45 protein-coding genes and 1 tRNA gene are annotated in these 50,826 nt (G+C 64.6%); 24 read left to right on the top strand and 22 right to left on the bottom strand.

The genetic code is table 11. The annotated features are described in order from the left end of the window. The first annotated feature begins 89 nt into the window (after nt 1–89). Entirely contained in the window at nt 90–2,564 is a 2,475-nt protein-coding gene (locus GKC28_RS13135) for an FAD-dependent oxidoreductase (protein ID WP_217434074.1), read from the top strand. A gap of 22 nt (nt 2,565–2,586) precedes the next feature. Continuing rightward, on the top strand, nt 2,587–3,570 hold the full coding sequence (locus tag GKC28_RS13130) for a GlxA family transcriptional regulator (protein WP_174147351.1): 984 nt from the start codon (nt 2,587–2,589) through the stop codon (nt 3,568–3,570). Between the two features lie 125 nt (nt 3,571–3,695). Here GKC28_RS13130 and GKC28_RS13125 read toward each other — a convergent pair. The 3 genes from GKC28_RS13125 to paaZ all read right to left on the bottom strand — a co-directional run bounded on the left by GKC28_RS13125 (nt 3,696) and on the right by paaZ (nt 6,881). Continuing rightward, a tRNA-Met gene (locus GKC28_RS13125) sits at nt 3,696–3,772 on the bottom strand. Between the two features lie 193 nt (nt 3,773–3,965). Further along, complete coding sequence (locus GKC28_RS13120) at nt 3,966–4,766, bottom strand: PaaX family transcriptional regulator C-terminal domain-containing protein (protein WP_174147350.1); 801 nt, start codon at nt 4,764–4,766, stop codon at nt 3,966–3,968. 84 nt (nt 4,767–4,850) lie between these two features. Then, complete coding sequence (paaZ, locus tag GKC28_RS13115; RefSeq protein ID WP_174147359.1) at nt 4,851–6,881, bottom strand: phenylacetic acid degradation bifunctional protein PaaZ; 2,031 nt, start codon at nt 6,879–6,881, stop codon at nt 4,851–4,853. A gap of 127 nt (nt 6,882–7,008) precedes the next feature. Between paaZ and paaG the strand changes: the two genes are divergently transcribed. The 5 genes from paaG to GKC28_RS13090 all read left to right on the top strand — a co-directional run bounded on the left by paaG (nt 7,009) and on the right by GKC28_RS13090 (nt 10,433). Next, nucleotides 7,009–7,794, top strand: a complete 786-nt coding sequence (paaG, locus tag GKC28_RS13110) for a 2-(1,2-epoxy-1,2-dihydrophenyl)acetyl-CoA isomerase PaaG (RefSeq protein WP_174147349.1) — start codon at nt 7,009–7,011, stop codon at nt 7,792–7,794. Between the two features lie 2 nt (nt 7,795–7,796). Further along, the gene (gene paaI / locus GKC28_RS13105) at nt 7,797–8,222 is read left to right on the top strand and encodes a hydroxyphenylacetyl-CoA thioesterase PaaI (RefSeq protein ID WP_174147348.1); all 426 of its coding nucleotides are present in this window, start codon (nt 7,797–7,799) and stop codon (nt 8,220–8,222) included. Between the two features lie 15 nt (nt 8,223–8,237). Further along, nucleotides 8,238–9,548, top strand: a complete 1,311-nt coding sequence (gene paaK / locus GKC28_RS13100; RefSeq protein ID WP_174147347.1) for a phenylacetate--CoA ligase PaaK — start codon at nt 8,238–8,240, stop codon at nt 9,546–9,548. Between the two features lie 16 nt (nt 9,549–9,564). Further along, nucleotides 9,565–10,161, top strand: coding sequence for a TetR/AcrR family transcriptional regulator (locus GKC28_RS13095; RefSeq protein WP_174147346.1), 597 nt, complete (start codon nt 9,565–9,567; stop codon nt 10,159–10,161). A 62-nt stretch (nt 10,162–10,223) separates the two neighbouring features. Next, nucleotides 10,224–10,433, top strand: a complete 210-nt coding sequence (locus tag GKC28_RS13090) for a hypothetical protein (RefSeq protein ID WP_174147345.1) — start codon at nt 10,224–10,226, stop codon at nt 10,431–10,433. Nucleotides 10,434–10,486: 53 nt separating this feature from the next. Here GKC28_RS13090 and GKC28_RS13085 read toward each other — a convergent pair whose 3' ends face one another. Next, nucleotides 10,487–12,388 (bottom strand): OmpA family protein, encoded by a 1,902-nt coding sequence (locus GKC28_RS13085; protein WP_174147344.1) that lies wholly within the window; start codon nt 12,386–12,388, stop codon nt 10,487–10,489. Nucleotides 12,389–12,541: 153 nt separating this feature from the next. Then, entirely contained in the window at nt 12,542–13,570 is a 1,029-nt protein-coding gene (trpS, locus tag GKC28_RS13080; protein ID WP_174147343.1) for a tryptophan--tRNA ligase, read from the bottom strand. A 99-nt stretch (nt 13,571–13,669) separates the two neighbouring features. On the opposite strand from trpS, the gene GKC28_RS13075 reads away from it, so the two are divergent. Then, on the top strand, nt 13,670–14,356 hold the full coding sequence (locus tag GKC28_RS13075) for a rhomboid family intramembrane serine protease (RefSeq protein WP_174147342.1): 687 nt from the start codon (nt 13,670–13,672) through the stop codon (nt 14,354–14,356). Nucleotides 14,357–14,470: 114 nt separating this feature from the next. Here GKC28_RS13075 and murJ read toward each other — a convergent pair whose 3' ends face one another. Genes murJ through GKC28_RS13060 form a run of 3 tightly spaced genes read right to left on the bottom strand, consistent with a single transcriptional unit; the run spans nt 14,471 to nt 19,981 of the window. After that, the gene (gene murJ, locus GKC28_RS13070) at nt 14,471–16,021 is read right to left on the bottom strand and encodes a murein biosynthesis integral membrane protein MurJ (RefSeq protein WP_174147341.1); all 1,551 of its coding nucleotides are present in this window, start codon (nt 16,019–16,021) and stop codon (nt 14,471–14,473) included. Further along, nucleotides 16,018–18,855 carry a [protein-PII] uridylyltransferase gene (locus GKC28_RS13065; protein WP_174147340.1) on the bottom strand — a complete coding sequence of 946 codons (2,838 nt, stop codon included), beginning with the start codon at nt 18,853–18,855 and terminating at the stop codon, nt 16,018–16,020. The genes murJ and GKC28_RS13065 overlap by 4 nt, the downstream gene beginning before the upstream one ends. Further along, the gene (locus GKC28_RS13060) at nt 18,815–19,981 is read right to left on the bottom strand and encodes a penicillin-binding protein activator (RefSeq protein ID WP_174147339.1); all 1,167 of its coding nucleotides are present in this window, start codon (nt 19,979–19,981) and stop codon (nt 18,815–18,817) included. The genes GKC28_RS13065 and GKC28_RS13060 overlap by 41 nt, the downstream gene beginning before the upstream one ends. 87 nt (nt 19,982–20,068) lie before the next feature. Here GKC28_RS13060 and rsmI point away from each other — a divergent pair, with 87 nt between their 5' ends. From rsmI to gshB, 3 genes are all read left to right on the top strand, one after another. After that, nucleotides 20,069–20,926, top strand: a complete 858-nt coding sequence (gene rsmI / locus GKC28_RS13055; protein ID WP_174147338.1) for a 16S rRNA (cytidine(1402)-2'-O)-methyltransferase — start codon at nt 20,069–20,071, stop codon at nt 20,924–20,926. Nucleotides 20,927–20,929: 3 nt separating this feature from the next. After that, complete coding sequence (locus GKC28_RS13050; RefSeq protein WP_174147337.1) at nt 20,930–21,304, top strand: YraN family protein; 375 nt, start codon at nt 20,930–20,932, stop codon at nt 21,302–21,304. A gap of 71 nt (nt 21,305–21,375) precedes the next feature. After that, nucleotides 21,376–22,308 (top strand): glutathione synthase, encoded by a 933-nt coding sequence (gshB, locus tag GKC28_RS13045; protein ID WP_174147336.1) that lies wholly within the window; start codon nt 21,376–21,378, stop codon nt 22,306–22,308. 19 nt (nt 22,309–22,327) lie between these two features. On the opposite strand, the gene GKC28_RS13040 is transcribed toward gshB, so the two are convergent. The 4 genes from GKC28_RS13040 to cobU all read right to left on the bottom strand — a co-directional run bounded on the left by GKC28_RS13040 (nt 22,328) and on the right by cobU (nt 25,783). Next, complete coding sequence (locus tag GKC28_RS13040) at nt 22,328–23,830, bottom strand: YifB family Mg chelatase-like AAA ATPase (protein WP_174147335.1); 1,503 nt, start codon at nt 23,828–23,830, stop codon at nt 22,328–22,330. A gap of 114 nt (nt 23,831–23,944) precedes the next feature. After that, nucleotides 23,945–24,628 carry a glutathione S-transferase gene (locus GKC28_RS13035; protein WP_174147334.1) on the bottom strand — a complete coding sequence of 228 codons (684 nt, stop codon included), beginning with the start codon at nt 24,626–24,628 and terminating at the stop codon, nt 23,945–23,947. A gap of 58 nt (nt 24,629–24,686) precedes the next feature. Further along, nucleotides 24,687–25,268 (bottom strand): histidine phosphatase family protein, encoded by a 582-nt coding sequence (locus GKC28_RS13030; RefSeq protein WP_174147333.1) that lies wholly within the window; start codon nt 25,266–25,268, stop codon nt 24,687–24,689. After that, nucleotides 25,265–25,783, bottom strand: a complete 519-nt coding sequence (gene cobU / locus GKC28_RS13025; RefSeq protein ID WP_174147332.1) for a bifunctional adenosylcobinamide kinase/adenosylcobinamide-phosphate guanylyltransferase — start codon at nt 25,781–25,783, stop codon at nt 25,265–25,267. Before cobU ends, GKC28_RS13030 begins: the two co-directional genes overlap by 4 nt. A 276-nt stretch (nt 25,784–26,059) precedes the next feature. Here cobU and GKC28_RS13020 point away from each other — a divergent pair, with 276 nt between their 5' ends. The 7 genes from GKC28_RS13020 to GKC28_RS12990 all read left to right on the top strand — a co-directional run bounded on the left by GKC28_RS13020 (nt 26,060) and on the right by GKC28_RS12990 (nt 33,028). Further along, entirely contained in the window at nt 26,060–26,938 is an 879-nt protein-coding gene (locus GKC28_RS13020) for an RNA polymerase factor sigma-32 (protein ID WP_174147331.1), read from the top strand. Continuing rightward, nucleotides 26,935–27,771 (top strand): ChaN family lipoprotein, encoded by an 837-nt coding sequence (locus tag GKC28_RS13015; RefSeq protein WP_174147330.1) that lies wholly within the window; start codon nt 26,935–26,937, stop codon nt 27,769–27,771. The genes GKC28_RS13020 and GKC28_RS13015 overlap by 4 nt, the downstream gene beginning before the upstream one ends. A 60-nt stretch (nt 27,772–27,831) precedes the next feature. Next, complete coding sequence (coaBC, locus tag GKC28_RS13010) at nt 27,832–29,028, top strand: bifunctional phosphopantothenoylcysteine decarboxylase/phosphopantothenate--cysteine ligase CoaBC (protein ID WP_174147329.1); 1,197 nt, start codon at nt 27,832–27,834, stop codon at nt 29,026–29,028. Between the two features lie 39 nt (nt 29,029–29,067). After that, nucleotides 29,068–29,523 (top strand): dUTP diphosphatase, encoded by a 456-nt coding sequence (gene dut, locus GKC28_RS13005; RefSeq protein ID WP_174147328.1) that lies wholly within the window; start codon nt 29,068–29,070, stop codon nt 29,521–29,523. Beyond that, on the top strand, nt 29,523–30,572 hold the full coding sequence (locus GKC28_RS13000) for a HesA/MoeB/ThiF family protein (protein WP_174147327.1): 1,050 nt from the start codon (nt 29,523–29,525) through the stop codon (nt 30,570–30,572). The genes dut and GKC28_RS13000 overlap by 1 nt, the downstream gene beginning before the upstream one ends. Nucleotides 30,573–30,581: 9 nt before the next feature. Continuing rightward, nucleotides 30,582–30,932, top strand: a complete 351-nt coding sequence (locus GKC28_RS12995) for a hypothetical protein (protein ID WP_174147326.1) — start codon at nt 30,582–30,584, stop codon at nt 30,930–30,932. A gap of 80 nt (nt 30,933–31,012) precedes the next feature. Beyond that, nucleotides 31,013–33,028, top strand: coding sequence for a M3 family metallopeptidase (locus GKC28_RS12990; protein ID WP_174147325.1), 2,016 nt, complete (start codon nt 31,013–31,015; stop codon nt 33,026–33,028). Nucleotides 33,029–33,111: 83 nt separating this feature from the next. Here the strand turns inward: GKC28_RS12990 and GKC28_RS12985 are convergent, their stop codons facing one another. From GKC28_RS12985 to GKC28_RS12955, 7 genes are all read right to left on the bottom strand, one after another. Then, entirely contained in the window at nt 33,112–34,044 is a 933-nt protein-coding gene (locus GKC28_RS12985; protein WP_174147324.1) for a glyoxylate/hydroxypyruvate reductase A, read from the bottom strand. 16 nt (nt 34,045–34,060) lie between these two features. After that, nucleotides 34,061–35,212, bottom strand: coding sequence for a rod shape-determining protein RodA (gene rodA, locus GKC28_RS12980; protein WP_174147323.1), 1,152 nt, complete (start codon nt 35,210–35,212; stop codon nt 34,061–34,063). After that, complete coding sequence (gene mrdA / locus GKC28_RS12975; RefSeq protein WP_174147322.1) at nt 35,209–37,155, bottom strand: penicillin-binding protein 2; 1,947 nt, start codon at nt 37,153–37,155, stop codon at nt 35,209–35,211. Before mrdA ends, rodA begins: the two co-directional genes overlap by 4 nt. Beyond that, complete coding sequence (locus tag GKC28_RS12970; RefSeq protein ID WP_174147321.1) at nt 37,155–37,691, bottom strand: rod shape-determining protein MreD; 537 nt, start codon at nt 37,689–37,691, stop codon at nt 37,155–37,157. The genes mrdA and GKC28_RS12970 overlap by 1 nt, the downstream gene beginning before the upstream one ends. Next, entirely contained in the window at nt 37,684–38,625 is a 942-nt protein-coding gene (gene mreC / locus GKC28_RS12965; protein ID WP_174147320.1) for a rod shape-determining protein MreC, read from the bottom strand. Before mreC ends, GKC28_RS12970 begins: the two co-directional genes overlap by 8 nt. 52 nt (nt 38,626–38,677) lie before the next feature. Beyond that, nucleotides 38,678–39,724 carry a rod shape-determining protein gene (locus GKC28_RS12960; protein ID WP_019297721.1) on the bottom strand — a complete coding sequence of 349 codons (1,047 nt, stop codon included), beginning with the start codon at nt 39,722–39,724 and terminating at the stop codon, nt 38,678–38,680. 231 nt (nt 39,725–39,955) lie between these two features. After that, nucleotides 39,956–40,753, bottom strand: coding sequence for a hypothetical protein (locus GKC28_RS12955; RefSeq protein WP_254604226.1), 798 nt, complete (start codon nt 40,751–40,753; stop codon nt 39,956–39,958). A gap of 120 nt (nt 40,754–40,873) precedes the next feature. On the opposite strand from GKC28_RS12955, the gene GKC28_RS12950 reads away from it, so the two are divergent. After that, nucleotides 40,874–41,668: a 23S rRNA (adenine(2030)-N(6))-methyltransferase RlmJ gene (locus GKC28_RS12950; RefSeq protein ID WP_174147319.1), complete on the top strand. Its 795-nt coding sequence runs from the start codon at nt 40,874–40,876 to the stop codon at nt 41,666–41,668. Here the strand turns inward: GKC28_RS12950 and GKC28_RS12945 are convergent. Further along, nucleotides 41,605–42,237: a TetR/AcrR family transcriptional regulator gene (locus tag GKC28_RS12945; RefSeq protein WP_174147318.1), complete on the bottom strand. Its 633-nt coding sequence runs from the start codon at nt 42,235–42,237 to the stop codon at nt 41,605–41,607. The genes GKC28_RS12950 and GKC28_RS12945 overlap by 64 nt on opposite strands. Before the next feature lie 91 nt (nt 42,238–42,328). Between GKC28_RS12945 and GKC28_RS12940 the strand changes: the two genes are divergently transcribed. The 3 genes from GKC28_RS12940 to GKC28_RS12930 all read left to right on the top strand — a co-directional run bounded on the left by GKC28_RS12940 (nt 42,329) and on the right by GKC28_RS12930 (nt 45,174). Continuing rightward, nucleotides 42,329–42,652 (top strand): darcynin family protein, encoded by a 324-nt coding sequence (locus GKC28_RS12940; protein WP_174147317.1) that lies wholly within the window; start codon nt 42,329–42,331, stop codon nt 42,650–42,652. Beyond that, a complete protein-coding gene (locus GKC28_RS12935) occupies nt 42,642–43,364 on the top strand; it encodes an SDR family NAD(P)-dependent oxidoreductase (RefSeq protein ID WP_174147316.1) in 723 nt (240 codons plus the stop codon). Before GKC28_RS12940 ends, GKC28_RS12935 begins: the two co-directional genes overlap by 11 nt. A gap of 64 nt (nt 43,365–43,428) precedes the next feature. After that, nucleotides 43,429–45,174: an adenylate/guanylate cyclase domain-containing protein gene (locus GKC28_RS12930; RefSeq protein WP_174147315.1), complete on the top strand. Its 1,746-nt coding sequence runs from the start codon at nt 43,429–43,431 to the stop codon at nt 45,172–45,174. A 57-nt stretch (nt 45,175–45,231) separates the two neighbouring features. Here the strand turns inward: GKC28_RS12930 and GKC28_RS12925 are convergent, their stop codons facing one another. Then, nucleotides 45,232–46,818 (bottom strand): 2-isopropylmalate synthase, encoded by a 1,587-nt coding sequence (locus tag GKC28_RS12925; protein ID WP_174147314.1) that lies wholly within the window; start codon nt 46,816–46,818, stop codon nt 45,232–45,234. A gap of 501 nt (nt 46,819–47,319) precedes the next feature. On the opposite strand from GKC28_RS12925, the gene GKC28_RS12920 reads away from it, so the two are divergent. Both GKC28_RS12920 and GKC28_RS12915 read left to right on the top strand, forming a co-directional pair. Beyond that, on the top strand, nt 47,320–47,754 hold the full coding sequence (locus tag GKC28_RS12920) for a universal stress protein (RefSeq protein ID WP_174147313.1): 435 nt from the start codon (nt 47,320–47,322) through the stop codon (nt 47,752–47,754). 21 nt (nt 47,755–47,775) lie between these two features. Then, nucleotides 47,776–49,320 carry a sodium:alanine symporter family protein gene (locus GKC28_RS12915; protein ID WP_174147312.1) on the top strand — a complete coding sequence of 515 codons (1,545 nt, stop codon included), beginning with the start codon at nt 47,776–47,778 and terminating at the stop codon, nt 49,318–49,320. Between the two features lie 75 nt (nt 49,321–49,395). Here GKC28_RS12915 and GKC28_RS12910 read toward each other — a convergent pair whose 3' ends face one another. Further along, nucleotides 49,396–50,772 carry a PLP-dependent aminotransferase family protein gene (locus GKC28_RS12910; protein WP_174147311.1) on the bottom strand — a complete coding sequence of 459 codons (1,377 nt, stop codon included), beginning with the start codon at nt 50,770–50,772 and terminating at the stop codon, nt 49,396–49,398. Nucleotides 50,773–50,826: the final 54 nt, after the last annotated feature.

Genomic DNA, 50,826 nt, shown 5'->3' with positions numbered 1-50,826 from the left:
CCTGTGCACCCCCCGTACACCCCCTGTGCACCCCTTTGGTGCCATTTACCGCAATTCCTGCGCTTTGCCCCGGACCTGAGGACAAACCCATGTCAGACAATTTTGCCCAATCGACGCTCAACATCCACAAGGAGGAGAGCGCCAGCGACAAGAAGCTGCCGAGCCACGCCAAGGCGGTGATCATCGGCGGCGGTGTGGTTGGCTGCTCGATCCTGTTCCACCTGGCCAAGTTCGGCTGGAAGGACGTGGTGCTGCTGGAACGGGACGAGCTGACCTCCGGCTCCTCCTGGCACGCGGCGGGGCAGATCCACACGATTTCGTCGGACCCGAACATCTCGCGCCTGCAGTCCTACACCATCGATCTGTATAAGGAGATCGAGGAGACCTCTGGCCACTCTGTCGGACTGCACATCACCGGCGGGTTTTATCTGGCGTCGAACAAGACCTGGTACGACTACCTGAAGCGGGAACGCTCCAAGGCGCGTTATATGGGGCTGAACCAGGAATTCATCAGTCCCAAGGAAGTGGCTGAGCGCCATCCGCTGATCGACCCGAAGCATTACCACGCCGCACTGTGGGACGACCAAGACGGCGATCTGGACCCGTCGGGTGCGACCTATGCCTTTGCCAAATCCGCCCGCGTGCATGGCGCGCAGTATTTCACCCATACGCCGGTGACCGCGACCACCCAGCGCCCGGACGGCAGCTGGGACGTGACCACCCCGCGCGGCGTAATCAACGCGGAGCATATCGTGAACTGCGGCGGCCTGTGGGCGCGGGAAGTCGGCCATATGCAGGGCATCAACCTGCCGGTGCAGCCGATGGAGCACCATTACCTGATCACCGACAAGATCGACGCGGTGGCCAACCACCCGACCCGCCTGCCGGCCGGGATCGACTATGAGGCCAACATCTATTTCCGGCAGGAGCGCCAGGGGATGCTGCTGGGCACCTATGAGCCGAAGGGGACGCCCTGGAAGGTGGGCGGCACCCCGTGGGACTTCGGCCACGAGCTGCTGCAACCCGATCTGGACCGGATCGCCGACCGTCTGGAGATGTCGTTTGAGCGGATTCCGGCGATTGGCGAGGCGGGCATCAAGGACATGATCAACGGGCCGTTCACATTCGGCCCCGACGGCAACCCGATGATCGGTCCGGTGCCGGGCATGAAGAATTACTGGTGTGCCGTGGGCGTGATGGCGGGCTTCTGCCAGGGCGGCGGCGTGGGCCTGACCATGGCCGAGTGGATGATCGACGGCGAGCCCTCGATCGACGTCTGGGCGATGGATGTGGCGCGGTTCGGCGAGTTCGCGACCCCCGACTGGGGCACCGTGAAATCGACCGAGAACTACGAGCGCCGCTTTGTGATGACCTTCCCGAATGAGACGCTGCCGAAGGGGCGGATGCAGAAGACCACCGCGCTCTATGACCGTTTGGTCGCCAAGGGCGCGCGGATGGGGCAGGGCTTTGGCCTGGAGAACGCGCTGTGGTTTGCCGATGGGCCGGAGGATGCACATGAGGAACCGACGTTTGAGCGCAACCGTTCGCACGACTACGTCGCGCGCGAGGTCAAGGCCGTGCGCGAGGCGGTGGGCGGTATCGAGGTTGCCAACTTTGCCAAGCATGAGTTCAAGGGCGCGGGCGCGCGGGCCTATCTGGACCGGGTGCTGGCGGGCTATGTGCCGAAGCCGGGGCGCCTGACGCTGACGCCGATGCTGACACCCAAGGGCAAGCTTTATGGCGATCTGACAGTGGCTTGCCTGGGTGAGGATCACTTCATGCTGTTCGGCTCCGGCGCGATGCAGGAGGCGCACCGCCGCTGGTTCGAGAAGGATCTGCCCGCGGATGTGTCGTACCAGAACGTCTCGGACGACTGGCACGGCATTGCGCTGTCGGGTCCGAAATCGCGCGAGCTGCTGCAGCGGATCACCCGCGAGGATGTATCGGGCGAGGCGTTCAAGTTCCGCGACCTGCGCCAAACATTCGTGGGCGGCGTGCCGGTGATCCTGAACCGGATCAGCTTCTCCGGCGAGCTGGGCTATGAGATCTACTGCAAGCCGCAGTACCTGCTGCGCCTGGCGGAAGCGATCGAAGAGGCGGGCGCCGATCTGGGCTACCGCTGGTACGGCGCGCGGGCGCTGATGTCGATGCGGCTGGAAAAGGGCTGGGGTGTGTGGACGCTGGACTTCCGCCCGGATTTCGACGCGGCAGAAAGCGGCATGGATGTGTTCATCAACTGGAAGAAGGACTTTGTCGGCAAGGAGGCTGCCCTGGCTGCCCGCGAGGCGGGTGCAAGCCGCAAGCTGGTCACCATGACCATCGACGTGGACGGCATTGATGTGTCGAACGACGAGGCGATCCTGAAGGACGGCGAAGCGGTCGGCTACATCTCCTCCGGCGGCTATGCGCATCACGCGCAGAAATCCATGGCGATGGGCTATGTCACGGCAGAGCACGCCGCGGCCGGAACCAGGCTGCAGGTCGAGATCCTGGGCGAGATGTATGACGCCGAAGTGCTGGGCGCGCCGGTCTACGACGCCAACGGCGCCAACATGCGCGCCTGATCAAAGCCGGGGAGCGGACACCATGACCCAACCCATGCGGACGCTCCCCGGCGCGGTGCGGGCCGTGCCGGCCTGCCGCTGCATCTTCCTGCTGCTGCCCACCTTCTCGCCGCTGGACCTGTCCAGTGCGGTGGCGGCGCTGGAGGCGGCGAACACGCACGACGGGACCGCGCGCTATGACTGGCGCGTGGTTAGCGAAGACGGGCTGCCGGCGACGGCTCCCAACGGTTTGAGGGTCGCGGTTGACGGCGGCCTGCCTGAGCTGGCACGCGGCAGCATGATCTTTGTCTGCGGTGGCCAGGGGGTGGAGCCGGGGATTTCGCTGAAGGTGCTGGGCTGGCTCAGGAAGGCGCAGCGGATGGGATTGCCGATGGCGGCGCTGGGCGGCGGCATCATGGCGCTGGCGCGGGCGGGGCTGTTGTCCGGGCGCCAGGCCTCGGCGCATTGGGCGCAGCGCGCCACGCTGGCCGAGATGCATCCGGATGTGGAGGTGAAAAGCTCGCTTTTCACCATCGACGGCAAGCTGATCACCTGCGCCGGCGGCACTGCAACCGTCGACATGATGCTGAACCTGATTTCGGATCATCACGGCTCGGACGTGGCAACCGCGGCGGCGGACCTGATGGTGTGTTCTTCGGCCCGTAAGGGCAGCCAGGACCAGACGGTTTCCGAGTTCGGGCGCGCGGGCGTGCGGCACGAGAAGCTGGCCGCGGCGCTGGGGCTGATGCGCAGCAACCTGGAGGAGCCGCTGACCCCAGGCGGCATCGCCGATCTGGTCGGCCTGTCGGTGCGCCAGCTGGAGCGGCTGTTTTCCAAGTACCTGCAGACCACGCCCAAGGTCTATTACACCCGGCTGCGGCTGGATTATGCCCGCAGCCTGCTCTTGCAGACCAACATGCGGATCATCGACGTGGCGCTGGCCTCGGGCTTTAACAGCCAGACCCATTTCGCCAAGGTCTACCGCCGCTATTTCGGCAAGTCCCCGCATCAGGAGCGGCCGTTCTGAGGGCGGTTCGCTTGCGCGGCGGGCGCGCCCATTGAAGCATCTGGAAAAACCGCGGAGCGGCAGGTGAAACGCGTCCGCATCAGCACAAAACTGTGCTGCTGTGCATTCTGTCATTTCGGGAAGGGTGGTAGCGGAGGAGGGACTTGAACCCCCGACACGCGGATTATGATTCCGCTGCTCTAACCAACTGAGCTACTCCGCCGCTCTGTGTGGAGGCGATTTACGGAATGCCGCCAGCCGGGTCAAGCAGAAAAGCGGAAGAATCCCGGATTCTTCCAAGATTTTTCGCCATGCTTGGATTGTTTTTTAAATTTCAGAGGCTTGCGAGCTTATGGGGTCCGGCGCGCCCCATCAGGGCTGCTGTTGCAGCGCGGGCGGATTGGCGGCGGCGGGGCTTATTCGGACAGGCTGTCGAGGGCCGCCAGATCCGGGCGCGGCAGCTTGTCCAGCAGGGCGAATACCAGGGCGCGGCAGGACTCGCCGGTCCAGTCCGCCGGGTGGAAACCGGACGGCAGATCCGGGTGGCGCAGGACCACGCGGCGCCAGCGGTGCACCAGCAGGGTCCGCAGGGTGCCGGTCTGCGCAGGCGTCAGGGTCGCAGGCGGTGCAGAGATTTGCTGCAAGTCCCGCTGCAGGGCAGCGCAGGCGTCGCACAGGTGGTCAGGGAACAAGCGCGCCTTGAGCCATTCCGGCACCGCGATGGAGCTGACGCCGGCTGCCAGCAGGTCATCCAGGCTTTGCGGCATCGGGCCGCGGCCAAGAGCGGTGGTGCGGTTCACCGCCACATAGCTGGGCAGCAGCAGCACCTCGTCCAGAGTGGTCTGGCCGGCGCCGTCCTCGGCTATCAGAAGGTGCCACTCACCCGGCGCCGCGGCGTTGCGTTCATAGATCCGCGGGGTCACAGCGGCGGATTGATTGCGGCCGTATTCTGTCAGGTAATGCACCGAGGCGCGGCCCGCGCGCTCGCTTTCGATCCAGCCGTCCTTGCGCAACCGGTGAAGGGCGACCCGGATCGCCTCGGGCTTGATCCCCATCGGGGTGATGATGCGGGTGAGCGCACCGCCGCTGATCTGGGCGCCCTTCTGCTGCGCCAGATCGCCGAACAGCGAAACGATCACCGACCAGACCCGCTGGTTCTGCGGATCGTTGAGTTGCTGGACGGTGGTGTCAAACCAGGGGTTTTGCTGTTCGTTCATGAGGGTAAACATAGTTCGCCCGGGCCGGTTAGACCAGTCCGGGCGCAGTGCAGCATTGCCGCCGCTTACCACTTTTGCACAGGGTCAAAAAGCATTCATGGTCAGCAGTTCATACTCTGCCGCGATCTCGCCGTCCTGGTTGGTCAGGGTGACGTGCCAGCGCACCTCGCCGTATTCCTCGTTGCGGGGGGTCTTCTTCTTGACCGTGAGGCGCACCTTGATGCTTTCGCCAGCGGAGATCGGCTTCATAAAGCGCAGATTGTCGAGGCCGGTGTTGGCCAGAACCGGGCCCTCGTCCGGCTGCACGAACATGCCCGCGGCGAAGGACAACAGCAGGTAGCCATGCGCCACGCGGCCCGGGAAGAACGGGTTTCGTTTGGCGGCTTCGTCGTCCATGTGGGCATAGAAGGTGTCGCCGGTGAAATGGGCGAAGGTCTCGATATCCTCCAGCGTGACGGTGCGCGGGGCGGTGTGCAGGGTTTCGCCGATGGACAGCTCGCCGAACTTGCGGGTGAAGGGGTGCGCTGGGCCTTTGATCTCAGAGCCGCCGGGGACCCATTTCTCGCCGATTGCCGACAGGATGTCGGGCGAGCCCTGGATGGCGGTGCGCTGCATGTAGTGCTTCACGCCGCGCACGCCGCCCATTTCCTCGCCGCCGCCTGCACGGCCTGGACCGCCATGCACCATGTGGGGCAGGGGGGAACCGTGGCCGGTCGATTCCTTCATCGAGTCGCGGTTGTTGAAATAGAGGCGGCCGTGGTAGGCGCCGGCGCCGATGGCGACCTCGCGGGCGGTGGCGGGGTCATGGGTGATGACCGAGGCCACCAGCGAGCCCTGGCCGCGGTTGGCCAGATCAATGGCGTGGTCCAGATCACGGTAGCCCATGATGGTGGAGACGGGGCCGAAGGCCTCGGTGTCGTGCACGCGGATGGCGTTGTCCGGGTCGGCGCAGTGGAACAGCATTGGCGGCACAAAGGCGCCTTTGTCGGCGTCGGCGCCATCGACCGTGAAGCTGTCCGGATCGCCAAAGACGCGTTCTGCTTCCTGGCCGATGATTTCAGCCTTTTCCAGCACGTCGCGTTTCTGGCTGCCCGAGACCAGCGCGCCCATGCGGGTGGTTTCCAGGCGCGGGTCGCCGATCTGGGTTTTCGCCAGGCGGCCTGACAGCGCTTCGATCACGGCGTCCACCTGCGATTGCGGTGCGATGATGCGGCGGATGGCGGTGCATTTCTGGCCCGCTTTGGTGGTCATCTCACGGCTGACTTCCTTGACGAACAGGTCGAACTCCGGCGTGCCCGTAGTGGCGTCGGGGCCGAGGATGGAGGCGTTGAGGCTGTCCTGTTCGGCGACGAAACGGACCGAGTTTTCCAGGATCACCGGGTTCGCGCGCAGCTTGAGCGCGGTGCTGGCGGAGCCGGTGAAGCTGACCACGTCCTGCATGGTCAGATGGTCCAGCATGTCGCCGAGGCCGCCGGAGACCAGCTGCAGCGCGCCCTCGGGCAGGATGCCTGACTCCAGCATCAGTTTCACCGCCAGCTCCGTCACATAGCAGCTGTTGGTGGCCGGTTTCACGATGGCCGGGACGCCGGCCAGCAGAGTGGGGGCGAGTTTTTCCAGCATGCCCCAGACCGGGAAGTTGAAGGCGTTGATATGCACCGCGACGCCGCGCAGCGGGGTGCAGATGTGCTGGCCCAGGAAGGTGCCGTTGCGGGAGAGCTGCTCGACATCGCCGTCGAGGTAGACATGGGCGTCCGGCATTTCGCGGCGGCCTTTGGAGGCGAAGACAAACATGGTGCCGATGCCGCCGTCGATGTCGATCATGTGATCGGACTGGGTGGCACCGGTGTTGAATGACAGATCATAAAGCGCCTGCTTGTTCTGGTTCAGGTGGCCCGCCAGCGCCTTCAGCATCCGGGCGCGGTCATGGAAGGTCAGCTTGCGCAGGTTGGCGCCGCCAACGGTGCGGGCGTAGTCGAGCATTCCTTGCACGTCGAGCGCGTCATTGCCGGCGCTGGCGATCACCTCGCCGGTGATGGCGCTGGCGATGTTGCGGGCACCTGCGCCCGGTGCGACCCATTGACCCGCTGCAAAGCTGGAAATCTCTAGAAGGCTCATCATGTCGTCCTTTTCATCAGGCCGGCGCGGGGCCGGCTGGCTGGAATCCGATGCTGAGATATATTGACCGTCCGGTCGGTTTATGCAAGAAGTTTGTCAAATGCGCCGCTGACAGGGTGAGGGAGCGATGAGCGATACGATTCTGGTTGAGGACCACGGGAGCTGGGTGGAGATCACCCTGAACCGCCCGGACCGGCTGAACAGTTTCAACGAGGACATGCACAATGCCTTGCGCGGCGCGCTGGAGGCCGCGCGCGACAGCGGCGCCCGCGCGGTGCTGCTGACCGGCGCCGGGCGCGGCTTCTGCGCCGGCCAGGATCTGGGCGACCGCGACCCGCGCAAGATGGACGGGCCGCCGGACCTGAGCCAGACCGTGCGCAAATTCTATGCGCCGCTGGTGCGGCTGATCCGTGAATTGAACTTCCCAGTGATCTGCGCAGTCAATGGCGTGGCCGCCGGGGCGGGCGCCAATCTGGCGCTGGCCTGCGACATGGTTCTGGCAGCGGAAAGCGCCAAATTCATCCAGTCGTTCTCCAAGGTGGGCCTGATCCCGGACACCGGCGGCAGCTGGCATCTGCCGCGGCTGCTGGGCGAGGCCCGCGCCAAGGGGCTGGCGCTGACCGCAGAGCCGCTGCCCGCGAAGAAGGCCGAGGATTGGGGCCTGATCTGGAAGGCGCTGCCGGATGACGAACTGATGGCAGAGGCCCGCGCCATGGCAGAGAAGTTCGCAAACGGGCCGACACTGGGGCTGGGTCTGACCAAGCAGTGCATCCAGGCCGCGGCGGTCAACACGCTGTCCGACCAGCTGGAGATTGAGGCGGACGCGATGAAGACCTGCGGCGAAAGCGCGGATTACGCGGAGGGCGTGGCCAGCTTCCTGGAAAAGCGCGCGCCTGCGTTCAAGGGCAAGTGACCATGACCCCGAAAGAACGCGCCGAGAAATCCGCCGCCGCGATGTGGGCCGAGGACCACGCGTCCAAGTGGGCGGGGATGGAGATCACCCATGTGGATGAGGGCGAGGCCACGCTGGAGCTGACCATCGCGCAGCACCACTGCAACGGCCACGGCATCTGCCACGGCGGTGTGACCTTCATGCTGGCCGACAGCGCCTTTGCCTTTGCCTGCAACAGCCGCAACCAGTCGACCGTGGCGCAGCACAACGTGATCAGCTTCACCGCGCCGGGACGGCTGGGCGACAAGCTGATCGCCAAGGCCCGCGAGATTTCCCTGACCGGGCGCAGCGGCATTTACGATGTGACAGTGACCAACCAGGACGGCCAGCAGATTGCCGAGTTCCGGGGTTTCTCCCGGGCGGTCAAAGGCCAGTTGTTTGACGAATAAGGTGTGGAGGACGCCATGGAAGACCTGAGCCCCAAGAAGGGTGAACTGGAGCCGATCGAGATCGCCTCGATCGACGAAATCCGCGCGCTGCAGCTGGAGCGGCTGAAGTGGTCGGTGCGCCATGCCTATGACAACGTGGCAATGTACAAGCAGCGGTTTGACGAGGCAGGCGTGCATCCGGACGACCTGCAGGAACTGAAGGACCTGGCCAAGTTCCCCTTCACCTACAAGAACGACCTGCGGGACAATTACCCGTTTGGCCTGTTTGCAGTGCCGCGCAGTGAAATCATCCGCCTGCACGCGTCCTCCGGCACCACCGGCAAGCCAACGGTTGTGGGCTATACCGCCAATGACATTTCGAACTGGGCGGATCTGGTGGCGCGCAGCTTGCGTGCCTCGGGCCTGCGCAAGGGCGATATGGTGCATAACGCCTACGGATACGGCCTGTTCACCGGCGGCCTGGGTGCGCATTACGGGATCGAGCGCCTGGGCGCCACCGTCGTGCCGATGTCGGGCGGCCAGACCGAAAAGCAGGTCGGGCTGATCACCGACTTCAAACCCGACGGCATCATGGTGACGCCGTCCTACATGCTCAACATCCTGGAGCAGTACCACAAGGTCGGAATGGACCCGCGTGAGTGTTCGCTGAAGGTTGGCGTGTTCGGTGCCGAACCCTGGACCGATGCGATGCGCAAGGAAGTTGAAGACGCCTTTGATATGCATGCGGTCGATATTTATGGCCTCTCCGAGATCATGGGGCCGGGCGTCGCCAACGAATGCGTCGAGACCAAGGATGGCCCGGTGATCTGGGAGGACCACTTCCTGCCGGAGATCATCGACCCGCAGACCGGCGAGGTGCTGCCGGACGGGGAGCTGGGGGAGCTGGTGTTCACCACGCTGACCAAGGAAGGCCTGCCGATGGTGCGCTACCGCACCCGCGATCTGACCCGGCTGCTGCCGGGCACCGCGCGGTCGATGCGGCGGATGGAGAAGATCACCGGCCGCAGCGACGACATGATCATCCTGCGCGGCGTCAACGTCTTCCCCAGCCAGGTGGAGGAGCAGCTGCTGGCCACCGGCGGCCTGGCGCCCTACTACCAGATCGAGCTGTATAAATCCGGCCGCATGGACGCGATGCGGGTGTTTGTGGAGGCCAATCCGGATGCCACCGATGAGCTGAGCAAGACCGCCGCGGCGCGGATGCTGACCAAGCGGATCAAGGATATGGTTGGCGTTTCCACTGAGATCATTGTAGGCGACCCGGGGTCCGTCGAGCGCAGCCAGGGCAAGGCCAAGCGCGTCGTCGACAACCGCAGCAAGTCCTGATCCGGGGGAGTGAGCCTTGGCCCGCACGATCGCAAAAGACCACGATGAGAAACGCGCGCAGATCCTGAAGTCGGCGGCCAAAGTGTTTGCCGAGTCCGGTTACGACCGGGCGTCGATGACCCAGCTGGCGCGCGAGTGCGGGATCTCCAAGGCAAACATCTACCACTATTACGACAGCAAGGATGCCGTGCTCTACGGCCTCCTTGATACCTACCTTTGCGAGCTGCGCGACCGGGTCTGCCGAGTGGATCTGGAGGGTCTTGGCGCCGAGGACCGGCTGCGCCGCATCGTGTCGGAGATCATGCTGGCCTATCAGGGCGCCGACCATGAGCATCAGGTGCAGCTGGGCGCGATGGGGGCGCTGCCGGAGGAGCAGCAGAAGCATCTGCGCGGCTACCAGCGCGAGATGGTCCAGTTCATGAGCGATGCGCTGAAGGACGTGGCGCCGGAGATTTTCAACGGTGACGCGGCCAAGCTGCGCGGCGCCACCATGTCCGTCTTCGGCATGCTGAACTGGTACTACATGTGGAATTCCGGTGCCGGGTCAAAGGCGCGCGAGGATTACGCCGGGCTGGTGGCGGACCTGACCCTGAGCGGGGTCAAGGGGCTCTGACAGCGGCGCGGTTTTGCGTATCCGCCTTTCCGGGCTACCCTGTTCCGGGATCGGAGGGTGCCATGCAGAAACCTGAGAACTTCGAAAACTTCTATTACAGGAAGGTTGGCTTGGGCGAGGCCTGCGGCTGCGCTGAACGGGCCATCGACATGTATGAGTTCGACCGCACAGCGGGGAAACCGAAGGCGGCACCCGGCAGGCGCAGGTTCAGCTGGAAAGGGCTTGCGCTGAAATACGGGCTGCTGTCGCGCAAGAAGACGCCAGCAGAGTAACAGTGAAACACCCGGCGGATGTGGCCCGCCGGGTGCTGTTTTCTTGAGCCCTGTCAGCCCGGATTGCCCAGCAGCTGGGTGATGCGGCGCACCGCGACGCGGCGGTTGGCGCGTTCGGCTGCCAGGGTGCTGATTGCCAGATCGCTTTCGCCGTAGCCCTGCACCACCATGTTTTCCGGTGCCACGCCGAAATACTCCGTCAGCGCCAGCGCCACGGTTTCGGCGCGCCGGTCCGACAGGGCCAGATTGTAGGTCGCGGCACCCACGGCGTCGGTGTGGCCTTCGATCAGGAACACCTCGCCCGGGTTGCGGTCAATCAGCTCGCGCAGCGCGTTGCCCAGGGTTGCCAGTTCTTCTGCCTCCTGCGGGCGGATCACTGCGGAGCCGGTGTCGAAATTCACCGTGTCCACATTGATTACCGGCGTCAGGCGGCGCACCGCGTCGATGTTGCGGATCTGCGCCAGCGAGAAGCGGCGGTCCACGGTCTTTGCTTCCTGGGCGGCCAGTGCTGCGGCCTGGTCCTCAGCCGAGACCGCATCGGCGCTGGAGAAGGCGCGGCGGTTGTCCTGCACCTGCGGCAGCTCATTGACCACCACGCGCTCGGCCTTCTGGGTGTCGTCGAACAGCACCACGCTGCGCCCGTCCGGCAGCAGTTTGGTGCGGCGCAGCACGCGGCCCTCGGCGGAGCGGATGGTTTCCACCTCAACACCGTTCTCGCGCACCACCACGGTGCGGGTGGAGCCGTCCTGGAACCGGTAGGTGGTCACGTTGGAGCCCGGCTGGCGCAGCAGCGCATCGTCGTCCTTGAGGACGCGGTACTGGCCGTCCTGCTCGACGATGGCGCGGTCGCCGGAGTTGGAGACCACCTTGCCGCCGTTGTTGAGCAGCGTGCCGATTGCCAGGGCGCCAAGGCCAAGCAGGGCGTTGCGCTCGCGGATCGACAGGCCGCTGTCATCCTCATTGGCGGCATTGGCCTGCGGGGCGGGCGCCTGGGCCTCTGCCTGGGCGTTTTCATTGACCCCGGTTTCGAATTCCTCGTCAGAGCTGCGCGCGGTGTCCTCGGTGACCATTTCTTCGGTCACTTCGGCCTCGCCTTCGGAAACCGCGCCGTCCGCGGCTGCCGCGGCGGCGGCAGCAGGCTCGCTGGTTTCCTCGGCGAGGGCATCAGCCTGGGCCTGGCTGTCCTGTTCAACCAGTTCGGGATTGTCGGTTTCTCTGCCGGTCCCGCCTTGTGACTGGGCAAGGTCCGCTGCGATTTCCTCGGCGCTTGTGCCGACGGATGCTGCGGTGCCGTTTTCAGCTTGCTGTTCGGTTTGCACCTCAGTCTCTGCTTGGGCTGCCGTTCCCGCTTGAGCCTGTTCTGCTGCGGCTTGTTCTTCGGCCGCAGCCTGTGCTTCCGCTTCTTCTTTTGCCAACGCCTCTGCCAGTGCCTGCGCATCGGCTTCCGCCTGAGCGTCGGTTTCTACTGGCGCTTCAGCCGCTGCAGGCTGTTCCTGTGCGTCCTGCTGCCCGGCGGCTTCCACAGTGACCTCAGCTTCGCGCTGCTCTTCGCTGCCGGTATCGGGCTGGGCCTCCGCTACAGTTTCAGCCTGCTCCCCGGCTGCCTGTTCAGCGGCCGCTGTCTCTTCTGCTTCTGCAACTCCAATGCCTGCCAGCACATTGGCCGATTGCAGGTCCGCGGGCAGGGCGGCATCAAATGCGCCTTCGCCATATGCCTGGCAGAATTGGGCTACCTTGCCGTTCTTTTGTTCGATCTCTTCACCGGCTTCTAGCTTCTTCTGCCGCCGTTCGGCCCGCTTGCGGCAGCGGTCCACCAGATCGCCGATTTCAGCCGCGGACATCTGCGCGAGGTCAATCCGCTTGTTGCCCTTGTCCTGGGACAGGGCGGGCAGCGGAGCCGCCAGCGAGATCATCACTGCCAGCGCCGTGGATGATTTGAAAATTCCCGGTTTCATTTCGGTTCCTTTCTTGTTCCGGCACGTGGCCGCACAAGGATAACGGATAAACACCGGGTTAGTTGCGCATCGCGCGGCAAAAAGAAAAGCCGCCCCGGGCGGGGGCGGCTTGGGTCAGGCTGATATCCGCTGGCCGGGCCAGGGCGCTAGGCGTTAGAGCGCCGGCGGCGGCACCATGCCGATGATGTCGTAGGTCTGGCGCAGGATCGGCGCGGTGATCGCGCGGGCGCGCTCGGCGCCGCGGGCCAGGATCTTGTCAATCTCGTCCTGCTGCTGCATCAGCCGCGCCATCTCGGTGGAGATCGGCGCCAGCTTGGAGACCGCCAGATCCGCCAGCATCGGCTTGAACTCCGAGAACTGGCGGCCGCCGACGTCGGCCAGCACCTGCTCCACTGTCTGCTCGTTCAGGGCCGCGTAGATATTGATCAGGTTGCGCGCCTCGGGGCGGTCCTCCAGGCCGTCCGCCTCGGAGGGCAGCGCCTCGGGGTCGGTCTTGGCCTTGCGGATTTTCTTGGCGATGGCGTCGGCGTCATCGGTCAGGTTGATGCGGCTGGCATCCGAGGGGTCGGATTTCGACATCTTCTTGGAGCCATCGCGCAGGGACATCACCCGGGTCGCGGCGCCTTCGATCACCGGCTCGGTCTCCGGGAAGAAGTTGACGCCGTAGTCGTGGTTGAACTTGATCGCGATGTCGCGGGTCAGCTCCAGGTGCTGTTTCTGATCCTCGCCCACCGGCACATGGGTGGCGTGGTAGATCAGAATATCCGCCGCCATCAGCGCCGGGTAGGCCAGCAATCCCAAGGAGGCGTTCTGCTGGTTTTTGCCCGCCTTGTCTTTCCACTGGGTCATCCGCTGCATCCAACCCATGCGGGCGACGCAGTTGAACACCCAGGCCAGCTGCGCGTGCTCGGGCACCTGGGACTGGTTGATCAGGATTGACTCCTCCGGGTTAATACCTGAGGCGATGAAACCGGCGCAGAGCTCGCGGGTGGATTTCTTCAGGTCCGCGGGGTCCTGCCAGACGGTGATCGCATGCAGGTCGACCATGCAGAAGATGGTCTCGATATCTTTGGCCTGCCAGTCGACGAAGCGCTTCAATGCACCGAGGTAATTCCCCAAGTGCAGGTTGCCCGAAGGCTGGATCCCCGAAAACACGCGCGGGGTGAAGCTGGTTTCGCTCATCGCGGAAACTCCCGTCTGGAATTATGCACCATCGTCGCTTACCCATGGGGCCAGGATAGGTCAACAGGCGCGGGGGATTCCGTGCCGCAAGGAGCCAGGATGAGCAGCCAGTCCCACAACGCCCCCGTCAACCCGCTGCCCGCCGCCGTGGTGGCGCTGGTGCTGATCATCATGGGCATCGAGGCGGTGTTTTCGCTGGGTGCCCGCGGCATCATCGGCGGGCCGGAGGCGGTCGGCTGGAGGCTGGAGGCGGTGCAGTCCTATGCGTTTTCCAGCGATATTTTCTGGTGGATGCAGGAAAGCGGCCGCTGGGGGCCGGAGCATCTGAAGCGGTTTCTTTCCTATATCTTCGTGCATGGCGCCTTTACCCACGCGCTGTTTGTCTGCGTCTTTGTGCTGGCGATGGGCAAGATGGTGGGCGAGGTGATGGGCGATCTGGCGATGGTCATCATCTTCCTGCTGTCCGGCGCGGGCGGGGCGCTGGGCTATGCGCTGCTGGTCAACTCGCCGGTGCCGCTGGTGGGCGGTTTCCCAGCGGTTTACGGGCTGATCGGCGCATTCACCTTCCTGTTGTGGCGCTCGCTGGCCTCTGTCGGGGCGCAGCAGAGCCGGGCGTTCACGCTGATCGCCTTTCTGATGGGGGCGCAGCTGCTGTTCGGGCTGCTGTTTGGCGGTCAGAAAGACTGGGTGGCGGACCTGGCCGGTTTTGCCACCGGCTTTGGCCTGTCGTTCTTCCTGGCGCCGGGCGGCTGGGCACGGATCCGCAACCGCATCCGCCACGATTGATTCCGCAAGCGCTCCCGCCCGCTGGCGAAGCCCCCTGCGGGGCATCGCCAGCCGTTGGGCCGGGCCCGCGCATGCGCGCGGCTTTCGGCGCGGGACTGGCCCGGAGGGGCGGCGTCAGGCCTGTTTGCGGCGGCTGAGGGCGCTGCGGAACTCCGACAGGCGGAAGGCGCCGAGCGCTTGGCCCGCGGTGAAGTAGACTGCGCCAGCCAGCACCACCAGCCCCAGCAGGGACAAATAGCGCCAGTAGGCCAGCGTGAACAGCCAGCCTGCGGAGGCGGCCACGGCATAGAGAACCGCGCCCATCACAGCCGCGGCCGCGAGGATGCGCCAGGCGCGGCGGCGGAAGCGGGCGTCGAACCGGGCTTCCTCGCCCATGCGGCGGGCACCGAGCGCCAGCAGCGCCACCATCGCCCAGCCAGCGGCAGAGGCGGCAATGGCAGGGGCAATCCAGCCCAGAACGGGTTTCAGCCCGAAGGCCAGCGCCGCGTTCACCACCATGGCCGCCAGCGCATAGCGGAACGGGGTCCTTGTGTCTTCGCGCGCGAAGTAGAGCGGCTGCAGCACCTTTTGCAGCATGAAGGCCGGCAGGCCCGCGCCATAGATGGCGACGGCAAAAGCAATCGCGGCGACGTCTTCGGGGCCAGTGGCTCCGCGTTCATACAGAACCGAAACCAGCGGCACCGGAACGGTGATAAACGCGACGGCGGAGGGCACCGCCAGCAGCAGCGAAAATTCACCTGCACGGGACAGGGCGTCCCGGGACCCGGCGGCGTCGCCGGCACGCAGGCGGCGCGACAGGGCGGGCAGCAGAACGATGCCGACGGCGATTCCCACGACCCCCAAGGGCAGCTGGTACAGGCGGTCGGCGATGAACAGCCAGCTGGCGGCCTTTTCGATGTCCGAGGCCACATACTGGCCGACCACCAGGTTGATCTGTGTGACCCCCATGGCAAGTGCCGCAGGCAGGGCGACCCGCATCAGGTCGCGAACCTCGGTATTCCAGCGCGGCAAACCGGGGCGCAGGGAGATGCCCGCCCTTTCAGCCGCTGCCCAGACCAGCGCCAGCTGCGCCACACCTGCAACCGGGATGGTCCAGACCAGCCAGACGACAACGTCACCGCCCAAAACAGCCCCGGCTGTCATTGCGGTGCAGGCAAAGATGTTGAGCAGAACCGGCGCGGCAGCGGCGGCTGCAAAGCGCCCGGTGGCGTTCAGCACGCCGGAAAACAGCGCCGCCAGCGACATGAACAGGATGTAGGGGAAGACGATGTAGCCGTATCCCACGGCCATATCGAAACGTGCGTCGCCAACAAAGCCGCCTGCCGTCAGCCAGACCAGCCCTGGCATGAAGACCATGGCCAGGCCAACCAGCGCCAGCACTGCTGTGGCCAGCAGGTTAAAGGCCTGCTGGGCAAAGCCTGCGGGGTCTTCTCCTGCCTCGTAGCGTTTGGAAAACGCCGGAACAAAGGCCGCGTTGAAAGCGCCCTCGGCAAAGAAGCGGCGGAACATGTTGGGCAGGCGGAAAGCGACGATGAAAGCGTCCAGCACCGGTCCCGGGCCGATGAAGGCGGCAATCAGGATCTCGCGGGCGAACCCCAGCAGACGGCTGGCCAGCGTCCAGAACCCGACGGTCAGGAACCCTGACAGCAATTTGATCGGTTTCATATATCCGCCCGTTTTGCGCCCTCGGCGATGGCCTCGCGCAGTTTCTTCTCCAGCGTCCGCTGCTTGGTTTCAGAGTAATACTTCAAGCCGAACATGTCCTTGACATAGAAGGCATCCACCACCTGCTCGCCATAGGTCGCAATCACCGCATTGGCAATATAGACGTTGGCGGAGGCCAAGGTCCGGGCCAGATCGTAAAGCAGGCCGGGCCGGTCGCGGGTGTCGACCTCGATGATGGTGTAGATTTCCGACCCCTCGTTGTCGAAGGTGATATGGGTCGGCACCTTGAAGGCTTTCTCGCGTTTCTTGATTTTGTCGCGGGATTTCAGTGCGTCGCGGGTGATGACCTCGCCCTTCAGCGTCTTTTCGATCATCTGTTTCAGCCGGTGCAGCCGGATCGGGTCGAAGGGGTGGCCTTCGCTGTCCTGGATCCAGAAGGCATCGGTCACATAGCCGTCCTTGGTGGTGTAGGAGCGCGCATCGACCACATTGGCCCCGACCAGCGCCAGGGCGCCGACGATGCGGGCAAAGATGCCCGGGTGGTCCTCCATCACGAAACAGGCGCGGGTGGCGTCGCGGTCCTCATCCGGGTAAAGCCGGATCATCACCTCGCCCGGATCTCCCTTGGCGGTGTATTCCCGCAGCATCTCGGCAAAATCCACGTGCGCCGTCACATGCAGCCCGTGCCAGTAGGGAGGGTAGTGGCGGGCGGTCTCGGTCTTAAGGTCGGCCTTGGACCAGTCCGGCAGCGCCTCGCGCAGGGCCTTTTTGGCAGAGACGCCGCGGTGCTCGCGGTTCAGGGCCTCCATGCCGCCCTCAAGCGCCGCGCGGGTCTGGCCGTACAGCGCGCGCAGCAGTGCCGCTTTCCAGTTGTTCCAGGTGTCCGGGCCGACGCCGCGGATATCGCAGACCGTCAGCAGGAGCAGCAGGTCGAGCCGTTTCACCGTCTGCACCGCCTTGGCGAAATCGCGCACCGTGCGCGGGTCGGCGATGTCGCGTTTCTGCGCCATGTCCGACATCAAGAGGTGGTAGCGCACCAGCCATTCCACGGTTTCGCATTCGGAGGGCTTCAGCCCCAGCCGCGGCGCCACTTTGCGGGCGATCTGCGCGCCCAGGATCGAGTGGTCCTGCTCGCGCCCCTTGCCGATGTCATGCAGCAGCATCGCCACCATCAGCACCTTGCGGTTCAGGCCCTTGCGCAGGATTTCAGAGGACAGCGGCAGCTCATCCTCCAGCTCGCTGCGCTCGATCGCGGCGAAATTGGAGATCACCTGAATGGTGTGCTCGTCCACCGTATAGGAGTGATACATGTTGAACTGCATCATCGCTACGATCGGCTCGAACTCCGGCAGGAAGGCCGACAGCACGCCGAGTTCGTTCATTCGCCGCAGCGCGCGTTCTGAGTTGCCGTGTTTCAGCAGCAGGTCCAGAAAGAGCTTCTGCGCCTCCTTGTCGTTGCGCATGTCGTCGTCGATCAGGTGCAGGTTGGCTGTCACCAGCCGCATTGCATCCGGGTGGATCAGCATACCGGTGCGCAACGCTTCCTCGAACAGCCGCAACAGGTTCAGCCTGTCTTCGAGGAATGCCTTGGGGTCGATCACATCCAGCCGGTTGTGCACCACCTTGTAGCCCGGCTTGATCCGGGGGCGGCGGCGGAAGATCCGCTCCAGCAGCGGCGCGTTCTTCTGCTGGCTTGCCTCCAGTTTGGTCAGGAAGATGCGGGTCAGGTCGCCGACGCGTGTGGCGTGGCGGAAATACTCCTGCATGAAGACTTCCACGCCGCGGCGGCCCGCCTTGTCCTCGTATCCCATACGGCTGGCGACTTCGACCTGCAGGTCAAAGGTCAGCTGTTCGGTGGCGCGACCGGTCGCCAGGTGCAGATGCGCCCGCACCGCCCACAGGAAATTGGCAGCCTTGGCAAACAGCTCCATCTCCTCGGCGCGGAACAGCCCCAGCGGCACCAGGTCTTCGGCATCCTGCACCTGGTAGAGGTACTTGGCGATCCAGAACAGCGACTGCAGGTCGCGCAGGCCGCCCTTGCCCTCCTTCACGTTGGGCTCAACCATATAGCGCTGGCCCTGTTTCAGGTGGCGGGCATCGCGCTCGGCCAGCTTGGCCTCGACAAACTCCTGCGCGTCCTGGGAAAACAGTTCCTTCTTCAGGCGTTTGTCCAGTTCATTGGCCAGCGGCGCATGGCCGGCCAGAAACCGATGCTCCAGCATTGCGGTGCGGATGGTGTAATCCTCGCCGCCCAGCCGGATGCAGTCCTTGATGGTGCGGCTGGCGTGGCCGACTTTCAGCCGCAGGTCCCACAGGATGTAGAGCATGGATTCGATCACGCTCTCGGCCCAGGCGGTGATCTTGTAAGGGGTCAGAAACAGCAGGTCGACGTCGGAGGCCGGCGCCATTTCCCCCCGACCGTAGCCGCCGACCGCGATGACCGCGATCCGCTCGCCGCGGGTCGGGGTTGCCAGCGGATGCAGCAGTTCGCTGGCAACAAAGAGCGCCGTGGTCGCCAGCCCGTCGGTGAGGAACGTGTAGGAGCGTGTCAGCTCCCGCGCAGCAAAGGGTTTTTCTGCAAAAGCCCTGGCAATGGCCGCACGCCCGGCCTTGTTGGCCGCCTTGAGGATTTTCACGGTTTCTGCGCGCAGGGCCGCAGGGGCGGTGTCCTCTGCCAGCGCTTTGATCTGCGAGCGGATGGCGGCCGCGTCAAAAATGTCCGCCGGGCCGCAGATCAGCGGGCCCAGCGGTGCAGGATGGCTGGTGGCAGAGGCTTGCGCCGGGGCGGCGGCTTCAGAAGCCTGCGCCGGCGAAGCTGCTTGGGGCTGGGTCAATGATCACGACCTTCTGTTCCTGGATGGTGGCAACTGCCAGCCCGCGCTCATTGGTGCCGTCGGGCCGCAGACGGAAAATGCCGCCCGCGCCCTGGAAGCCTGCGCCCTGGGTCAGGGCACCTGCTGTCAGCGCGTCGGACTTGCCCGCCGCAACCAGGGCGCCGATGGCGGCAATGCCGTCATAAGCCAGGCTGCCGATGGAATGCGGCGCGGCGCCATAGCTGGCCTGGTAGCGGGCGCTGAACTGCTGCACCTTGCTTTGGTCGGGCAGCGCAAACCAGCCGCCCTGAACGCCGGGCAGCGCAAGAGTCTGGGGCGGGATGTCCCAGCGGGTCAGGCCGATATACTGTTTTTCTGCCGGGTCAACGCCGGCCTCGGGCAGAAGCTGCGCCAGAAGCGGCAGCGCACCGGCAGTCGTAGAGGTCAGGAAGACCGCATCCGCACCTGCGGCCTGGGAGCGGATGCTGGGAATGGCGTTGATCACCCCCTGCTGCGACAGCTCATAGCCGACGCTGCCGGCGATGTTCACGCCGCTTTGGCCGGCGGCGCGCTGGATTGCGCTGCGCCCGGCGCTGCCTGCGGCATCATTGCCGCCGACAACCAGGATATTCCGCTTGCCGTTGCGGGCCGCAAAGCTGGTCAGCCGCCGCGCGGTGTTGTCAAAGGTCGGCCCCAGGATAAAGACGTTGCCGCCGGCAATAGCCGGGTTGTTCGAAAACGCGAGCACGTTCACGCCGCGCTGGCGCGCTGCGATCCCTGCGGCATTTGCGGCTTCGGCATAAACCGGGCCGAGGATCACGCGGGCCCCGTCCTTCAGCGCCTGCTGTGCCGCGCCGGAGGCCACTTCGGGGCTGCCCGCGGTATCATAGACCCGCAGGTCGATCTGCACCCCGTCCAGGTCGGCGATGGCCATGCGGGCTGCGTTTTCCAGGCTTTTAGCCAGCACGGCGTCACCCTGCTGGGCAGAGCCGCGCGGCACCAGCAGCGCCACTGGAACCGGCTTGGAGGTGTTGATGGTCGGGCCGGTGCCAACGGCAATCGGGTCACAGGCGGCAAGGGCAATGGCGGAAACGGCTGCAGCGGCAGTCAGTGCCGCCTTGCGGGCGCGTTTGAAAACAGCAAACATAATGGCTTGAAACTCCGTTCTCCCGGCGCTGCGGCGCCGTGTGGGTTTAAGGGCGGATCATAAACGACCAAAAAGGCGGGTCCAGCGTTGAATCACCAGAATGTCATATTGTCCCCCGGGCTTTACTTTGTTGCCACGCCGATCGGCACCGCCCGCGACATTACCCTGCGGGCGCTGGATGTGCTGGCCTCGGCCGATGTGCTTGCGGCTGAGGATACACGCTCGCTGCGCAAGCTGATGGAGATTCACGGGGTGCCGCTGGGCGGGCGGCGGATCATCGCCTACCACGACCACAGCGGCACCGGCGCGCGGGCCAAACTGCTGGAGGCGATAGGCGAGGGGAAGTCGGTTGCCTATGCTTCAGAGGCCGGGATGCCGCTGATTGCCGACCCCGGTTTCGACCTCAGCCGTGCGGCGGCGGAGGCGGGCCATACGGTCACCTGCGCCCCCGGGGCCTCTGCCGCTGCCACGGCGCTGACGCTGGCCGGGCTGCCGACGGATGCGTTCTTCTTTGCAGGCTTCCTTCCCAATGCCTCCGGCGCTCGGCGCAAGCGGCTGGAGGAGCTGCGGGAAATCCCCGGCACGCTGATTTTCTATGAATCGCCCAAGCGGGTTGCCGCCTCGGTTGCCGATATGGCGGCGGTGCTGGGCGACCGCCCTGCCGCGCTGTGCCGCGAGCTGACCAAGAAATTCGAGGAGGTGCGCCGGGCTTCGCTGACGGAACTGGCTGCCGGGCTGGAGGAGATCCCGGTCAAGGGCGAGATCGTTCTGCTGGTCGACCGCGCGCAGGAGGCGGAGGTCAGCGAGGGCGATCTGGAAAGCGACCTGCAGGCCGCCTTGCAGGGCAATTCGGTCAAAGACGCCGCCGGGATCGTCGCGGAGATGCACGGGCTGCCCCGGCGCAAAGTCTACCAGCTGGCCTTGCAGCTGGCGAAGGGCAGCTGAACCGTGACCCGCGCCCGCCAGCACCGCGGCACCCGCGCCCATCTGGCCGGCGAGGCGGCGGAGGAAATCGTGGCGCGGCACTATGAAAACCGCGGTTACACCGTGGCCGAGCGCCGCTGGCGCGGGGCGGGCGGCGAGATCGACCTGATCCTGCGCAGCCCGGACGGGCTGGTGTTTGTGGAGGTGAAGCACAGCACCACAAGCGCCGCTGCGGCCCTGCGCATCACACCGCGGCAGGCGGAACGGATCTATGCAAGTGCCGGGCAGTATCTGGAGAGCGAACCGGAGGGCCAGCTGACGCCGGTCAGGTTTGACGCGGCGCTGGTCGACGGAACCGGCGCGGTGGAAATCATCGAAAACGCTTTCGGGATGGACTGAACCGCGCCTGACCCATTGAACCCCGGCGCGCGGTGGGCCATGTATTCGGGCAGCTTACGAGGGATACTGCCATGAAAATCGCCTTCCAGATGGACCCGGTCATGGGCGTGAACATCAACGCCGACAGCAGCTTCCGCCTGGCCGAGGAAGCCCAGGCGCGCGGTCATGAGCTGTTTTATTACGGCCCCGACCAGCTGGCCTATCAGGAAGGCCGCATTACTGCCCGCGGCCATGAGATGACCGTGCAGCGGGTGGCAGGCACCCCGGCGGTGCTGGGCCCGGAACGCGAAGTTGATCTGGCGGAATTCGACGTGGTCTGGCTGCGCCAGGACCCGCCGTTTGACATGCACTACATCACCTCGACCCACCTGCTGGACATGCTGAAAGGGCAGGCGCTGGTGGTGAACGATCCGTTCTGGGTGCGCAACTACCCGGAAAAACTGCTGGTGCTGAACTTCCCGGAGCTGACCCCGCCCACGACCATCGCCCGCGACTTGCAGACCATCAAGGCGTTCAAGGAAAAGCATGGCGACGTGATTCTGAAGCCGCTTTACGGTAACGGCGGCGCGGGCGTGTTCCGGCTGGATGCAAACGACCGCAACCTCACCTCATTGCATGAATTGTTCACCGGCTTCAGCCGCGAGCCGCTGATCGTGCAGAAATTCCTGCCCGACGTCAGCAACGGCGACAAGCGGGTGATCCTGGTCGACGGCGAAGCTGTAGGGGCGATCAACCGTGTGCCTGCGGCAGGTGAGACCCGGTCGAACATGCATGTGGGCGGCCGGCCCGAGAAGATCGGCCTGAGCGAGCGTGACCTGGAAATCTGCGCCGCCATCGGCCCGCTGCTGCGCGAAAAGGGCCAGATCTTTGTCGGCATCGACGTGATCGGCGACTACCTGACCGAGATTAACGTGACCTCGCCCACCGGCATTCAGGAGCTGGAGCGGTTCGACGGCGTGAATATCGCGGAGAAGGTTTGGCAGGCGATCGAAGCAAAGGTCTGAGGTTCACTCCGGCTCCGGTTCATCCCGGCAGCCGGAAACTCAGCGCCTCGGCGAAATGCTGGCGTTGCACCTTTTCCTCGCAGGCCAGATCCGCAATCGTGCGCGCGACCCGCAGCACCCGGTGATAGCCGCGCGCGCTGAGGCCGAAGCGTTCGGCAGCCCGGACCAGAAGGTCGCGGCTTTCCGCGTCAGGGGCGGCGATTTCCTCCAGCAGCGCGCCTTCGGCATCAGCATTCTGGCGCAGGCCGGGATGGCCGGAGAACCGGGCGGTTTGCATCTCCCGGGCAATCGCCACCCGCTGGGCAACCTCGGCGGAACCTTCGGCGCTGGGCGGCAGCTCCAGGTCGGCCACATCCACAGGCGGCACGTCCAGGTGCAGGTCGAAGCGGTCCAGCAGCGGGCCGGATATGCGGCCCAGGTAGTTTGCGCCGCATAAGGGCGCCTGTGAGCAGGCGCGGTTGGCATCGGCCAGATAGCCGCATTTGCAGGGATTGGCGGCGGCCACCAGCATGAAACGGCTGGGGTATTTCACATGCGCATTGGCGCGCGCCACCATCACCTCGCCGGTTTCCAGCGGCTGGCGCAGGGTTTCCAGCACCGGGCGGCCGAACTCCGGCAGTTCGTCCAGGAACAGCACGCCATTGTGGGCCAGGCTGATTTCGCCGGGCTGGGCCCGCCGCCCGCCGCCCGCAATGGCCGCCATCGAGGCGGTGTGGTGCGGCTCGCGGAAGGGGCGGGCGCGGCTTATGCCACCCTCGTCGATCAGCCCGCATAGGGAATGGATCATCGAGGTTTCCAGCGCCTCTGCCGGGGACAAGGGCGGCAGGATCGAGGGCAGCCGAGCTGCCAGCATCGACTTACCGGAACCCGGCGGTCCGACCATCAGCATGTGGTGGCGGCCGGCGGCGGCGATCTCCAGCGCCCGCTTGGCGGTCTCCTGTCCCTTTACATCGCGCAGATCCTTGCCGCCCAGCCCGAGGACAGCTTCCCCCGGCGCGGCGGGTTCGATACGCCGCTGGCCGGTGAAATGCTGCACCACTTCCGTCAGCGTGGCGGCACCGATCACATGCGCCGCATCGACCCAGGCGGCCTCCGGCCCTGAGGGTTTCGGGCAGAGCAGCATCCGGCCTTCCTCCGCCGCTGTGACCGCTGCGGGCAGTGCGCCTGCCACCGGCATCAGCTGCCCGTCCAGCGACAGTTCTCCCAGGGCGATGGTTTCCTCTGCCTTCTCCGCCGGGACGATGCCGATGGCGGCCAGCAAGGCGAGCGCAATCGGCAGGTCGAAATGGCTGCCCTCCTTGGGCAGGTCCGCGGGCGACAGGTTAATGGTGATCCGGCGCGAGGGCAGGGCGATGGACATGGCAGCAAAAGCTGCCCTTACCCGCTCGCGCGCTTCCTGAACCGCCTTGTCGGGCAGGCCGACCACCGAGAATGCTGGCAGCCCGGGCGCGACGGCGCATTGCACCTCAACCTGGCGGGCCTCGACGCCTTGAAAAGCAACCGTGTAGGACCGTGCTGTCATCTCTCCCCGCTTCCTGAAAGGTCAGGGAGAAATGCTTGGCAATCGTGGTTTCTGAATGGTTAACATGCGGACGGCCAGCGGCGAATTCACGCAGAATTCGCGCTGGCGTCCGGTTCAGTCCAGCGACCAGGGCCGCTTCGGCAGGTCCATCGCATAGGGTTCCGGGTCGTAGCTGACCTGATGCGCCAGTGCTTGCCACTTCAGAACTGCCGGGTCGGACAGCAGCAGCTTGCAATAGGCGCGGGTCTCCTCAGAGACCGGCAGGCCGTATCCCATGATCCGGGCCGCAACCGGGGTGTAGAACACCTCTGCCAGCGAATAGTCCCCGAACAGGTAACCGCTGCTGCGGCCGGAAACTTTGCGGGCATGGGCAAACAGCGCCTCGATCCGCTCCAGATCCGCCTTCACGCCGCGCGACACCTCGAAGCCTTCATAGATATGGCCCAGCTGCATCGGGCATTCGCCGCGCAAGCTCGAGAAGCCAGCCACCATTTCCGCCGCCAGCCAGCGCGCCGCGGCACGCTGCGCCGGGTCGGAAGGCCAAAGCTTCGCTTCCGGGTGGCGTTCGGCCAGGGTTTCGGCAATGGCCAGGCTTTCGCCGACCACCATGCCTTCCGGTGTGCGCAGCGCCGGCACCAGCCGCGCCGGGGCCAGATGCGCCATTTCCTGCGCCATGGTTCCGGAATAAAGCCCCACCATATGCACGTTATGGGGCAGGGAGAATTTTTCGAGCATGAGCCAGCCGCGCAATGACCAGCTGGAATACATGCGGTCGCCAATATAGATTTCATAAGCCATGGCAGGAGGCTAGCGCGCGTTGGCGTATTTCAAAAAGGAATGTTTGTGATGGAACCCGTCACGGCAGGTGATTGATCTTTCCGACCTTCCATCCACCTGGCCCAAGGGAGATTTCGCTGACCGACAGGTTGTCGATCCGGTGTGCAAAAGCCTCTTCTGCCGTCAGCAACTCAGCCCGCTGGATCTGGGTCAGGATCTGGCCGAAGTGACCGACCACGACCAGGTCGCGGCCCCGGTGTGCGTCGATCAGCCCGTCAATCGCCGCGTTCACACGGCTGCAGACCTGGTGCCAGCTCTCTCCGCCCGGCGGGGTCACGTCGCCAGGCGTTTCCCAATAGGCGCGGATGCGTTCCGGATCTTCGGCATCGACCTCGGCCCAGGTCCGCAGTTCCCAGGCGCCGAAGTGGATTTCGCGCAAGGCCACCTCATGCGGCAGCCGGTCCCGGGGGCCTTGAATGGCACTGGCGGTTTCCACTGCGCGGGACAGGTCGGAAGACACCACCAGCGCACTGGCAGGCAGGTAGTCCGACAGGCGGGAAAGCGCTGCGGTGTCGGACAGATCCGCAGGCAAATCGGACCAGCCGACCATGCATTTCGCATGGGTCGGCCCATGGCGCACCAGGAACAGACGGGTGGTCACAGCGCCCCCTTCAGAACCAGCGGGAGTCCGGCTGTCACCTGAACCACGGTGTCAGCCCTTGCGGCCAGCGCGATGTTCAGCCGCCCCTGGGCCTCACGGAAGCGGCGGGCCAGTTTGTTTTCCGGCACGATGCCCAGCCCGGTTTCATTGGAGACAATCACCAGATCGGCCCGGCAGCGGTTTATAGCAGACAGCAGCTCTTCTGTGGCGGCATCCAGATCATGTTCCGCCAGCAGATGGTTGGTCAGCCACATCGTGGCACAATCCATCAGACAGATTTGTCCGGATCCGAGGGGGTCCAAAACCTTTGCAGCTGTTTCCGGCTCTTCAAAAGTAACCCATCCAGCACCTCTTTGAGCGAGATGGCGGGACACTTTTTCGCGCATTTCGGAGTCGAAAATTTGTGCGGTTGCCCAGTAAACTTTTTCCGTTCCTGCGGTTGCGCACAGCTGTTCGGCAAATGCCGATTTGCCCGACGCGGCGCCGCCCAGAATAAAAGTTACATTTAACGGCATTTTTTGCTAACCTATGAGTCCGAAGCCGTTCCTGTGGGTAACTGCAGGGCCCGGTGAAGACAAGAGACCGCAGCGTCCCGGGGTTCCACTTATTAAGGCCGGGATAGGCTGTGCAGGGGCCAAGATACAATTTAACTTTTCCATTTTGGCCTTTGGATGAGGCATAAGCCGCATCCGCTGCGCTGTTGCTGCCGGCCTATGAATGCCGGGCCTCCAATTGTTCTAAGCACGCCTGCAGGCGGCAGTTTGTTAATTAGTTTCCGGGGGGAAAACACAATGGCACTTGATCAAACAGTCGAAAACCCATTGCCGAGACAGGCGATGAAGGCGGAACTTCTGGATGCAGAGACCGAGCGGCGCTTGGCTTATGCCTGGCGGGATGACCGCGACGTGCAATCGCTGCACCGGCTCATCAACGCCTATATGCGCCTGGCCATTTCCATGGCGGCCAAGTTCAAGCGGTACGGGGCGCCGATGAACGACCTGATCCAGGAGGCCGGCCTGGGGCTGATGAAAGCGGCAGACAAATTCGATCCGGACCGCGGCGTGCGGTTTTCGACCTACGCGGTCTGGTGGATCAAGGCGTCGATCCAGGATTATGTGATGCGCAATTGGTCGATGGTGCGCACCGGCTCAACCTCGTCGCAGAAATCACTGTTCTTTAACATGCGCCGGGTGCAGGCGCAGTTCGAGCGCGAAGCGCGGGCGTCCGGTGAGAAGCTTGACCGGCACCAGCTGCACCAGAAGATCGCCACCGAAATCGGGGTGCCGCTGCGCGACGTGGAAATGATGGAAGGGCGCCTGTCCGGTGCCGACTTCTCTCTGAATGCAATCCAGTCCGCGGATGAAGAAGGCCGGGAGTGGATTGATGCGCTGGAGGACGAAGCGTCGCAGGCCGAAGAACTGGTGCAGGAACGGCATGACCGCCGCCAGTTGCGCAAATGGCTGGTGGGTGCGCTGCAGGCGCTGAACGACCGCGAACGGTTCATCATCACCGAGCGCAAGCTGCGCGAGCGGCCGCGCACGCTGGAGAGCCTGGGCCTGGAGTTGGGCCTGTCCAAGGAGCGGGTGCGGCAGCTGGAGGCCGGAGCGTTCCAGAAAATGCGCAAGTGCCTTGAAGGCCAATCGCGCGAGGTGCACAAACTGCTTTCATGAGAAAGCGGATCAGCCTCCTGAAGATCATGGCAAGCGCCGCCGCTCTGGCGGCGCTTGGCCTGTCTGGCGCCGGTGCAGATGGGCTGTCCGGGGCGGCAGACGCGCTTCGGGGGGCGGATGTAGTGATCCTGGGCGAGGTGCACGACAACCCCGTGCATCACCAGCGGCAGGCACAGCTCCTTATGGCGTTGAAGCCCAAGGCCGTGGTCTGGGAGATGATCACCTCGGAACAGGCGGAGAGTCTGGATCCGGCCAGTCTTGACGATGCAGGGCAGACGGCCAAGATGCTGAACTGGGCACGAAGCGGCTGGCCTGAGTTTGCGCTTTATGCACCGGTTTTTGCGGCTGCCAAAGGCGCACGGCAGTACGGCGCTCTGGTCCCGCGCGAGCAGGCGGCGGAAGCCCTGGAGCAGGGGGGGGCGGGCTATTTCGGAGCCGGGGCGTCCGCGCGCTTCGGTCTTGATCAGCCGTTGCCGGAAGCGGAGCAAGCAGCAAGGGAGGCGGATCAGCAAGCCAATCACTGCAACGCCATGCCCCCCGAAATGCTGCCTGTGCTGGTGAATTTCCAGCGCTTGCGGGATGCAACACTTGCAGCTGCCGCAGACAGGGCGCTTGCTGACACGGGCGGGCCGGTAGCGGTGATCACCGGCAACGGCCACGCCCGAATGGACCGGGGGCTGGCCGTCTACCTGGCGAAGGCCCGTCCCGGTGCGGTGATCCGCAGTCTGGGCCAGTCCGAAAGGGGGCAAATCAGCGGGCAGTTTGATCTGGTGCTCGATGCCCCGGCGGCCGAACGGCCTGATCCCTGCCTTGCCTTCCGCACGGACGGCTGACTGCTTCACTCTTGTGCCGCGCCGCAGTAAGGTCGCGGGAAACCGGGCGAGGATGCGCAAATGCTGGCTGGCAAACATATTCTATTGATCATCGGCGGCGGCATTGCGGCCTATAAGTCGCTGGAGCTGATCCGCCGGCTGCAGGATCAGGGCGCGCGGGTAACGCCGGTGCTGACCAAGTCCGGCGCCGAGTTTGTAACGCCGCTGTCTGTCTCAGCCCTGGCCGCAACACCCGTGCATCAGGAGCTTTTCGACCTAACGGCAGAGGCCGAGATGGGCCATATCCAGCTGTCGCGCAGCGCCGATTTGTTGGTCGTGGCGCCAGCCACTGCCGATCTGATGGCGAAAATGGCGCAAGGTTTTGCCAATGACCTTGCTTCGACTCTGCTGCTGGCGACCGACACGCCGGTGCTGCTGGCGCCTGCGATGAACGTCCGCATGTGGGAGCATCCGGCCACGCAGCGCAACCTTGAAACCCTGAAAGACGATGGCGTGTCCTTTGTTGGCCCCAATGAGGGCAGCATGGCCTGCGGTGAATTCGGGCCCGGCCGAATGGCGGAGCCGGAGGAAATCCTGGCCGCTATTGCCGCCAAGCTTGCGGACGGCCCTCTGAAGGGCAAACGTATCCTGGTGACCTCCGGACCGACGCATGAGCCGATCGACCCGGTGCGCTACATCGCCAACCGCTCCTCCGGGGCGCAGGGAGCAGCGGTGGCCTGTGCTTTGCGCGATCAGGGAGCGGACGTGGTGTTCATCACGGGACCGGCAGAAGTCCGCCCCCCCGAGGGGGTGCAGGTGGTGCCGGTGGAAAGCGCCCGCGAGATGGAGGCCGCGGTGCAGGCAGCTTTGCCGGCCGATGCGGGGGTTTTTGCCGCCGCGGTGGCGGACTGGCGGGTGGCCAGCGCCTCTGACCGGAAGCTGAAAAAATCCAAGGACGGGCTGCCGGTGCTGGAATTTGCCGAGAACCCGGACATTCTGAAGACCGTTTCGCAGATGAAGAACGGCCGCCCCGGATTGGTGGTAGGTTTTGCAGCCGAGACCAACGACGTGGTGGAAAACGCCACTGCCAAGCGCAAGCGCAAGGGCTGCGACTGGATCGTGGCAAATGATGTCTCGCCTGCAACCGGCATCATGGGCGGCAGCGAAAACGCGGTGATCCTGATCTCTGACGAAGGGGCCGAGGAATGGCCGCGCATGGGCAAGGATGAGGTCGCCCGCAAACTGGCAGACCGGATCGCGGCAGCGCTGGCCGGGTGAATTTGAGTATTTGAACAAAGAAGAAGCAGGGGCGCTGTGATGGTGACTATCCGTGTGATCCACGATGAGGGGGCGGACCGGGACGTGCCGCTGCCATCGTATGAAACCGCCGGTGCGGCGGGGGCGGACGTGCGCGCCAACCTGCCGGACCGCGGCTGCCTGGTGCTGCAACCGGGCGCGCGGGCGCTGGTGCCAACCGGGCTGCGGATTGAAATCCCGGAAGGTTATGAGGTGCAGATCCGGCCGCGCTCCGGGCTGGCGCTGAAGCATGGCATCACACTGCCCAACACGCCGGGGACGATCGACAGCGATTACCGCGGGCCGCTGGGCGTGATCCTGATGAATGCGGGGCAGAAACCATTTGAGGTTCATCACGGCGAGCGCATCGCCCAGATGGTGGTGGCGCCGGTTCTGCAGGCGCGGTTTGAAGTTGCAGATGCGCTTTCCGGAACTGAGCGGGGTGACGGCGGGTTCGGCTCCACCGGGCAGGCCTGATGCTTCGGATCCTGGTCCTCGCAGCGCTGATCTGGTGGGGCGGGAGCTTCCTTGGCCTGCCGCGCAATCTTCGTATCACGCTGCTGGCGGTGCTGTTCATCGCCGTGCTGGCAGTGCAGCTGACCCTGCCGGACGGGCACCCGCTGCGCGAAGGCACTGGCGGCTCTGTGGCACCCTGGCTGTTGCTCGGCGGCTTTGCCCTTGTGGCGGGGTTTTATGCGCGTATCGTGGCGGCCTTGAAAAACCGCGCCCAGCCTCAGGAAGCCGAGATGAACCAGCCCGCCAGCACCTTCACCGAAAGCGAGCTTGACCGTTATGCCCGCCACATCGTCCTGCGGGAACTGGGCGGGCCCGGGCAGAAGAAGCTGAAGAAGGCCAAGGTGCTGGTGATCGGTGCAGGCGGGCTGGGCGCGCCTGCGCTGCAATACCTCGCGGCGGCCGGCGTCGGCACCATCGGGGTGATCGACGACGACGCGGTCGACAATGCCAACCTGCAGCGCCAGGTGATCCACCGGGACGCGGACATCGGCAAGCCCAAGGTGTTCTCGGCCCAGGCCGCGATGCAGGCGCAGAACCCCTACGTGGAGGTGCGCCCGTACAACCGCCGCCTGACTGAAGAGATCGCGTCGGAGCTGTTTGCCGAATATGACCTGATCCTCGATGGTACCGACAATTCCGGCACCCGCTATCTGGCCAACCGCACCGCGGTGGCGCTGGGCAAGCCGCTGATCTCCGGCGCGCTGTCGCAGTGGGAGGGGCAGCTGAGCCTGTTCCACCCGGCCGAAGAAGGCCCCTGTTACCAGTGCATCTTCCCGGAGGCGCCCGCCGCCGGTCTTGCGCCCAGCTGTTCCGAGGCCGGGGTGATCGGCCCGCTGCCCGGTGTGGTCGGCTCGATGATGGCGGTGGAAGCCATCAAGCAGATCACCGGCGCCGGGGCGGTGCTGCGGGGCGAGATGCTGATCTATGACGGGCTTTACGGTGAAACCCGCAAGATCCGCCTGTCGCGGCGGGCGGACTGCCCGGCCTGCGGCGGCAGAGCGGAAAGCTGATTTCCGCCAGTGAACGAAACCTATTTCATCGCGCTTCTTTGCGGCGCCCTGTTCGGCGGCCAGCCGGAGCGGGTGCATGATTTCACCTATCCCGGCGGTGCCGCCTCAATCCGCACAGATTGCGAGAACGAGAACCGGGTCATCGAGTTCGGGCTGGACAAGCGCAGCAGCCTCGACAGCCTCCAGCAGGCGCTGTTTGCGGCAGAGGTCACCGGCAAGGAGCCGGTTGTGGTTCTGATCGACACCGATGGCAAAATGGGCCGCTTCGAATGGCGCATCGCCCGGGCAGCCAACGTGGCGGACGTGCCGATCCGCAACGTTCCGGCAGAGCTGACGGAGGGCGACGGAACAGGCGGCTGAGGTGCCGCTGCCTCGCGCGGAAAGGCCAATTGCGGCCCCCCTGCTTTCCCGCTAGCGTCGCCTGCAAAGGAGACCTGCACATGTCCAATCCGCTTCTGTCCCGCTGGGACACGCCGTTTGAAATTGCCCCGTTCAATAGCATTTCCGATGAAGATTTCGCCCCCGCGCTGGAACAGGCGCTGGCGGCGCACCGCGCCCAGATCGACGCCATCGCAAACAGTTCCGAGCCGCCCACCTTTGCCAATGTGATCGAGGCGCTTGAAACGCCCTGCCGCGAGCTGGAGCAGGTGCTGGGCGTGTTCTTCACCGTGGCCGGCGCCGACAGCAATCCCAGGCGGGAAGAGTTGCAGCGGGAGTTCTCTCCGAAACTCGCCGCGCATTTCTCTGCCATTACCGCCAACAAGGTGCTTTATGCGCGCGTGAAGGCAGTATGGGAACAGAGAGAAGAACTGGACTTGACGGATGAACAGCAGCGGGTGCTGATGCTGACCCACCGCGGCTTTGTCCGCGGCGGCGCGGCGCTGGAAGGCGAGGCCGACAAGCGGATGCAGGAAATCAAGGGGCAGCTCGCCACCCTGGGCACCCAGTTCACCCAGAACCTGCTGGCGGATGAGCGCAGCTGGTTCATGGAGCTGTCCGAGGAAGACCTGGAGGGCCTGCCGGATTTCGTGGTCAAGGCAGCCCGCGCGGCTGGCGAGGAAAAGGGCAGGGGCGGTCCGGTCGTTACTCTGTCCCGTTCACTGATTACGCCGTTCCTGCAATTTTCGCCGCGCCGCGACCTGCGCGAGAAAGCCTTTTACGCCTGGGCCGCCCGCGGGGCCAATGGCGGCGATACCGACAACCGTGCGATTGCGGCAGAGATCCTGCAGCTACGTGAGGAGCGGGCGCAGCTGCTGGGCTATGAAAACTTTGCCGCCTACAAGCTGGAAACCGAAATGGCCAAGATGCCGGCAGCGGTGCGCGGGCTGCTGATGGAGGTCTGGGAGGCTGCCAAATCCCGCGCCGATGCGGACGCGCAGATCCTGACTGAAATGATGCAGGCGGACGGCATCAACGGCGATCTGGAACCCTGGGACTGGCGCTACTACGCCGAAAAACGCCGCAAGGCCGAGCATGACCTGGATGAGGCTGCTCTGAAGCCCTACCTGCAGCTCGACCGGATGATCGAGGCGTCGTTTGCCTGCGCAAACCGCCTGTTCGGGCTGGAATTCCAACCGCTGGATGTGCCGCTCTACCACCCCGACTGCCGCGCCTGGGAAGTGACCCGGGACGGCCGGCATGTGGCGGTCTTCATCGGCGACTACTTCGCCCGCAGCTCGAAACGCTCCGGCGCGTGGTGCTCAGCCATGCGGCAGCAGTCGAAATTCCCGGAGGTGCAGGCCCCGGTGGTGATCAACGTCTGCAATTTCGCCAAGGGCGATCCGGCACTGCTGTCCTGGGACGACGCCCGCACCCTGTTCCATGAGTTCGGCCACGCACTGCACCAGATGCTCTCGGATGTGACTTACGAGAGCATCTCGGGCACCTCGGTGGCGCGCGACTTCGTGGAGCTGCCCAGCCAATTGTATGAACACTGGCTGGAAGTGCCGGAGGTGCTGCAGGAGTTTGCCACCCACGCGGAAACCGGCGAGCCGATGCCGCAAGAGATGCTGGAGAAGGTGCTGGGGGCGGCCAATTTCGACATGGGCTTCCAGACGGTGGAATATGTTGCGTCCGCCCTTGTCGACCTCGCCTTTCACGACGGCGCGGCACCGTCCGACCCGATGGCAAGGCAGGCCGAGATGCTGGAGGAAATCGGCATGCCGCGGGCGATCGTCATGCGCCACGCCACGCCGCATTTCGCGCATGTGTTTGCAGGCGACGGCTATTCCTCCGGCTACTACAGCTACATGTGGTCGGAGGTGATGGACGCGGATGCCTTTGCCGCTTTTGAGGAAGCGGGCGGGGCCTTTGATGCGGAGCGCGCCAAGGCGCTGGAGGCGCATATCCTTTCCACTGGCGGTTCTGCCGACCCTGCGGAGCTATACACCGAGTTCCGCGGGCGGCTGCCGGGCGTCGAGGCGCTGCTGAAAGGCCGTGGTCTGGCTGCGGAATGAGGAAAGCGCCTTTGCGGGCGCTGCCTCCGGCAGAAGTATTTTGGGAAAGATGAAAGAGCGGGCGCCAGCCCGCTCTTTTCCGTTTAGTAGCCGAGGCTGCGATTGACGAGGTGCAAGAACGGCTCACCCTCGTCGCCGCGGCGGATGTTTTCGGCAATGACTTCAGCCGCTGTGCTTTCACGGGTTTCCGAGGCGATATGCGGCGTTACCGTTACGTTGGGATGCGCCCAGTAGGGGTGCTCCGGCGGCAGCGGTTCGATGCGGAACACATCCAGCGTCGCATGGCCCACCTGGCCGCTGTCGAGCGCGGCCAGCAGCGCGCCATCGTCGATCAGCGGCCCGCGGCCCGGGTTGATGATCTTTGCCCCCTTGGGCAGCAAGGCCAGGGTCTCGGCATTCAGCGTGTTTTCGGTCTCTGGTGTGTCCGGCAGCAGCAGGATCAGGATCTCGGCCTGCTCCAGCGCCGCCTTCAGCCCGTCCTGTCCGGCATAGCAGGTGATGCCTTCGATGTCCTTTTGCGTCCGGCTCCAGCCGGAGACCTGGAACCTCAGCGCCGCCAGCGCCTTGGCCGAGGCGGTTCCCAGTGCGCCCAGGCCCAGAACCGTGACGTGCCGGTCCTTGGCCAGCGGCGGCACATGCCGGTGCCAGCGCCCGTTCAGCCCGTGGATCTGCATGTCCATGCCCAGGTGATAGCGCAGCGTGTGGCCTACCACCCATTCGGTCATGCCATGCTCCAGCCCGGTGTCCACCATCCGGGTGAGCGGCACGGCAGCGGGCACGACAGGCACGATTTTTTCGACGCCTGCCCACATGCTCAGCACAGCCTTCAGGCGGGTAAACTGGGTGAAATCGCTCACTGGCCCGCTGGGCGCGTAGACGATGTAGTCCACCTCTTCCGGCGCGAATTCATTGCGCAGATCAGCCTCCACACCTAGCCGTGCAAGCTCCGCTTTCAGCAGCGGCTCATAAGTTGGCCAGCCATCGGCGCGGCCTGCAAACAGGACATTGGCGGTCATGGGAACTCCTTGAAGTCTAGCGTGAGGCCTGGCGCGGGCGGTGGATATGGGCGCTTTGCACGATGCCGAAGGCACCCAGCAGCACCAGCATTGCTGAGCCGCCGTAGGAGACCATCGGCAGCGGCACCCCGACCACCGGGGCCAGCCCCATCACCATCGACATGTTCACCGCAAAGAACAGGAAAAAGGTGATGGCGATGCCCATGATCACCAGCGAAGAGAACCGGTCCTTGGCGGCAATTGCCGAGGCGATGCAGAACACGATGATCAGCATGTAAATGGACAGAAGGGTCACGCCGCCGATGAATCCGAATTCTTCCGCCAGGGTGGTGAATATGAAATCGGTGTGCTTTTCCGGCAGGAAGTTCAGTCGCGATTGGGTGCCTTGCATGAAGCCGCGCCCGGACCAGCCGCCGGACCCCAGCGCGATTTTGGACTGGGTGATGTGATAACCAGCGCCCAGGGGATCCTGCGAGGGATCGAGGAATGTGTCGATGCGGCGGAACTGGTAGTCCTTCAGCAGCTGCCATTCGGTGCCGCGGCTTTGGAACACCGCGCTGACCAGCCCCACCCCGGCGGCAATCACCGCCACGAAATAGGCCCAGTGGACGCCTGCCAGAAACATCACCCCGCCGCCCGCCGCCATCAGCAGGATGGAGGTGCCAAGGTCGGGCTGTTTCAGCACCAGCGCTGTCGGAATGAGGATCAGCGCGACCGGCAGCAGCACCCACAAGAGGCGCGAGGTTTTCTCTGGCGGCAGCCAGTCATAGTAGGCGGCCAGCAGCATCACCAGCGCGATCTTGGTCACCTCCGAGGGCTGCAGCCGCATGAAGCCGATATCGATCCAGCGCTGCGCGCCCATGCCAACGGTGCCGAACAGCTCCACTGCCACAAGCAGCGCCAGCGACCCCAGATAGGCCACGACCGAGATATTGCGCCAGAACCAGATCGGGATCATGGCGACCACGAACATGACGCCAAGGCCAAGGGCAAACCGCTTCACCTGCGGCTCCACCCACGGGGTGAAGGACCCGCCAGCCACCGAGTAGAGCATCAGAAATCCGACGCAGGTCACCGTCGCCAGAAGCAGCGTCAGCCCCCAGTTCAGGTATAGAACCTTGCGCAGGCCGGTGGGTGTCGATTTGGCGTGATACTCAAGATAGCTCATGCGCGGCTGCTCCGGCTGCCCAGCGGGCGTTTGACGCGTTCGCGTTCCAGCCGTTCCTGCTGCGCCTTGATGCGGCTGCGGTCGGCCTTGGGGTAGGCCTCCAGCGGCGGGGTGCCGTTGTACAGCGCCTGCAGCATCACGTCGCGCGCCACCGGCGCGGCCGCCTTGGAGCCGCCGCCGCCGTGTTCAACCACCACCGCAACCGCGTATTTCGGCTTGTCATAGGGCGCAAAGCAGACAAACAGAGCATGGTCGCGCCGTTCCCACGGCAGGTCCTCGTTGCGGATCACTCCGGCGGCGCGCTCAGCGGCGGTGATGTTGCGGACCTGGCTGGTTCCGGTCTTGCCGGCCATCTCCATTTCCTTGGGAACGATGCGGGAGCGGTAGGCGGTGCCGCGGCGGTCGTTGCTGACAGAATACATGCCGCGGCGCACCATCCGCAGGCTGTTTTCGCTGACTGGCAGCGGCTCGCCGGCGCCGCTTGGCTGCTCAACCCCGTCGATCGTTTTCAGAAGCCTGGGTGTCACGCTGCGCCCGGTAGCGAGCCGCGCGGACATCACAGCCAGCTGCAAGGGCGACGCCAGCATGTACCCCTGCCCGATGGAGGAGTTCGCGGTATCGCCGATCAGCCAGTCCTTGCCATAGGAACTGGATTTCCACGCCTTGGTTGGGGTGATCCCCTGCGCCACTGCCGACATCGGCAGATCATGCTTGATGCCAAGGCCAAACAGATTGGCCATCTCGGAAATCTTGTCGATGCCGGTTTTGATTGCGACGTCGTAATAATACACGTCGCAGGACCGCTTCAGCGAGGTGTTCAAATCCACCCGGCCATGGCCCGCCCGCTTCCAGCAGTGGAAACGGCGCCCTGCAACCTTGAGATGGCCGGGGCACCAGACGGTTTCCTCCGGTCCGATCACGCCGTTTTCCAGCGCCGCCAGAGCGGTGATCATCTTAAATGTGGATCCGGGCGGGTAGGTTCCCTGCACTGCCTTGTTGGACAGCGGCCGGTAATTGTCTTCGGTCAGCAGCCGGTAGTCGGCAACGGAAATGCCGCGCACGAACAGGTTGGGGTCGAAACTGGGCGAGGAGCAGATCGCGCGGATGTCGCCGTTCTCGCAGTCGATCACCACCGCCGCGGCGCTTTCCCGGCCCAGCCGCGCCTGCACGTAGTTCTGCAGCCCGGCATCAATGGTCAGCTGCATGTCAGCGCCGGATATCCCCTCGCGCCGGTCCAGCTCGCGCATCACCCGGCCGGTGGCGTTGACCTCGACCCGCTTGGCGCCGGCCTTGCCGCGCAAGAGATCCTCGCGCCGGGCCTCAAAACCAACCTTGCCGATCTGGAAGCGCGGGATCATCAGTACTGGCTCCGGGTCTTCCATCTTGCTCAGGTCATAGTCGGAAACCGGTCCGACATAGCCGATAACATGGGCAAAGTCGCCAAGTTGCGGATAAACACGGGTCAGGCCCACCTCAGGGGTGACCCCGGGCAGGGCAGGGGCGTTCACAGCCACCTTGGAAATATCCTCCCAGCCGATCTGGTCAGCCAGGGTGATTGGCAGGAACGGCGGCGAGCGGCGCATTTCGGTGCGGGCGCGCTCCAGGTCCTCCGGATCCAGGGAGACCAGTTTCGAGAGCTTGGCAATCACCGCTTCAACGTCGCCCGCATCCTCCGGCACCACCGTGATCCGGTAGGAGGGCGAGTTTTGCGCGATGATCAGCCCGTTGCGGTCGAAGATCTGCCCGCGGGCAGGCGGCAGCAGGCGGATGTTGATCCGGTTTTCCTCGGCCAGCAGACGGAATTCATCGGCCTGATCCACTTGCAGGTATCGCATCCTAGCCGCCAGCCCGCCGGCAAAGGCCAGCTGCAGCCCGCCAAGGAACAGCGCCCGCCGGGTCATCTTGCTGTTTGCGGCATCCAGATCCTTGGGATTGCGTTTCATCAGCGGCTCACCAGGGTTTCGGCCTCAGCAGGGGACAGTTTGCGCACCCCAAGAATAGACTGGCTGGCCCAAACCGCCAGCGGATAGGCAGCGATGGTCATCACAACCTGGATAACGGTCAGGCTCAGCTGCGCCTGGGCAACCCCGAACAGGGTCAGGATCAGCCGGTTCAGCGTGGCAATCCCTGTCAGCACCAAGGCAACGGCCAGCCATTCGCTGGCAAATGTGCTCTCGCGGTGGGGCGCCGCGCGGCCCTTGAGGAAGCCGCAGCCCAGCACCGTCAGCAGCGCCAGCAGCCCCGGCGGGCGGTGGAACAGCAGGTCCGCCAGAAGCATCACCAGGGCGATCGAGAGCGCGGGAACATAATCCGGGCGGCGCAGGCTCCAGGCCATGGCCAGCGCCGGCAGCAGGTCCGGCGGTGCCCAGAACCGCGGCTCGGTTTCCAGCGGCAGCAGGTGGAAGAAGATGATCAAGAGTGCGACTGCGGGAAAGGCCGCGCGCATGGTCCAGATCCTGGCGGGCGAGGTGTTAGCCATTGCCGGCCTCAGCCGTGCCTTCGGGGCTGTCCTCCCCCAGGGTTTCGGGCCGCGGCTGCGGCAGCGGGTCGCCCGGGGCGGCGCCGACCAGCCCGCCAGGGTCCTGGATCACTTGCGTTCCGTGATGGCGCAGCACCCGCAGGAACTCCAACCGCCCGTAGTCTGCGGCCAGGCGCACACGCATCCGCCCCGAACGGTCCTTTGCCACTTGGCCGATCAGCAACCCAGCCGGAAAGACGGAGCCGTCGCCGGAAGAAATCACCCTGTCGCCCGGGCGCACCAGGTCGGGGTTCTCCAGAAAGCTCAGCACCGGAGCGGCGCTGTTGTCGCCGGTGACCAGTGCGGTCTGACCGGAGGGCTGGATGGTGGCGGGTACGGCGCTTGCGGCATCGGTCAGCAGGACCACCCGAGCGGTGTCGCGCCCGGTGCCGGAGATCCGCCCCACCAGTCCGATGCCGTCCATCGCGGCCCAGCCGTCATGCACCCCGTCACGGCTGCCGACGTTCAGCAGCACCGACTGCCGGAACGGGGACCCGCTGTCGGCCATCACCACCCCGGTGATATAAGTGAGCTTCGGATCCAGTCTCACATTGTTGAGGTCCAGCAGCCGGGCGTTTTCCTGTTCCAGCTGCAGAGCTGCTTCCTTCCAGGCGCGCATCTGCCGCAGTTCGCTGCGCAGCTCGCGGTTCTGTTCCGCCAGCCGCTGGTAGCTTTGGAAATCGCGGACCAGATTGATCGTGGCCGTCACGGGCACCATTGCCCAATCCATATTGGGCACGACCGTGTCCACCACCTGCGCGCGGAAGCGTTCCACCCGCGGGCTGTCGATCCGCCAGACGACAAAGATCGCGGCCAGGCACAGACACAGCACCGCTGTCAACAGACGCCGCAGCGGGGTTGCGTAATCGTCGCGCTGGGACTTGTCCTTTGCCACGTTTCTCCTTCCAGCCGCCTGTCAGCTGGTGCCATTCCGGCAGGCTGCGGCGTTAGCTGTCGTAGTCGATGGCGTGTGCCAGCTGTTTTTCAAACTCCAACGCCTTGCCGGTGCCGAGCGCCACGCAGTTGAGGCTCTCATCCGCGATGGAGACGGCCAGGCCGGTCTGTTCGCGCAGGGCAAGGTCCAGATCGCCCAGCAGAGCGCCGCCGCCGGTCAGCATAACGCCGCGGTCGACAATGTCGGCGGCTAGGTCCGGCGGCGTGGTTTCCAGTGCAGTCATCACCGCCTCGCAGATTTGCTGCACCGGTTCGGCCAGCGCTTCTGCCACCTGGGCCTGGGAAATCTCGATTTCCTTCGGCACGCCGTTCAGCAGGTCGCGGCCGCGGATCTGCATCGACTGGCCGCGGCCGTCGTCGGGCATCCGGGCGGTGCCGATGGAGGTTTTAATGCGCTCGGCGGTGGATTCACCCACCAGCAGGTTCTGCTGGCGGCGCAGGTAGCTGATGATCGCCTCGTCCATGCGGTCGCCGCCGACGCGGACAGAGCGCGCATAAACGATGTCGCCCAGCGACAGGACCGCCACCTCGGTGGTGCCGCCGCCGATGTCAACAACCATGTTGCCGGTCGGATCTGTGATCGGCATGCCCGCCCCGATGGCGGCTGCAATCGGCTCGGCAATCAGGCCGGCGCGGCGGGCGCCTGCGGAGAGCACCGACTGACGGATCGCGCGTTTTTCAACCGGGGTGGCGCCATGCGGCACGCAGACGATGATCTTGGGCTTGGAGAAGGTTGAGCGCTTGTGCACCTTGCGGATGAAATGCTTGATCATTTCCTCTGCGGTGTCGAAGTCGGCAATCACGCCTTCGCGCATCGGCCGGATCGCCTCGATCGAGCCGGGGGTGCGGCCCAGCATCAGCTTGGCGTCTTCACCCACGGCCAGCACTTTTTTGACGCCGTCCTTGACGTGGTAGGCGACCACGGAAGGTTCGGACAGGATCACCCCGCGGCCCTTGACATAGACCAGAGTGTTGGCTGTGCCGAGGTCGATGGCCATGTCCGAGGAGAACAGACCGCCCAAGTTTCCGAAAAGCGCCATATAGAAGGGATCCTGTGAGTGCTGCCAATATTCCTTGGGCGACTCCCCTCAGAAGCCGCCTTCCCAAACCTTATAAGCGGCAGGGCTGGGCCGCGAAAGGGCGTATTATGGTGAAACAGCGCCTTTCCGCCCACTATATAGAGCCTCAACCTAGCCGCGTTCCTGCACTGTTCCTGCTGCAGCTGAAAGGCGTGCCTGGTCTGGAAGGGACTGCTGCGGAACGTCTGGCCGTCAGCTTCGGAAGATCCGCTTCATTTCGGCGTCGAAATGAGCCCAGGTCAGGCTGGCGCTGTTGCCGGCATAGCCCTCGTAATAGGATTTCCCGGTGGAGATTGGCAGTCCGGCCCAGATCTTGGCCAGGTTCAGCATGAAGGTCTTGCGCGGCATTTCCGAAGCCAGGAAGGCGCTGTAGCCGGCCTCCTCCACCAGTTGGTGCGCCAGCTGGTCCTGCAGCTCCGGCGTGAAGCGGGCCCGCGGATTCACCCCCTGATGCTTAACCAGCCGCCGCAGCGTTGCGGGGATGAACTGATAGCGCCCGATGGCATGGGGCTGTCCCGGGGTGCCGTCGATCCAGGCGTTGATCTCGGCAATTGTCATGCTTGTCGGCTTCTTCGGCGGCTTGCGGGTGGCGCCATATTGCACCGCATCATACTGCGCCTTGCCGGCCTCGGCGCTGGCAATCAGATCCAGCAGACGTTTGACGCTGGGCGGTGCCTTCAGGATCGGGGCAAACAGCCCGCTGCCGCTGCGGCCGCGGAACAGGCTGGCGGCACTTGGGTTGAGCGATACCGCCCCGCGGCCTTGGTCCGCGCCGGGCAGGGTGTCCGGCAGCAGGCTGGCAATGGCCTGCGGAGCCGGGCCTGGGACCGCAGGTGCGGGCGCCGGTCCGGGCATCGGGGCAGAGGCCTTTTGCAGGAAGAAATTATTGCCGACCAGCGAATACCCCTGCGCGCTGACCGCAGCCGCCGTGCACAGCAACAGGGCCAGAAACGTCAGGATCAGGGCAAGGGCGCTCATTCTGAGGGGCATGGGAACCTGCATTCTGCGGTATCTTTTCGGGGTGCAGTCTGCCGCAGCGGGGTTGAGATTCCGTTTACCGGGCGTACGCCGCCCCTTCCGCCCTTTGGAAATAGCGGCTAGAGGGGGCGCATGCTCTCTTATCAGCACATCTACCACGCCGGAAATCTGGCCGATGTCCAGAAGCACGCGCTGCTTGCCTGGATGCTGGCCTATCTCACCCGCAAGGATAAACCGCTCAGCTATATTGAGACCCATGCGGGCCGGGGCCTCTACCGGCTGGACGCGCCCGAGGCCGTGAAAACCGGCGAGGCGGAGCAGGGCATCACCAAGGTCCTGGCAGAACAGGGACTGGCTGCGGATCATCCGCTTCACCGTGCCCTGTCGGAAACCCGCAAGGCACATGGAGCCGCCGCCTATCCCGGCTCACCGCTGATTGCAGCCTCGCTGCTGCGACCCGGCGACTCGCTGCATTTTGCTGAGCTGCACCCGCAGGAAAATGCAGCCCTGCGTGCCGCGCTGAAGCCCTGGAAGGCCAAGGTGCACCAGCAGGACGGATTCGAACTCGCCATGTCGCTGGCACCGCCGACACCGCGCCGCGGGTTGTTGCTGATCGACCCCAGCTACGAGATCAAATCCGATTACACCCGTATCCCCGGCATCATCGGCCAGCTGCACAAGAAGTGGAACGTCGGCGTTATAGCCCTGTGGTATCCGATCCTGCGGGACGGCAGTCACAAGCAGATGCTGAAGGCGCTGGAGGCGCAGGGGCTGCCTGATGCCCTGCGCCACGAGGTGTTCTTCCCGCCGGTGCGCGAAGGACACCGGATGATCGGCAGCGGCATGTTTGTGGTCAACGCGCCCTACGGCGCGGCAGAGGAAGCCGCGCGGATTTCGGCGCTGTTCGACGCGGTCTCCCGCAAGTAACCCCGGATTGCGCGTTCGACCCGCTGGACCAGCGCGGTACCGCCTGCTTCGCCGGCAAAGGCGGCGGCGTTGATCATCCCTTTGGCAATGGCCACCACGTCGCGCGCCTCCTGCGGTCCGGCATCGGGGGCGAAGCGGCGGATGGTGTCCAGAACGATCTGCGCCATCTCCTCTGCCAGTGCGGCGGTTTCCGGTGCCAGCTGCAAACGCTGTTCGGCATATTCCGCCTCCATAGCCAGCCGCGGCCGTTCGAACTGGTGCCGCATCCCGGCGGCCAGAAGCTCGCGCAAGGCTGCCTCCGGCGGCTCATCGCGGCAGCGCGCTGCGGCGTCCCGCATCCAGCCCAGCAGCTCTGCCCGCTTGCTGCGCAGCACGGCGGCCAGCACCGCCTCTTTGTTGGGGAAATACTGGTAGAGCGAGCCGATGCTGACGCCGGCCCGGTCGGCAATCGTATTTGTTGTCAAACCCTCGCGCCCCGACGTTTCCAGAATGCGAGCCGCCGCCTCCACGATCGCCTCCTGGGTGGCGCGGGAGCGGGCCTGGCGCGCTTGTTTTCTTGGGCCGTGCATCGCGGGTGCCTTCCTGCCGGGAACGCGAGTTGAGAATGCGAGCAATCCTTCACATTCTTGGCGGCAAAGGCAACATTGCGGAGGTTCCCCGATGAAAATGACCATCTTCCTGCTGCTCAACGCCTCCCCCGGCTGGCTGCGCCTCAGCCGCGCGGAACGCGGGCGCATCGCCGCTGCCGGGCTGGAGCCTTTCGCCAGCGACGGGTTGTCGCTGCGCCATTTCGATGCCGAGGCGTTTCATGCGGAGTTCAGTGACGTGGCGATGATCGAGGCGGAAACGCCGGAGGCCTACTACTGCGCCATGGAACAGTTGCGGGACACTGCGCTGATCACAGAAGGCTACTTCACGGTGGCCGGGATCATCCCGTCTTATGAAAACGGATTCCGCACCTATGAGGCCGCCCATGCGGTTTGACGGCAAACGGGTACTCGTCACCGGCGCCTCGCGCGGGATCGGGCGGGCGCTGGCATTACAGCTGGCGGCGGAAGGGGCTGAGGTTCTGGCGCTGGCCCGCTCCACTGAGGCGATGGAGGGGCTGCCAGAGGGCGTGGAACGGCTGGCCTGCGACTTGGCAGACAGTCGCGCACGGGCGGCGCTGATTGCCGGTCTGCAGGGGCAGCGGCTGGACGGGATGATCAACAACGCGGGTATTCAGATCGCCGCCGATTTCGCCAAAGGCGGGGCCGATCCGCAGGATATCGAGCGGGAGGTGGCGGTGAACCTGACAGCCCCCATGCATCTCGCCGCCGGGCTGCTGCCGGTTCTTGCGCAAACGCCAGGCAGCTTTCTGGTCAATGTGACCTCCGGCCTTGCCCTGGCCCCGAAACGGCAGGCGCCGGTCTACTGCGCCTCCAAGGCGGCCCTGCGCAATTTCACCCGCGCCCTGCGCTACCAGGCTGAGGGCGCAGGCCTGCCAGTGCGTATCACGGACTGCGTGATGGCGCTGGCCGCGACCCAAATGACCGCCGGGCGGGGCCGCGGCAAGATCAGCCCCAACGCAGCCGCCGCCGCCCTGCTCGGCGGGATTGCTGCGGGCAAAAGCGAAATCTGGGTGGGGCAGATGAAGCTGTTGCGGCTGATCCATCGCCTCTCCCCGGCGCTTGCAGCCCGGATCCTGCGCGGCTGAGGTTTGCAAATAACTTTGAAATGCAGCGCTTTCCCGCTACGCTTTCCGGCAGGGAGGGCGTGCTATGGAACGCAGGCTGGCCGCCGTGCTGGCGGCGGATATGGTTGGTTACAGCCGCCTGATGGACGTCGATGAGCAGGGCACCCTGGCGCGTCTTCGCACCCACCGGATTGAACTGATCGACCCTGCAATCGCCAAGAACCGCGGCTCCATCATCAAGACCACCGGCGACGGGATGCTGGTCGAGTTCCCTAGCGTCTGCGATGCGGTAGCCTGCGCCGCCGAGGTGCAGGACCGGATGCGCCGCCGCAACGCCGATGTGGCGCCCGATAAACGCATTCAGTTCCGGGTCGGCGTAAATCTTGGCGATATCATCTTTGACGAAGGCGACATCTACGGCAGCGGTGTGAATGTGGCGGCCCGGCTGGAACAATTTGCCGGCACCGGGGACGTCTGTGTCTCTGCCGCCGTTTACGATCAGGTCCGCCGCATGGGCGAGCTGCAGTTCGAGGATCTGGGGCCGCAGCATCTCAAGAACATTGCGGAACCGGTGCAGGTCTACCGGCTGATTCTGGAGGGGGAGGCTGCCGGCGCGGGGCCCGGCCAGGATGACAGCGCAGCTGAGCCTTTTGCCGTGGTCAAACCCTCCATTGCGGTGCTGCCCTTTGCCAACATGAGCGGCGACCCGGAGCAGGAGTTTTTTGCCGACGGGCTGACCGAAGACATCCTGACTGAACTCAGCCGCCGCCATGAGTTGTTTGTGATCTCCCGAAACTCGTCCTTTGTCTACAAGGGGCAAGCGGTCAACATCCGCGAAGTGGCGGAAAAGCTGGGCGCCCGCTACATCGTCGAGGGCAGCGTGCGCAAGGCGGGCAACCGGCTGCGGGTCACCGTGCAGCTGATCGACAGCTGCAACGACTCCCATATCTGGGCGGAGAAATACGACCGCACCCTCGACGACATATTCGAGATCCAGGATGAGGTGACATCGGCCATTGTCGCCACCCTCCCCGGGCGGATCGAAGCAGCGCAGCAGGATGAAGTCTCACGCAAGAAGCCTTCCAGCCTGGCGGCCTATGAATGTGTGCTGGCTGCGAAGGTCCTGCACCACCGCAGCACCCGCGAGGACAACGAAGCGGCGATGAAGCTCATCGACCGGGCTGTGGAGCTGGACCCGGAGTTCGCTCATGCCCACGCGTGGCGGGGCTGCATCCGCGGCCAGGCTTGGGGCTATGGCTGGTGCGACGACACCGAGGAGATGCTGCGGCTGTCGATGGAAGCGATCCAGAAAGCTGCTGCGATGGATGATAATGATGCTGATGTGCACAGGCTGATGGCGGCTCTGGCGATTATTCAGGATAACCTGTCCCAGGCGCAGTATCACCAGGAACGCGCCCTCGCCTTGAATCCGAATTACGATCTGGTTGTGGTGCAGATGGGCGAGCTGCTGACCTGGCAGGGCCGGCCTGAAGAGGGGGCGGAATGGATTCGGAAGGCCATGCGCCTGAACCCGCATTTTCCGGTCCGTTTCTGGAGCCATCTTGGCAAAGCCCATTTTACCGCGCGCCTGTATCAAGAGGCGCTGGCGGATTTCATGCGGTTGCCGGCTATGGACGCGGTTCAGACAGCACTGGTGGCGGCCTGTCACAGCTGGCTCGGCAATGTGCGGCAGGCGCAGGAGTATGTGGAGCAAGTCCGGGTGATGCAGCCCGATGCCACGGCAGAAGGGCTGCTTGCCGGGCTGCACTATGGCCGCACTGAGGATGCCGGGCATTTCACCGAAGGGCTGCGCAAGGCTGGGCTGAATTAGGCAGCAACGAAAAAGGGCGCCGCAGCGGGCGCCCTTTCGATTTGAGTGAGGCCAGACTCAGGCCAGGTCCTTGTAGGAAATTTCCTTGGTGTCGGCGCCTTCTCCCACCCGGCCGCGGCGCACGATCAGCCGGTTCAGCGCGTTCACGTAGGCCTTGGCCGAGGCCACAACCGTATCGGTGTTGGCGCTTTCGCCGGTGGCGATGTTGCCATCCTCCTCCAGCCGCACTGAAACCGTCGCCTGCGCGTCGGTGCCTTCGGTCACCGCATGCACCTGGTAAAGCTGCAGGCGGGCGGTGTTCGGATAAATCTTGCGGATCGCCTTGAAGGTGGCATCCACCGGCCCGTCGCCCTCGGCTGTCTCGGTCACGTCCTTGCCGTCAATCTCCATCTCGACAGTGGATTCCGCCGGGCCGCCGGTGCCGCAGACCACTTTCATCGAGACGATCTTGAGGTGGTCGTTCTCCGCGTCGGTGCCGATGCGCATCAGCGCGATGAGGTCGTCGTCGAACACCTCTTTCTTGCGGTCGGCCAGCTCCTTGAAGCGGACAAAGACGTCCTTCAGCTGGTTGTCGCCCACCTCATAGCCGAGATGCTCCAGCTTGTCGCGCAGCGCCGCGCGGCCGGAATGCTTGCCCAGGGGCAGCGAGGTGCCGGAGAGGCCGATGTCCTCGGGCCGCATGATCTCGAAGTTCTCGCGGTTCTTCAGCATCCCGTCCTGGTGGATGCCGCTTTCATGCGCAAAGGCGTTCTTCCCGACAATCGCCTTGTTCGGCTGCACAACAAAGCCGGAGACGGTCGAGACCCGGCGCGAGATGTGCATGATCTTGGTGGTGTCGATGCCGGTGTGCCAGGGCATGATGTCGTTGCGCGTCTTCAGCGCCATCACCACCTCTTCCAGCGCGGTGTTGCCCGCGCGCTCGCCGAGGCCGTTGATGGTGCATTCGATCTGACGCGCGCCGCCCGCGACAGCGGCCAGCGCGTTGGCGGTCGCCATGCCGAGGTCATTGTGGCAGTGGGTGGCAAAGATCACCTCATCGGCGCCCGGCACCGTCTCGATCAACTGCTTGATCAGGTCAGCGGATTCCATCGGCGCGGTATAGCCGACGGTGTCGGGGATGTTGATGGTCGTGGCGCCTGCCTTGATGGCGATCTCGATCACCCGGCAGAGGTAATCCCACTCGGTCCGGGTCGCGTCCATCGGCGACCACTGCACGTTGTCGACCAGGTTGCGCGCGTGGGTCACGGTCTCGTGGATCTTGTCGGCCATCTCGTCCATGGTCAGGTTCGGGATGGCGCGGTGCAGCGGCGAGGTGCCGATGAAGGTGTGGATACGCGGCTGCGCGGCCTTGCGCACGGCTTCGGCGCAGCGGTCGATGTCCTTGAAATTGGCCCGTGCCAACCCGCAGATCATCGCGTTTTTCGAGCGTTCGGCAATCTCGCTGACCGCGGCAAAGTCGCCTTCGGAGGCAATCGGGAAGCCCGCCTCGATAATGTCCACCCCCATCTCGTCCAGAAGCTCGGCAATCTCCAGCTTCTCGTCATGGGTCATGGTGGCGCCGGGGCTCTGCTCGCCGTCGCGCAGGGTGGTATCGAAAATCAATACACGGGATTTGTCGCCGGAAATCGGGGATGCGTTTGTCATTTTGGTATCTCTTGTCTCTGTCCTAGGCCCTAAGGGGCATCATAAGCCTTCGATGGCGCGCGTGCGGCAATCCTCTGAGCGGGCGCGCCGGAAGGGCACGCTCAGAGGCGGGCTAGGATCAGTAGGGCGCGCAGAGCGGCACCGCGGGGGGCGGTGGCTGCAATACTGATATCTGCGCAAATGGTCATGGCAGGGATTTATACAGAGGTGCCGCCGAATGGAAAGGGGGATTTTGCCCGCCGCGGTTGCCGCAGTTGCCGTTGCGGCACGGCACCGCTGCGGCGAGCAGCATGCGGCGGTTCGCGGCAAGTGCAAGACAGTATTGAAAAAGGCATTTAATATAAGTTAGGGCCTGCCGCAGTTTCAATGCGGCAGTTTGTCCGCACTGCGCCTTTTTTTAAGGCAGGAACGGCAATGGGTCTTGCGCTGGCAGGTTTTCCGGCGTTGGCACCCCGGATCCGGCGCTCTCGTTGAGAAATGCGCCATCGATAGGAGGAAAAAGTGTCGAATAAAATTGTCCTTGGATATGACGACAGCGAGGCCGCCAAATCGGCGCTTGCTTTTGCCGTCAGCCTTGCCAAAGCACAAGGGGCAGAGCTGGTGATCGCGCATGTGCTGGAATGGTCGCCCTATTCTTTCCTCACCCCGGAGGAGATCGAGCAGCGCCACAAGCGCCGCGAGGATGAACTGAAGCGCGCAGAGGATGCTTTGCTGGCACCAGTGCGCAAAAGCCTGGAAGACAGCGGTGTCACCGTTTCCACCGAGCTGAAGTACGGCCATATCGCGGAAACCCTGATCGATGTGATCAAAGAGAGCGGCGCCAGCCATCTGATTATCGGCCGCACGGGCCATTCGGCGCTGTCGTCGCGGCTGTTCGGCTCCGTTGCGGGCAGCCTGGCACAGGCGGCACCGGTTCCGGTCACCATCGTTCCCTAAAGATAAACTCAGAGGACAGTCATGAGGAAATCAATCAAGGCGGCAGCCCTGTCTGCGCCGCTGCTGCTGGCGGCAACCGCGCCGGCGATGGCACAATCCGTCGATGAGCGTGTCAATGAGCTGTTTGCCAGCTCCACCGGCTGGTTCGTCAACCTGATCTTCAGCCCGTTCCCCGGCACCAGCTTCCCCTGGATCGTGGCCTGGCTGGTGATCGCGGCAACCGTGTTCACCATCTACTTCGGCCTGATCCAGTTCCGCGCCTTCCCGCATTCCATTGCGCTGGTCAAAGGCGACTACGCCGACCCCAATGACGCGGGCGAGGTCAGCCACTTCCAGGCGCTGGCAACCGCGCTGTCGGGCACCGTCGGCCTCGGCAATATCGCCGGTGTTGCGGTGGCGGTCGGCATTGGTGGCCCCGGTGCCACCTTCTGGATGATCCTGGCCGGCCTGATGGGCATGGCTTCGAAATTCACCGAATGCACCCTGGGCGTCAAATACCGCAACGAGTTCGCAGACGGCCATGTTTCCGGCGGCCCGATGTATTATATGACAAAGGGCTTCGCCGAACGCGGCCTGCCGATGGGCAAGTTCCTGGCGGTCATGTTCTCGGTGTTCTGCATCCTTGGCGCCCTGGGCGGCGGCAACATGTTCCAGGCCAACCAGGCGCATGCGCAGATTTCCGGCGTTGTGGGCGCGTATCCGGGCTGGATCACCGGCGTGGTGTTCGCCGCGGTGGTGTTTGCCGTGATCGTCGGCGGCCTCAAGTCGATTGCCCGCGTGACCGAAAAAGTGGTCCCCTTCATGGGTATCATGTATGTCGCAGCCGCGCTTGTCATCCTGGGGATGAACGCGGACAAGATCGGCTGGGCATTCGGCCAGATCTTCGAGGGCGCCTTCACCGGCCTCGGCATCGCCGGCGGCATGGTCGGCGCGCTGATCCAGGGCTTCAAGCGGGCGGCCTTCTCGAACGAGGCCGGAGTTGGTTCGGCAGCCATCGCCCACTCCGCCGTGCGCACCAAGGAGCCGATCACCGAGGGTTTCGTGTCGCTGCTGGAACCCTTCATCGACACCGTGGTGATCTGCACCATGACCGCGCTGGTGATCATCATCACCGGTCAGCTGATCCAGGACCCGAACACCGGCCTGTACCTGCTGGACGAAGGCGCAAGCACCATCCAGACTATCGACGGCAACAAAGGCGTGGCGCTGACTTCGGCGGCCTTCTCTTCGGCCTTCGGCTGGTTCAAGTACGTGCTGGCGCTGGCAGTGATCCTGTTCGCCTTCTCCACCATGATCAGCTGGTCCTATTACGGCCTCAAGGCCTGGACCTTCCTGTTTGGCGAAGGCCAGACCACCGAACTGGTGTTCAAAGTGATCTTCTGCATCTTCGTGGTGATCGGCGCAGCCGCCAACCTGGGCCCGGTGATCGACTTCTCCGACGCGGCAATCTTTGCCATGGCGGTGGTCAACATCATCGCGCTCTACTTCCTGATGCCGATCGTCAAGAAAGAGCTGAACAGCTACATGTCGCGCCTGAAATCGGGTGAGATCAAGAAGTACAGCTGACCGGCTCCGGCCAGATCAAAGCTGAATGAGACAGGCCTTCCCGGGCATCCGGGGAGGCCTTTTCCTTTGGCCGTCTTAGCTGGCATTCTCCACAATCCGGCGCAGGCCGGCGATCTGGTATGGCAAGTCTTCGGCCTGCGACTGGCAGAATCCGATCAGCAGCCCCTGTGCCGTGCCATCCGGATCATGCGGCGACAGCGGCCGGATGCCATAGCCCGCCTCTGCCGCGCGGCGGCAGATACAGATGTCGCCCTGCGTGCCCTTTAGATGAAAGGCGATCTGCATCCCGGCGTTATGGCGGTGGAATGATCCCAGCGGTTCCGGCCACTCCGCCAGAGCTTCAGCCGCCGCCGCATAGCGTTCGGCATAAAGCCTGCGGGCGCGGCGGATGTGGCGGTCGTACTGGCCTGACGCCATGAATTCGGCCAGCGGCCGCTGCGCGGTGATGGCAGCGCCGGCGCTCGGGTGGGTGAACTGCGCCCGGAACTGCGCCACCAGCGCCGGTGGCAGGATTGCATACCCCAGCCGCAGCGCATGGGAGAATGTCTTGGAAAAAGTGCCCACATAGATGCAGCGCCCCTCCCGGTCGAGCGCCGCCATCGCAGGCACCGGCTGGCCGCAATAGCGGAATTCGCTGTCAAAATCGTCCTCGATGACCCATCCGCCGCGCGCCTTGGCGGCATGCAGAAAGGCTTGCCGCTGCGGCACCGGCAGGGTGCCGCCTAGCGGAAACTGATGCGAGGGCGTCAGCAGCGTGACCTTGGCCATTTGCCGCGGCACTTCTGCGCCGCGTGGCCCGGCCCGCAGCCAGTGCACCCGCCAGCCGCGAGCTTGCGCAAACCGCCGGGTGGGGGTGAAGCCGGGAGCCTCCAGCGCGATGTCCCCGCCCTCCACCAGAAACTCCATCGCCAGTTCCAGCGCCTCCCGCGCGCCGCTGGTGACCAGCACCTGCTCCGCACTGCAGTCGATGCCCCGCCAGCGCGCCGCATAGGCGGCGATTTCCCTGCGCAGCTCCGGGTCGCCGAATGCATCCTCCTGATGGCTCAGGCTCAGCGGGTCCATCCTTGCCACACGTGAAACACAGCGCGCCCAGGGCCGGGCCGGGAACACCTCCGGGTCAGGCGCGCCCGGCACCAGCATTCCGGGCGCGGGCGGCGGCGCCGCTGCAATAGGCTTGGCCGGAACCTCCGGCGGCCGGATTGGCGCCACGTCGCAGACAAACACCCCGGCACCCTGCCGGGTTTCGGCAAAGCCTTCCGCCACCAGCTGGTCATAGGCCGTCACAACGGTAGAGCGCGCCACCCCCAGATCCTGCGCCAGCGCCCGCGAGGACGGCAACCGGGTGCCGAGCCCCAAGCTCCCCTCGCTGATCCGGCTACGCAGTGCTTCGACGATCTGCAGATACAGCGGCTCAGCTTTGCTGTCAGAAATCATGCCGGAGAGGTCAATCATACTGGACCGTTCTTTTTGTTAAAAACTGGAAGTTAATATCAAACCAGTTTGCAC

The organism is Leisingera sp. ANG59 (assembly GCF_013317235.1).
In the GTDB taxonomy this organism is placed as follows: Bacteria; Pseudomonadota; Alphaproteobacteria; order Rhodobacterales; family Rhodobacteraceae; genus Leisingera.
The sequence above is the reverse complement of the archived record's forward strand: the minus strand, read 5'-3'. Positions and strand labels throughout refer to the sequence as shown.

Coding starts and splice junctions, on each gene's coding strand:
- GKC28_RS12935 (WP_174147316.1), top strand. CDS start 42,642: ATGCGGTTTGACGGCAAACGGGTACTCGTCACCGGCGCCTCGCGCGGG.
- GKC28_RS12950 (WP_174147319.1), top strand. CDS start 40,874: ATGCTCTCTTATCAGCACATCTACCACGCCGGAAATCTGGCCGATGTC.
- GKC28_RS13040 (WP_174147335.1), bottom strand. CDS start 23,830: ATGACAGCACGGTCCTACACGGTTGCTTTTCAAGGCGTCGAGGCCCGC.
- paaI (WP_174147348.1), top strand. CDS start 7,797: ATGACCCCGAAAGAACGCGCCGAGAAATCCGCCGCCGCGATGTGGGCC.
- GKC28_RS13130 (WP_174147351.1), top strand. CDS start 2,587: ATGACCCAACCCATGCGGACGCTCCCCGGCGCGGTGCGGGCCGTGCCG.
- GKC28_RS12985 (WP_174147324.1), bottom strand. CDS start 34,044: ATGACCGCCAATGTCCTGTTTGCAGGCCGCGCCGATGGCTGGCCAACT.
- dut (WP_174147328.1), top strand. CDS start 29,068: ATGGTGACTATCCGTGTGATCCACGATGAGGGGGCGGACCGGGACGTG.
- paaG (WP_174147349.1), top strand. CDS start 7,009: ATGAGCGATACGATTCTGGTTGAGGACCACGGGAGCTGGGTGGAGATC.
- GKC28_RS13020 (WP_174147331.1), top strand. CDS start 26,060: ATGGCACTTGATCAAACAGTCGAAAACCCATTGCCGAGACAGGCGATG.
- GKC28_RS13015 (WP_174147330.1), top strand. CDS start 26,935: ATGAGAAAGCGGATCAGCCTCCTGAAGATCATGGCAAGCGCCGCCGCT.
- GKC28_RS12970 (WP_174147321.1), bottom strand. CDS start 37,691: ATGGCTAACACCTCGCCCGCCAGGATCTGGACCATGCGCGCGGCCTTT.
- GKC28_RS13135 (WP_217434074.1), top strand. CDS start 90: ATGTCAGACAATTTTGCCCAATCGACGCTCAACATCCACAAGGAGGAG.
- trpS (WP_174147343.1), bottom strand. CDS start 13,570: ATGAGCGAAACCAGCTTCACCCCGCGCGTGTTTTCGGGGATCCAGCCT.
- GKC28_RS13075 (WP_174147342.1), top strand. CDS start 13,670: ATGAGCAGCCAGTCCCACAACGCCCCCGTCAACCCGCTGCCCGCCGCC.
- GKC28_RS13090 (WP_174147345.1), top strand. CDS start 10,224: ATGCAGAAACCTGAGAACTTCGAAAACTTCTATTACAGGAAGGTTGGC.
- mrdA (WP_174147322.1), bottom strand. CDS start 37,155: ATGAAACGCAATCCCAAGGATCTGGATGCCGCAAACAGCAAGATGACC.
- GKC28_RS13060 (WP_174147339.1), bottom strand. CDS start 19,981: ATGTTTGCTGTTTTCAAACGCGCCCGCAAGGCGGCACTGACTGCCGCT.
- GKC28_RS13035 (WP_174147334.1), bottom strand. CDS start 24,628: ATGGCTTATGAAATCTATATTGGCGACCGCATGTATTCCAGCTGGTCA.
- GKC28_RS12990 (WP_174147325.1), top strand. CDS start 31,013: ATGTCCAATCCGCTTCTGTCCCGCTGGGACACGCCGTTTGAAATTGCC.
- GKC28_RS12925 (WP_174147314.1), bottom strand. CDS start 46,818: ATGACAAACGCATCCCCGATTTCCGGCGACAAATCCCGTGTATTGATT.
- cobU (WP_174147332.1), bottom strand. CDS start 25,783: ATGCCGTTAAATGTAACTTTTATTCTGGGCGGCGCCGCGTCGGGCAAA.
- GKC28_RS12955 (WP_254604226.1), bottom strand. CDS start 40,753: ATGCCCCTCAGAATGAGCGCCCTTGCCCTGATCCTGACGTTTCTGGCC.
- gshB (WP_174147336.1), top strand. CDS start 21,376: ATGAAAATCGCCTTCCAGATGGACCCGGTCATGGGCGTGAACATCAAC.
- paaZ (WP_174147359.1), bottom strand. CDS start 6,881: ATGAGCCTTCTAGAGATTTCCAGCTTTGCAGCGGGTCAATGGGTCGCA.
- GKC28_RS12945 (WP_174147318.1), bottom strand. CDS start 42,237: ATGCACGGCCCAAGAAAACAAGCGCGCCAGGCCCGCTCCCGCGCCACC.
- GKC28_RS12940 (WP_174147317.1), top strand. CDS start 42,329: ATGAAAATGACCATCTTCCTGCTGCTCAACGCCTCCCCCGGCTGGCTG.
- coaBC (WP_174147329.1), top strand. CDS start 27,832: ATGCTGGCTGGCAAACATATTCTATTGATCATCGGCGGCGGCATTGCG.
- GKC28_RS12910 (WP_174147311.1), bottom strand. CDS start 50,772: ATGATTGACCTCTCCGGCATGATTTCTGACAGCAAAGCTGAGCCGCTG.
- murJ (WP_174147341.1), bottom strand. CDS start 16,021: ATGAAACCGATCAAATTGCTGTCAGGGTTCCTGACCGTCGGGTTCTGG.
- GKC28_RS13000 (WP_174147327.1), top strand. CDS start 29,523: ATGCTTCGGATCCTGGTCCTCGCAGCGCTGATCTGGTGGGGCGGGAGC.
- GKC28_RS12930 (WP_174147315.1), top strand. CDS start 43,429: ATGGAACGCAGGCTGGCCGCCGTGCTGGCGGCGGATATGGTTGGTTAC.
- GKC28_RS13085 (WP_174147344.1), bottom strand. CDS start 12,388: ATGAAACCGGGAATTTTCAAATCATCCACGGCGCTGGCAGTGATGATC.
- paaK (WP_174147347.1), top strand. CDS start 8,238: ATGGAAGACCTGAGCCCCAAGAAGGGTGAACTGGAGCCGATCGAGATC.
- rodA (WP_174147323.1), bottom strand. CDS start 35,212: ATGAGCTATCTTGAGTATCACGCCAAATCGACACCCACCGGCCTGCGC.
- GKC28_RS13120 (WP_174147350.1), bottom strand. CDS start 4,766: ATGAACGAACAGCAAAACCCCTGGTTTGACACCACCGTCCAGCAACTC.
- GKC28_RS12960 (WP_019297721.1), bottom strand. CDS start 39,724: ATGGCGCTTTTCGGAAACTTGGGCGGTCTGTTCTCCTCGGACATGGCC.
- GKC28_RS12915 (WP_174147312.1), top strand. CDS start 47,776: ATGAGGAAATCAATCAAGGCGGCAGCCCTGTCTGCGCCGCTGCTGCTG.